Source organism: Streptomyces filipinensis (genome assembly GCF_014649495.1).
GTDB lineage: Bacteria > Actinomycetota > Actinomycetes > Streptomycetales > Streptomycetaceae > Streptomyces > Streptomyces filipinensis.
In genome coordinates, this window is the sequence record NZ_BMTD01000002.1 from 399,029 (window position 1) to 455,472 (window position 56,444).

The window sequence follows — 56,444 nt, forward strand, 5'->3', positions numbered from 1 at the left end:
AACTGCTGACGCAGATCCCGGGCGTGAGCTGTGTGCGGCCCAAGGGCGCGCTGTACCTCTTCCCGCGCCTCGACCCGCAGGTCTTCAAGATCAAGGACGATCGGCAGATGGTCCTGGACCTGCTGCGCCAGGAGAAGATCATGGTCGTCCAGGGCACGGGCTTCAACTGGCCGGAGCCGGACCACTTCCGTGTGGTGACCCTGCCGTCGGTCGGCGATCTCCGGGACGCGATCACCCGGATCGGGAACTTCCTGGACGGATACAGCCAGCCGTAGCGGACGGACACGGCGGGGTGTAGTCGGTGGACTCCCTTCCGTGACTCGACTCAACTTTAGACGAAATCCAAGCTAGGATGGCTTCCTGTCAGAGCACAGGAGGCCATCCCCATGTACGAACCGATCCGCGCCAAGTCGGTCCACAGCACGATGGCCGGCACAGCCTCCGACTTCCCCCACCGCTCGCGCGAGGAGGAGCTGGACATCCAGCTCGCCGGCCACCTCGCGGCCCTGCTCGCCGTGACCGACGAACTGCGCGGACCGGCCCCGTCGGCCGATCTGGAGACCGCCGCCGAACGGCTCGCCGAACAGGTGACCCGGCTCCGGGGCGGGCGCGCCCCGCTGCGGGCGACGCCGTCCGCCGCCGCCGACCCCACGGCCCTGCACCGGCGCGCGCACGCGCTGGCCGGACGTGCCCTCGTGGTCGCCGCCTCGCGCGCGGACACGGCGGCCGCCATCCTCGCGGCCGAGCGGATGGACGCGCACGGCGCCGCGCTGTCGGCCGACCCGAAGGAACTCAGCGCGGCCCACTGACCCCCGACGAGGGGTCCTTGATCGGCCCCGGTCCGCGTGCACCCGCAGCGACGCGCGGACCGGGCGCCATGACACCGCACCGGCTTCGCCCGGCGTCGATCGGCCACCGGAACGCCGGGCGGAGGACCGAAGCCGCACACCCGGCGTCCAAGAAGGAAGCCGCACACGCGGTGTCCGAGAAGAGGCGCAACAGCCGAAGGCGGGGCCCCGCACGCCATTGTGCGGGGCCCCGCGGGGGTGGTCACCACGGCCGGCCGTGACGATCGCTGGTCAGGGCATCCGGACCGGCCGTGGAGTCTGGGGCGGGCTTGTTCAGCCCAGGCGCTCCACCAGCGCGCGGTACTGGTCCCACAGCTCCTTGGGCGTGTGGTCGCCGAAGGTGTTGAGGTGCTCGGGGACCAGGGCGGCCTCCTCGCGCCAGACCTCCTTGTCCACGGTGAGCAGGAAGTCCAGGTCGGACTCGGACAGCTCCAGGCCGTTGGTGTCCAGCGCGGCCTTGGCCGGCAGGATGCCGATCGGCGTCTCGACGCCCTCGGCCTTGCCGTCCAGCCGCTCCACGATCCACTTCAGGACACGCGCGTTCTCGCCGAAGCCCGGCCAGACGAACTTGCCCTCGTCGTTCTTGCGGAACCAGTTGACGTAGTAGATCTTCGGCAGCTTCGACTGGTCCTTGCCCTTGGCCACGTCGACCCAGTGACCCATGTAGTCGCCCATGTTGTAGCCGCAGAAGGGCAGCATCGCGAACGGGTCGCGGCGCAGCTCGCCGACCTTGCCCTCGGCGGCGGCGGTCTTCTCGGAGGCCACGTTGGCGCCGAGGAAGACACCGTGGTTCCAGTCGAAGGACTCCGTCACCAGCGGCACCGCGCTCGCGCGGCGGCCGCCGAAGAGGATCGCCGAGATCGGCACGCCCTTGGGGTCCTCCCACTCCGGCGCGATGATCGGGCACTGGGAGGCGGGCGTGGTGAAACGGGCGTTGGGGTGCGCGGCGGGCTCTGCGGACTCCGGGGTCCAGTCGCGGCCCTTCCAGTCCGTCAGGTGGGCCGGAGTCTCCTCCGTCATGCCCTCCCACCACACGTCACCGTCGTCGGTGAGGGCGACGTTGGTGAAGACCGAGTTGCCCCACAGCGTCTTCATCGCGTTGGCGTTGGTGTGCTCACCGGTGCCGGGCGCGACGCCGAAGAAGCCGGCCTCGGGGTTGATCGCGTACAGGCGGCCGTCCTCGCCGAAGCGCATCCAGGCGATGTCGTCGCCGATGGTCTCCACGGTCCAGCCGGAGATCGTCGGCTCCAGCATGGCGAGGTTGGTCTTGCCGCAGGCGCTCGGGAAGGCGGCGGCGACGTACTTGGACTCGCCCTGCGGCGGGGTGAGCTTGAGGATCAGCATGTGCTCGGCCAGCCAGCCCTCGTCACGCGCCATGACCGAGGCGATACGCAGCGCGTAGCACTTCTTGCCGAGCAGGGCGTTGCCGCCGTAGCCGGAGCCGTAGGACCAGATCTCGCGGTCCTCGGGGAAGTGCGAGATGTACTTGGTGGAGTTGCACGGCCACGGGACGTCCTGCTGGCCCTCCTCCAGCGGGGCACCGAGGGTGTGCACGGCCTTCACGAAGAAGCCCTCGTCGCCGAGCTCGTCGAGGACCGGCCGGCCCATGCGCGTCATCGTGCGCATGGAGACGGCGACGTAGGCGGAGTCGGTGATCTCCACGCCGATCGCGGACAGCGGGGAGCCGAGGGGGCCCATGCAGAACGGGACGACGTACATGGTGCGTCCGCGCATGGAGCCGCGGAACAGGCCCTTCTCGCCGCTGAAGATCTCCCGCATCTCGGCGGGGGCCTTCCAGTGGTTGGTGGGGCCCGCGTCCTCCTCCTTCTCGGAGCAGATGAAGGTGCGGTCCTCGACGCGCGCGACGTCGGTCGGGTCGGAGGCCGCGTAGTAGGAGTTGGGGCGCTTGATCGGGTCGAGCTTCTTGAAGGTGCCCTTGGCCACCAGCTCTTCGCACAGCCGGTCGTACTCGGCCTCGGATCCGTCACACCAGACCACGTTGTCCGGCTGCGTCAGTTCGGCGATCTCATGCACCCACGAGATCAGTTCCTGATGGTTGGTGGGAACGCTGGAAGCCGAGTTGTCGCGCGCCACGGTTGCTCCTAAGTGAGGGATTTTGTCCTGGTGGCCCCGTGGGGGCTGCGACCCGGACGCTTCGTGATGCTCATCCGGTGCCGACTGCACTCATTTGATCGTATCCGACACGAGTGCCCATATGTCCAGGGGGCCTCACAGGTGAGCACGTGAGGAAGGCCACGATTTCCAGCGGGGTTTACGTTTCCTTTGCGTCCAGGTATGCGCCACCTGAAGGTCTTTTTGCGTTCGATCGACCAAGAGCCGCGCCGATACCCGACTTACGAAGCCGTAGGTACCATGCCCCGCATGACTGCGTCCGCCCCCGACGCGCGCACGGAGACGCCGGCCAGCGGCCGCGGTCCCGTCGCGCTCTCCTTGCCGCACCCGGTCAAGCCCAGGCTCCGCGGCTGGCTGCACCTCGGCATGTTCCCGGCCGTACTCATCGCGGGGCTCGTGCTCACGGCCCTCGCCGACTCCACCAGAGGCCGTGTCGCCTGCGGGATCTACGTCCTGACGGCCTGCCTGCTCTTCGGCGTCAGCGCGCTGTACCACCGGGGCAACTGGAGCCCCCGGATGGACGGCGTCCTGCGCCGGCTGGACCACGCCAACATCTTCCTGATCATCGCGGGCACCTACACCCCGCTGACGATGCTGCTCCTGCCCAGCGCGAAGGGGCAGTGGCTGCTGTGGGGGATCTGGGCCGCCGCCGCGGCCGGCATCGTCTTCCGCGTCTTCTGGGTCGGCGCCCCGCGCTGGCTCTACACGCCCTGCTACATCGCGATGGGCTGGGCGGCCGTCTTCTTCCTGCCCGACTTCCTGCGCACCGGCGGCATCGCGGTCCTGGTCCTGGTGATCGTCGGCGGCCTGCTCTACAGCGCGGGCGGCGTGGTCTACGGCATCAAGCGACCGAACCCGTCCCCGCGCTGGTTCGGCTTCCACGAGGTCTTCCACTCCTTCACGCTCGCCGCGTTCGTCGTCCACTACGTCGGCATCTCACTGGTGGCGTACCAGCACGCGTAAAACCCCCCACCCCTTCCCTTTCCGGCCACGGCTCACCAGCCGTGGCCGTTTTCGTGCGCCTGACACCAGCTCCCCATTGACAGGCTCATGATTTTGAGAGCTACTCTCATTTCATGGTTACTGTCACTCCGAACCCTAGGCGTTGGTGGGCCCTGGGGGCCCTGGTCGCGAGCATGCTGGTGCTCGCCTTCGACTCGACGATCCTCAACGTGGCCCTGCCGACCATGGCCGGGCAGCTCGGCGCCACGACCGGGCAGCAGCAGTGGATGGCGGACGCGTACGTCGTCGTCTTCGCCGCGCTGATGCTCCCGGCGGGCCTGCTCGGCGACCGGTTCGGCCGGCGCCGGATGCTGATCACCGGACTCGGCGTCTTCCTGGCGGGCTCGGTCCTGGGCTCCCTGGCCTCGGACGTGAACGCCGTCGTCGCCGCCCGCGCGGTGATGGGCGTCGGCGCCGCGCTGATCATGCCGCTGTCGCTGGCCGTGCTGCCCGCGATGTTCACCCCCGGCGAGCGGGGCAAGGCCGTCGGCATGATCTCCGCCGCCTCCGCGCTCGGCATGCCGCTCGGCCCGCTGGTCGGCGGCTTTCTTCTGGACCACTTCTGGTGGGGGTCGGTCTTCCTGATCAACATCCCGATGGCCGCGCTCGGCATCGCCGCCTGCCTCCTCCTGCTGCCCGAGACCCGCGACCCGGCGGGCCCGAGGGTCGACGCCGTCTCCACCGCGCTCACCGCGACCGGCCTCGGCGCCCTCATCTACGCGATCATCGAGGCCCCGGACCGCGGCTGGACCGACCCGCTGGTGCTGGCGACGTTCGCGGCGGCCGCCGTCCTGCTCACCGCGCTCGTCCTGCGCGAACGCCGGACGGTCCGGCCCATGCTCGACATGACCCTGCTGACCCACCGCGGCTTCCTGCTCAACACCGTCGCCGCGACCCTCGTGATGTTCGTGCTGTCCGGCCTGATGTTCACGGTGCCGACCTACCTCCAGGCGGTGCTCGGCCAGGACGCCTTCGCCACCGGAGTGCGGCTGCTGCCGCTGTCGCTCGGGCTGTTGGTCGCGGCCAAGAGCGCCCAGGCGGCCGTCGTCCGGTTCGGGGCGCGCGCGGCGGTCAGCGCCGGCCTGGTCGTCCTCGCCTTCGCCGCCCTGCTCGGCACCCGTACGACGGACGGCTCCGGCTACGGCTTCACCGCCCTGTGGCTGGCGCTGGCCGGCCTCGGTTTCGGCTTCGCGGTCGTCCCGGCGATGGACGGCGCGCTCGGCACCCTGCCCGCCGACCGGGCCGGCAGCGGCTCCGGACTGCTCATGACGCTGCGCCAGGTCGGGGGCGCCGTCGGCATCGCGCTGCTCGGCAGCCTCCTCGCGAGCGCCTTCCGGGACCGGATCGACGTGACCGGGCTGCCCGGTCCGGTGGCGCACACCGCCGGGGAGTCGGTGGTCGCCGCGCACGCCGTCGCCGCGCGCACGCACTCCGCGCACCTCGCGGCCTCCGCGGACACCGCCTTCGTGCACGGCATGACCCTGGTCCTGCTCGTGTGCGGCATCGCCTCCCTCGCGGCGGCCCTGCTCGCGGCCCTGTTCCTGTCCGACGCCCCCGGCGTACGGCGCACCGGGCCGCGGCAGGCCCCGGCCGTGGCCGCCCCCGCCGGGGATGCCGGACAATGACCGGCATGACGGCCGCACGCACCCCCAGCACCTCCCCCGCCGACCGGCCCCATGTCGGCCTGCGGGAACGCAAGAAGATCAAGACGCGGGAGGCGATCCGCGCGGCGACCTACGCGCTGGTCGAGGAGCAGGGCTACGACGCCACGACGATCGACCAGATCGCCGAGCGGGCCGAGGTCTCACCGTCGACCGTGTTCCGCTACTTCCCGACCAAGGAGGACATCGTCCTCACGGACGAGTACGACCCGCTCATCCTGGAGGAGATCCGGGCGCGGCCCGCCGACGAACCCTGGTCCGAGACCATGCGGTACGTCCTGCACCGGGCCCTCGAGTTCGGTATGGACGACGACCTCGCGGTCTCCCGGCTGCGGACCCACCTCATGGTCCAGGTCCCGGCGGTGCGCTCGCGGATGATGGAGAGCATGTCGGCCACCGGCCGCATGCTCTGCGAGGCCATCGGCGAGCGCACCGGCCGCGACCCGGACAGCCTGGAGGTCCGCGTCTACGCCATGTCCCTGATCGGCGCCCTGATGGAGACGTCCATGTACTGGGCGGAGAACGACCACCGGGACGACTTCGCGGCCCTGGTCGACCGCACCCTCGACGTCATGGAGCACGGCCTCCCGCACGAAAACCGCTGAGGTCCGGGCGACCCCCCGTGCGATCCTGACGTCGTGAACCGACCCGAGATCCACGTCGAAGTCGCCCCCGCGCTCCACCTGTTCGTACCGGCCGCCCGACGGGCCGGCGCCACGCCGCTGGCCACGGACGGCGTCTCGACCCTCGGCCATGTCATCGAGTCCCTCGGCGTCCCGCTGACCGAGGTGGGCGCACTGGTCGTGGACGGCCGCGAGGTGCCGGTGTCGCACATCCCGCAGGCTGGCGAGACGGTGCGGGTACGCCCGGTCGACCGCCCCCAGCGGGTCCCCGGCGCCCCGCTCCGCTTCCTCCTCGACGTCCACCTCGGCACCCTGGCCCGCCGGCTGCGTCTGCTCGGCGTGGACACGGCGTACGAGTCGACCGACATCGGCGACCCGGCGCTGGCCGCGCGGTCGGCGGCCGAGAAGCGGGTGATGCTCAGCCGCGACCGGGGCCTGCTGCGCCGCCGCGAACTGTGGGCCGGTGCCTTCGTCTACAGCACCCGCCCCGACGACCAGCTGCACGACGTCCTCGACCGCTTCGCCCCCGACCTGACCCCGTGGACCCGCTGCACCGCCTGCAACGGCCTGCTGCGGCAGGCCACCAAGGCCGAGGTCGCCGACCAGCTCGAACACGGCACCCAGCGCTCCTACGACGTCTTCGCCCAGTGCACGGAATGCGGCCGCGCCTACTGGAAGGGCGCGCACCACGACCAGCTGGAGGCCATCGTGGAGCGCGCCCTGGCGGAGCACGGTTAGCGCCTAGCGCCTGCCGGTGTCCCCCTTCTCGCAGGCGACGCCGTTGCGGTTGCGGTCCAGCCCCAGGGGGTCGTCGCCGCCGTTGACCTTCAGACGGCCGTAGTGGTTCTGCCCGAGCCAGGCGCAGCGCGCCGCCGGCGTCTTCCTCACCTGCGCCGGGAACACCGTCGGCACACAGACGTTGAGGGAGCCGTAGTGCCGGTCGCAGCCGGAGATCGTCGGGCTGACCGCCTGCGAGGTGCGCTTCGGGCCCGGGCCGGACTCCTTGCCGGACAGGGAGTCGGCGAAGGCGTGGACGTGCGGGGCGGCGGTGGTGGGGCTGAGGGCCGCCGGGCCCGTCAGGTGCACCCACCTGGCCACCGACGGCACCCCGTTGGCGTCCACGGCGAAGAGCATGTACCAGCCGGGCGGGGCGACGTTCGGGTTGTTCGTCACGTTCAGGTCGACGTTGTTGCCGTCCACCGACAGCGGCAGGTCGACGAAACGCTGGTTCGGGTCGGAGGAGTGGGTGACCGCGGCGGGTCGGATCAACTCGGCCTTGGCGATGGGGTGGTCCACGGTGATCCGCTGGGTGTCGCCGTACTTCCACTCCTGGTTGATCAGTGACGTGATCGTGGGGCGGGTGCCCTTGTAGAGGTAGGGCGGGGTGTAGATCGACACGTTGTGGTTCCAGCTGCCGTTGCCGGGGTTGTCACCGGTGGCCATCACCCGGCCGTCCGGCAGCAGGAACGCCGAGGAGTGGTAGCCGCGGGACTCGGGGTCGGCGGTGACCGGGTCGAAGGTGTTGGTGCCGGGGTCGTAGATCGAGGACTCGTAGACCGGGTTGGCGCGGTTGTGCAGGGCGCCGCCGGTCTCCAGCACCTTGCCGTCGGGCAGCAGGACGGCGGAGACGTACATCTTGCCCTGGTTGCCGGTCTCGGCGACCTTGCCGGACCCGAGGTCGACCGTGCCCTGCGGGAGCGGCGGACCGGCGACGTACGACGGGTTCGGCTGCTTGAGGTCGATCACGTCGGTCAGACGGTTCGCGTCCGGGTTGGAGTCGATGTTGCCGCCGCCGATGGTGAGGACCCGCTGGTCCTGGGCGGGGGGCAACAGCACGCTCGCCGACTGGTCGCGCTCGTCCTTGTTCCGCAGCCCCGGGATCTGGGTGATCGTGTTGGCGTCGTAGTCGTAGACCGCGGAGCCCGTGCCGGGGATGTTGTTGCCGAAGACATGGCTGCCCGAGTAGAAGAGGCGGCCGTCCTGCATCAGGATCATCGACGGGTACAGCCCCCAGAAGGACCAGGTCTGGTTGACCTTCCAGGTGGGCAGCCACTGCTGGTCCCGGTCCGACCAGCGGTCGGCGGTCACCGAGCCCGTGGAGTCCTCGCGCAGCCCGCCGAAGGTGATGACGTCACCGTTGCCCAGTTCCGTGGCCGACGGGTACCAGTGGGCGTCGTTGAGGTCGTTGGCCCTGGTGTAGGTCTCGGTCCCGGGGTCGAACAGGTACGAGTCCTTGAACCCCTCGTAGCCGTGCCCGCCCGCGACCGGGTACGCCTTGTTGCCGCTCAGCACGAGCACCCGGCCGTCCTGCAGCTGCACGTGCCCGGCGCAGAACAGGTCCTTCGGCGTGGGGATGACCTTGTACGTCCCGTTCGCCGGGTCGTACACCGCGGAGGTGAACGTGCCCGCGGCGAAGGCGTTCTCGCTGTTGCCCGAGCCGGCGATCAACAGCACCTTGCCGTTCCTGAGGACGACGGAGTGCATGGAGCGGACCGGGTTCTGCGTCGGCAGCACCGACCAACCGCCGTTGGCGCACTGGTCGTTCGTGCCCGTGCAGGTGGCGGGCGGGAGCGGGTCGGCGACCTGCTCCATGGTGTAGTCGTCGGTGGTGGCCGAGCCGGTGCCGTAGACGGAGACACCCCAGGTGATGCGGTCGGTGCCGGCCGGGATCTCGGGGGTCCGGACCGTGGCCTGGGTCCAGGCCGACGCCATGTCGAGGGTCTTGACGTCGGTCCAGTACTGCCAGCCGGTCGTGCTGTCGTGCCGGAAGAGGGTGACGTTGGCGTCCGGGGTCGTGGTCTTGTACCAGAGCCCCAGGTCGTACTGCTTGCCGACGCTCACCCCGGGCGCGCAGTCGGTGGACTCCGTGAGCATCGCCTTGCGATCGCCGTCGACCCGGCGGGTCAGGGTGACCTTCATGGCCTTCGTGCCGGAGTGTGCGTCGGAGGTGGTCTCGTAGGTGAAGTCGTTGTCTCCCCAGCCCGCCTTCTCCCAGCAGTACGGCATGTCGCCGGTGCCGGCGGTCTCGAACCCGGGGTTCTTGACCAGGTTGGCGGCCTCGGCGCTCTGCGGCGAGGTGAGGAGCAGACCGGCGGTCAGGGCGCCCACCCCGACCATCGCGGTCCGTCTGCGGTACGTGCTCACGCGGCTCTCCTTGCGGTCGTACGGTTGTGCTTCAGCGGGCGGACGCCGGGCCACGGCGCCGTCGCGGGAGATAGACCAGCGCTTCGGTACCGACGAAGCGCAGGACGAAGGTCAGCACCAGCGCCAGCGCGGTGGCCGGCAGCGCGCCCATGCCGAACCGGCCGACGAGGAGCGCGATCAGCGGGATGCGCAGCACCAGGTCGGCGTTGGCCAGCAGCGCGAACCGGCCCACCCGGTCCCACCAGCGGCGGTGCGCGCGCCGGTCGCGGAACAGCAGGTGCTCGATGAGCAGGAAGTTCCAGGCGACGCCGAACTGGTTGGCGAGGATCTCGGCGGGCACGTAGTGCACACCGAGAGCGATGAGGGCGTAGAGGCCCAGGAGGTTCGGTACGAAGCCGCTCGCGCCGATCAGCCCGAAGCCGACCATGCGCGCGACCGGCGAGGCGGTCCGCAGGCCGGCCAGGTGGCGCAGGAATCGGAAGCCCTCCCGCGCGCTCGACTTGGACTCGCCGGCGAACCGGTCCTGGAAGACGAACGGCACCTCGGCGATGCGGCGCGGGCGGCTGCGGACGGCCAGTTCGAGGAGGATCTTGTACCCGAGGGGCCTCAGCACGTCGGCGGTGACGGCGCTGCGCCGGATGGCGAAGAAGCCGCTCATCGGGTCGCTGATGCCGCGCAGCCGGCGCGGGAAGAGGGCCTTGGCGAGCCAGGTGGCGCCGCGCGACACGGCCACCCGGTAGCCGCCGGCGAGCCCGGCCCGGCTGCCTCCCGCGATGTACCGGGAGGCGACGACGAGCCCGGCGTTCGCCCGCTCGCCGGCGGCCACCAGCTCCGGTACCAGCGACGGCGGATGCTGGCAGTCGCCGTCCATGACGACGATCCACTCCGAGGTCGCCGCCCTCAGTCCCTCGACGACCGCCCCGCCGAGCCCGCCGACGGGCTTTGCGCGGTGCAGCACTGCCACCGGGAACGGGCAGTCCTGGGCGGCCTCGCGGATCACCTCGGGGGTGTCGTCGGTGGAGTCGTCCACGAAGACGACCTCGCAGGGCAGCCGTGCGGGGACGGACTCGGTGATCCGGTGCAGCAGCTGCCGGACGTTCGCGGACTCGTTGAAGGTCGGTACGACGATGGTGACGGCACCGGGCTCGGGTACTTCCGCGGCGTCGAGGCCGGGTACCGGGGCGGTGTACTCGCTCATCGGGCGCCCCCCACGGCCGCGGCCCGGATCCGCCGGATCTCGATGCGGTCCTCTCCGCCGCCGAACGTGGCGACCGGCGTGGAGTGCTGGATGGCGGCCCTGACGTTCGGCAGGTCCTTGGCGTCGCGGCGGACGGTCGGCGAGGCGACGACGTAGTCGATGTCCCGCCAGCCGTGCGGCATGGTCCTGGAGACGGCAGGGTCGAGGTCGGCCTTGTAGAACCAGATGGCGCCGAGCCCGGGGCGGTAGCCGGCGTGCACGAGGTCCAGCCAGAGGGCGTCGTCGACGAGGACGCGGGTGTGCCCGGGGTCGGCCACCTCGGTGCCGAGCCAGTGGGAGGCCTGCCGGTAGGGCCGGTTGGCGTCGGCGGTGACGGCGGTGCGGTCGCCGTCGTACCAGTGCGGTACGACATAGGCGCCGGCGGCGAGGGCGAGCACGGCGGCGAGCGCGTACCTGCCGCCGGTGAGGTACCGGTGCTCGCTCTCCTTGCGCCACCTGCTGATGACCGCCAGGGCGACGGAGGCGGCGCCGCCGGCGAGGACCAGGGCGAGGAAGGGCAGCGCGCCGATGACGTACATGGCGGGCAGATAGCCGCCCGGACGCAGGGCCACGGCGGCGAGGACGGCGACCGTGAGGGCCGGTCCGGCGAGGGCGCGGGCGGTGACCGACCAGCGCCAGGTGAGCAGCAGGAGCAGGGCTCCGGCGAGGCCGCCGAGCGGCAGGACGCGGTCGTAGTACAGCCACGAGTGCAGGACGCCGTACGAGCCGGAGCCCTTGTCGAGGATGAATCCGGAACCCGGCCTGGACATCTGGTACGTGATCCCGTCCCAGAGCGAGACGTGTCCGGCGCCGGGCAGCAACTCGCCCTTGAGCAGGGCGAACAGCGGGTACGAGAAGCCGGTCAGGGCGCAGGCGGTGACGGCTCCGGTGAGGGCGAACTTGCGCGTGTCGCGGTGGCTGTTGCGCCACATGGTGACGAACAGGGCGGGCAGGACGACGAGCATCGTCTCCTTGGTGAGGACGCCCGCGGCGGCGGCGAGGCCCGCGCCGAAGTGGTGCCAGAGGTGGCGGCTGGGCGAGGCGGCGAGGCAGAACGCCAGCAGCAGCCACGTCACCGCGATGTTGTCGAGGAAGATCTCCCGGCTGAGGACCACCGCGAGCGGGGAGAGCCCGAACAGGGCCATGCCGAGTCCGGCGGCCCACCGGGGCAGGGAGAGCCGGCGGCCGAGGACGTAGACGAGGACCGCGCTGACCCCGCTGATCCCGAGCATGACGAGCCGCATGGTGGCGACGGTCATCGCGCCGGGGCTGAGGGCCGAAGGGAGCCAGCTGAGCAGGGCTATCTGGATCCAGCCGAGCGGTGGGTGGTCGTACCAGTAGGTGTAGTGGGCCAGGCCCCGGCCCTGCTGGACGGCCCAGGCCTGGGCGAGGTAGGTGCCCTCGTCGTCGCTGAGGGTCGGGTAGTCGGCGATGTTCCAGCCCTGGACGACGAGGATCGCCGTGAGCAGGACACCGCACAGCAGAAGGTCGGGACGGGAGGAGCGGAGCCGCACCGGCGGCTGCGTTCGACCGGTCGAACGTGTCGTGGGCACAGGTGGGCGCTGCGCGGGGACCTTCGCTGCGGTCACCGCGGGAAGTGTGGAGGTCACGCAGGAAGGTCCTCTCGGAGGGGCTCGGCCGCGGTGAGGTGCGCGCCGACGTGCGTGGTCAACTCCCAGTCGTTACGGCCGCGTTGCTCGCGCCACACGGCGCGGATCGCGGCACCGGCGAGGAGGACCTGGTAGAAGGGGCCGCCGACGATGAGCTTCACGTAGTGGACGAGGCGGACCCGCAGGTCGTACTGCTTGCCGAAGTCGTGCAGCCCGACCACCTCGAAGACGAAGGTGACGGCGGCGGTGACCAGCGGCAGGAAGGTGAGGAAGGCGACGCCGACGGGGACGTCGAGGAAGAGCGCGACGGCCGCGTTGAGCGGGATGATCACGCCGGAGAAGGCCTGCAGGAACGGCGTCATCAGCGTGTAGCGGGCGAGCAACCGCTGGCCGAACGCGGGCAGTTGTTTCCAGTCCTTCTTCCGGTACACCTGCAGGAAGCCCTGGTTCCACCGGGTGCGCTGCTTGAGCAGCGACATCAGGGAGCCGGGTGTCTCCTCGCGCGTGACCATGTCGGAGTCGTAGGCGACGACGACCTTCTTGCCGACGCTGGACAGCCGTACGCCCAGGTCGCAGTCCTCGGCGAGGCAGTCGGGGTCCCAGCCGTCCGCTTCCCTGAGGACGTCGGTCCGTACGAACACGGTGTTCCCGCCGAGCGGGATGAACCCCTTCTGCGCGTGCAGGTGCAGCCGCGAGCGGAACCAGAAGAAGTACTCCAGGCAGTTGCGCAGGCTGTACCAGCTGGAGTGGAAGTTGATGAGCTGGACCCCGCCCTGGACGACGTCCGCCCGGGTGGTGCGGAAGGCGTGGTCGACGTGGGCGAGCAGCTCCGGATGGACCTGGTCCTCGGCGTCGAAGACCCCGACGACGTCACCGCGGCAGTGCGGCAGCGCCGTGTTCATGGCCTTCGGTTTGTTCTTCTTCTCGTGGGTGTCGACGACGACCCGGACGCGCGGGTCACGGGCGGCGGCCTGCTCGGCCACCGCCGTGGTCTCCGGATCGTCGTGGCCGACGATCACGATGATCTCGAAGTCGGTGTGTGTGGACTCCAGCAGCCGCTGGATGGTGTGGTCCAGCACCGCCTGCTCGTGCCGGGCCGGCAACAGCAGTGAGAACGACAGGTGTTCGCCGCCGTCCGGTCTGCCGAACCGGGTGGAGGCCAGCACCTCGGGCGTACGCCACGCGTGCATCTGCCACCACAGGGTGAAGCCTGCCATCCAGAACAGGGCCAGTGAGACGGCAGCGATGAAGACAGACGTGAGCAAAAAGATCCCCCCAGATCCCCGAAACCCCCTGTGCACGCGACGGTGTGTCACGCCGTCGCGTCGCCGTGAAGAGACTAGGGAAGATCTGTGAAGCCCGTGAGCCGTTCTGATAAATAGCCTGTTTCGGAACGGGGGTGGGGGTAGTGGGATCTATCCGAACACCTGCTCACATTCGGACAGTTCGCACTTTGTCGATCCGATGTGTTCGTGCAGCTCAGCGCCTGGCCCGGTGCGGGTCAGCGGTGGTTGAGCACGTCCCGCAGCCGCTCCGGATCGGTCGTCGGCGCGTCACAGGTGAAGTGACGGCAGACGTAAGCCGCCGGTTGACCGGCCACCAGCGGACGGCCGGCGAGCAGCGGGAACTCGTCACCCTCCGCAGCACCGACGGCGACCACGGCGCCCGGGGCGGTGCCCAGAAGCGCCGCACGGTGCAGGGCGGTCGTCCTCGCGTCCGCGGGGTCGGGCCCCACGACGGCGACCTCCCGGGGCCCGTCGAGGAGGGCCTCGGCGACGGCGAGGCCCCAGCCGATGAACCGGGGCACGCGCGGTCCGAGGGTCTTCACGACCCCCAGCGCCCGTTCGGCGGCGGTGCGGTGGGCCTCGGAGCCGGTGTGGGCGGCATAGCCCAACAGGGCGCCGGCCGCCGCGGTCCAGCCCGACGGCGTGGCGTTGTCGGTGGGGTCCTGCGGCCGGCGGATGAGCTGCTCGGCGTCGGAGGCGGTGTCGAAGAGCGCCCCGGTCTCCGGGTCGGTGAAGCGGTCGAGCACATGGCCGAGGAGCAGCCCGGCGAAGTCGAGCCAGACGCCCTCGCCGGTCACGGACGCGAGCGCGAGGAAGCCCTCGGCGACGTCGGCGTAGTCCTCCAGCACGCCCGCGTTGGGGCCCACGCGGCCGTCCTTGCTGGTGCGGGCGAGGCGGGCGTGCTCGTCGAGGTGGACGCGGACGAGGAGGTCGGCGGCGCCGAGGGCCGCCTCGATCAGGTCGGGCCGGTCGAAGTAGGCGCCGGTCTCGGCGAGCGCGGCGACGGTGAGGCCGTTCCAGGCGGCGACGACCTTGTCGTCGCGCCCCGGCGCGGGGCGCTCGGCGCGCTCGGCGAGCAGCCGCTCCCGGATGGAGGCGATCTCCTCGGCGTCGAAGACGCGGTCCGTCTGCGGCAGCTGGAGGACGGACCACCCGTGCTCGAAGGTCCCCTCGTCGGTCACGCCGAAGTACTGGACGGCCAGGTCGCCGTCCGCGTCCCCGAGGACGGCGCGCAGCCGCTCGGGCGTCCACACGTAGTACGCGCCCTCGACGTGCCGTCCGCTCCCGTCGTCGCTGTCGGCGTCGAGCGCGGAGGCGAACCCGCCCTCCTGGGTGCGCAGTTCCCGCACCAGGAAGTCGGCGGTCTCCAGGGCGACGCGCCGGGCGAGCTCCGAGCCGGTGGCCCGCCAGAGGTGGGCGTACACCCGGCAGAGCAACGCGTTGTCGTACAGCATCTTCTCGAAGTGCGGCACGATCCAGTCGCGGTCGACGGAGTAGCGGGCGAAGCCGCCGCCGAGCTGGTCGTAGATGCCGCCGCGGGCCATGCGCTCGCAGGTGTCCTGGGCCATCTGCAACGCGCCCTCGGCGCCGGTCCGGGCGTGGTGGCGCAGCAGGAACTCCAGCGCCATGGACGGCGGGAACTTGGGCGCGCCGCCGAATCCGCCGCGCTGCGGGTCGTACTCGCGGGTCAGCCCGAGGAGGGCCTGGGCCAGTTCCGGTTCGCCGGGCGGCTGCGGGGCCTGCTGGACGATCTCCCGCTGGGCGAGGTCGCGGACGATCTTCCCGGCGACCTCGGAGACCTCGTCACGCCGGGTGTCCCAGGCCTGCCGCACGCCTTCGAGCACCTGCCGGAAGGAGGGCATCCCGTGCCGCGGCGCGGGCGGGAAATAGGTCCCGAAGTAGAAGGGCTCGGCGTCCGGGGTGAGGAACACGGTCATGGGCCAGCCGCCCTGCCCGGTGGCGGCCTGCACGGCCTCCATGTACACGGCGTCGACGTCGGGCCGTTCCTCGCGGTCGACCTTGACGCTGACGAAGTGTTCGTTCAGGTAGTCGGCCGTCTCCTGGTCCTCGAAGGACTCGTGCGCCATGACATGACACCAGTGGCAGCTGGAGTACCCGACGCTCAGCAGCACCGGTTTGCCGGCCGTCCGGGCCTCGTCGAAGGCCTCGGCGGACCAGGGCCACCAGTGGACGGGGTTGTCTGCGTGCTGGAGCAGATACGGGGACGTCTCATGGGCCAGTCGGTTCACCGTTCCACTCTCCCACGGGCTCGGGCGCGGCGTAGAAGCGCAGGTTCACGTGGCGTGCCCCCTCGGGGGCGTCCTCGCGGGTGTGGCCGTAGAGGTCGAGCAGTTCGTGGTAGGCGCGGACGAAGGCGTGCAGGTTCTCCTTGGTCATCCAGGTGCCGCTGCGCTGCACCTGGGCCCAGCCCTCGGGTCCGCGGTACTCCTCGTGGGCGCGGCGGAAGAGCCGGGTGTCGGCCTCGATCTTCAGCAGGGCGAGCTGCTCGGCGGCCGCGTACTCCTCGGGGCTCATCGTGGCCGGGTCGGGCGTGGTGTGCCGGAAGGGGAGGCCCCGCCACCACCTCTCGCGCCCGCCGGACTTCTCGGGGATCTCCTCGATGAGCCGCTGCTCGGCGAGTTTGCGCAGGTGGTAGCTGGTGGTGCCGGAGCTCTCGCCGAGTTCGCGGGCGAGCACGGTGGAGTTCGCCTCGCCGTGCCGGCCGAGGTAGTCGAGGATCCGGCGGCGCAGGGGGTTGCCGAGGGACTTGTAGAGAGCGGTGCGCTCCAGGCTGGACATCTCGGGCATGCCGTCGGTCATGCGGCCACGGTAACCCTGAGAACCCTGAGAAGCCCCTGAGGTGTGCCGATTTTTCTTTGCAGACTTTTCTCTGCGGTCTACGGTGGAGGCAGTCGATCGGAGGCTGTCGGCGCGCGCGACGAGAGGGGGCGGACGTGAGGAAGAAGTGGCCCTGGGTTCTCCTGGGAGCGACGGCGGTCCTGCTGGTGCCGTGGATGGTGGTGCTGGCCGTGACACTGCCGGGCAGCACGGAGGTGGACCACTGGCCGCTGGCCTGGGTCGGCCTCGACGTCCTCATGGCCACGGGCTGCGCGGCGACGGCCCTGCTCGGCCTGCGCGGCGACGCCAGAGCCCGCCTCACGGCCTCGGCGACGGCGTCGATGGCGGTACTGGACGCCTGGTTCGACATCACCACAGCGGGCGCGGGCGCCCCCCTGACCGAGGCCCTGCTGTGCGCGCTGGCGGAGGCGGGCCTGGCCGGGGCGTGCGTGTACCTGGCGGTGGGCGGCTGCCCGGACCGGTGCCGGACGAGATGACCTCACCGGCCCCCGGTCGCTTCGGCGATGCGGCGAGGTCAGCACACGCATCGGCGCCCGGCCCGTGAGAGCGTCCCCTCCACGCACACAGGGCGGTCGCGGCAACTCCCCGACTCCCCACCGAGAACCACCCCTCCCGCTTCCGCGTCCTGGGAAGGACACTCATGGACGACGGAGTTGCCGCCGGAGGGGGACGGGACATGCGGGACGGGCATCGGGCGGAGGCCGAGCGGCTGCTCGTGCGGGCTGTCGAGGAGGAGGTCCGGCGCTCGGGCGGGCGGATCGACGGGCAGGTGCTGCTGTCCCGGGCACGCGGCGCGCTGGACGAGCTGGCGGGGGCGGCCGGCGAGGAGTACGAGACCTACACCCGCGCGCTGGACGAGACCGAGGCGGGCACACTCACCTTCGGACAGCGGTACGCCCGCCAGGGCGCCGGAACCGCCTTGCTGGTGGCGGCCGTTGCGGCGGTGGCCGCCGCCGTGGCCGACCTGTCGCTCGGCACCGGTGCCGGTACGGCCGTCGGCGCGGGCCTCACCGCGGGCGTGGCCGGCGCCGCCGCCTCCGTGGCGAAGGCGGCCGGGGCCCATGTGCCCGCCGCTCATCACCACGCGGGCGCCGCCGGACAGCCCGGCGGACCCGAGCAGCTGCGGCTGCAGTGGCTGACCGCGCTGGAGGTGCGCGGCATCCGGCCGTTCCTCGACCAGCAGCGGGTGCTGAGCGCCGCCACCGGCCCGAAGAAGACCGGCGGACCCACGCTGCGCGGCGCGGACAAGAGCGCGGCGGCCCGCCGGCGCACGGTACTGGAGCAGTCCTTCGGGCAACTGCCGGACGCGGACGGCCCGTTCGCGGGGCGCCGGGCGGAGCTGGCGCGGATCCGGCAGTGGGCGCAGGCGGCCAGAGCGGCCACGGAGACACGGCCGACCGTGGTGGTACTGCACGGCGAGCCCGGCTCCGGCCGGACCACGCTCGCCGTGCGCGCGGCGCACGACCTGCGCGACCACTTCCGCGGCGCGGTGGTCGTGGACCTGCGCGGCGGCACGCGCGAGGAGGCGCCGCTGCCGACGCGGGACGCCCTGCTGCATCTGCTCAACCGGCTCGGCGCACCCCGCGAGCAGCTGCTCTTCCGCGAGCGCTCCTCCCCCGACCAGCAGGTCAAGCGGCTCGGCGAGCTGTACCACCAGCATCTGACCGGCCTGCCCGTGACGATCGTCCTGGACGACGCCTCGGACCCGGAGCAGGTGCGGGCGCTGGTGCCCGAGCGCTCCGACAGCCTCGTCCTGGTCACCGCCCGTACCGCCCTCGACCTCCCCGCCGACCTGCCGGCCTGGATCCACCACCTGCCGGTCGAGGCACTGGACGCGGCCGGTGCCGAGGAACTGCTCGGCGCGGCCGCCGAGGACGCGTCGGGCCCGTACGACGCCGAGTCCGCCGACCGGATCCGCGCGTCGTGCGCCGGGCTGCCGCTGGCGCTCAGGGTCGCGGGCTCCGCGCTCGGTCCCCGCTCGCCCCGGCAGCTGGCGGCGGACCTGGGCGCGTACGGGCCGGTGGAGCCGGTGGAGCGGGCCCTGTGGCTGCGCTACACCGACCAGCCGGAGCCGGCGCGCCGGCTGTTGCGCAGGCTCGCGCTCGCGGGCCGGGCCTCGCTGGGCGCCGCGGCCGCCGCCGCCCTGCTCGCCACCGACGAGGCGGAGGCCACGCGCCACCTCGCCGCCCTCGCCGCGGCCGGCCTCATCGACCATGTGCGCGGCAGCCGCTACCGGCTGCACGACCTGGTGCGCGCCTTCGCCCAGGCCCGGCTGCTGGACGAGGAGGACCCGGCCGAGCGCACCGCGGCGCAGGAACGGCTGATCGTGAACTACGCCGAGCTGGCCGACTCGGTGCTGCGCCTGGTCGACGGGAACATGTCGACGCGCTCCCACCAGTTCGGCTCGCACGGCTTCACCTCGCTGGACGAGGCGCTGCGCTGGCTGGACGACGAGTCCAGCTTCATCACCGCGGCCCTGCGGCACGCGGAGGGCGTCGACCAGTCGGCGGTGCTGAACCTCCTGGGCGCGCTGTGCGACTACTGCCTGCTGCGCGGCGACCTGTACCGGCTGGGCGAGATCAGCGAGCTGACGCAGGCCGTGGACCAGGGGCTGCTGGTGCGCTCGGTGCAGTGGCGCACGGGAATCGCGGCCCGGCAGCTGGGCGAGCTCGACAAGGCGCGCACCACACTGGCCTCGGTGGTGGACCTGTACCGGGAGGCGCACCACGACGCCGGTGCGGCCCGCGCCCTGTGCTCCCTCGGGATCACCCTGCACCACCAGGGCAACCTCACCGAGGCCGCCGCCAGGCTGCAGGAGGCACTGGTCCTGCAGGCGGCGCCGGAACTGGCGACGGACCGGGCCTGGACGATGCACGCCCTGGCCGCCGTCCAGCGCGACCGGGCCCGGCTCGCCGAGGCGCTGGAGCTGCTCACCCGTTCCCTGGTCCTGCACCGCGAGGGCGGCTCGCTGCACGGGGAGGCCTGGGCGCACTTCCAGCTCGGCCAGCTGGCACTGCGGCTGGGGGACGCACCGCGCGCGGAGACCGAGCTGCGCGCCGCCCTGGAGCGGTACGGCCAAACGCGCGACGCGCGCGGCGAGGCATGGGCGCTGACCCAGCTGGCCCGGGCCCGCATGGTGGCCGGTGACGCCTCGCCGGCCGTGGAAGGCTTGAGGCAGGCCGCCGCCCGGCACCGGGAGAACGAGGACGCGCGCGGCGAGGCGTGGACGCTGTACTACCTGGGCCAGGCACTGGAGGAGAGGGGCGACCTGGATCTGGCGGTCCGCGACCTGGAGCGGTCCCGGACGATGTTCTCCCGGATGCGGGACGTCTACGGCCTCGCCTGCGCCCGGCACCACTCCGCCCGGGTCACCCGCGACCAGCGGGCCGCGCAGACCGGCTCGCTGCGCAACTCCGGCTTCGCCCGGCAGCTCCTCGTGGACGCCCGCACCGACTTCCAGCGCATCGGCGTCGCCCACGGCGAGGCGTGGACCTGCCTGGAGCTGGCGGTGGTCGACGCGGGCAACGCCCGTACGCAGGCGGCACTGGCCCTGTGCGACGAGGCGCTCGACCTGTTCCTCTCCTACGGCGACCGGCGCGGCGAGGACTGGGCCCGCTTCCTGCGCTGCACCCTGCTGCCGTACGCGGCGCCGGGTGGTCTTGAGGTGGGCACGGCGGTCTCCCAGGAGGAGCTGGCCCAGCTGGCCCGTGCCGACCACTCCCTGCGGGACGACAAGCTCGCCGACTACGTCTCGGCGTACGCCCTGCTACTGGAACGCGGCGTCAGCCTGGAGGACGGCTGGCAGGCCTGGCGCCTGCGCATGACTCCGGACCGCCACGCCCGTGAGGTGATGGGGGTGGCGGTACCGGCGTGGCGCTGAGGCCCGGCGTCAGCCCTGCCGTGCCGTGGACTCGGCCTTCCCGGCCTGCTTCTCACCGGGCTCCGGGGCCTCCTTGAAGTCGACCCTGCGCATGTGCTTGCTCATCGACTTCATCAGGCCCCACACCGCCAGAGCCATCACCGCGAAGACGATGAAGCCGAGGACACCGGGGGTGACCTTGTTCTGGTCGACCTCCTTGGCGAGGGGGACGAGGTGCGTCACTGCCAGGCTCACGCTTGCACTCATGTCAGGCATTGTCCCGGATGCCCGCGAAGAGGTCGTCCTCGGGGAGGGAGGTGTCGACGAGGGACTTCGCCAGCTCGTACTCCTCCGTCGGCCAGACGTCCTTCTGCAGCTCCATCGGCACCTTGAACCAGCCGCCGTCGGGGTCGATCTGCGTGGCGTGCGCGATCAGCGCCTTGTCACGGATCTCGAAGAAGTCCGCGCACGGAATGTGCGTGGTCAGCGTGCGCTCGGTGCGCTCGATCTCGCTCCAGCGCTTGAGCCACTCCCCGTACGGCGACTCCAGGCCACGGTCGAGCATCGCCTGGTGCAGCGCCTCGGTGCGGGGGCGGTTGAAGCCCTGGTTGTAGTACAGCTTCAGCGGCTGGTAGGCGAGGCCGTACTCGCTCTCCGGGTACTTCTCGGTGTCCGCCGCGCCCTCGAACGCCACCATGGAGATCTTGTGCGTCATGATGTGGTCGGGGTGCGGGTAACCGCCGTTCTCGTCGTAGGTGGTGATCACCTGCGGGCGGAAGGAACGGATCTTGCGCACCAGCTCGCCCGCCGCCTTGTCGACGTCCTCCAGGGCGAAGCAGCCCTCGGGCAGCGGCGGCAGCGGGTCGCCCTCGGGCAGGCCGGAGTCGACGAAGCCGAGCCACTCCTGGCCCACGCCGAGGATCTCCCGGGCCTCGTCCATCTCCTTCTTGCGTACCTCGTGGATGTGCTCCTCGATGTACCTGTCGCCCTGCAGCTTGGGATTGAGGATGGACCCGCGCTCTCCGCCGGTGCACGTCACCACCAGCACGTCCACCCCCTCGGACACGTACTTCGCCATGGTGGCCGCGCCCTTGCTCGACTCGTCGTCGGGGTGCGCGTGAACGGCCATCAGTCGCAGCTGGTCAGTCAAGACTCAATCCTCGTTAAGTCGGCGCCCCGTGTCTTCGGTGCGATCGGCGGCTTCTATAGTGACGGAATCGGGGGGCGAATAATTCCGGGTCCGGTTCTGCCGAGAGGACGATCATGAGCACGGCGAGCACGCGGCTGCCCGAGGGCCGCTACGGCCGTTCCTCGGACGAGCGTGCCGACCGCAAGCTCAAGATCTCCGGCGCGGTGCTCGGCGCGGTGCTGCTCGCCCTGGTCGGCTACTTCGCCTACCACTACGTCGTGCAGACCAAGATCAGCGCCCAGGTGATCACCTTCGACGCCACGGACCACGCGGTCAAGGCGCATCTGGAGGTCCACAAGGACTCCGGCACCGCGGGCTACTGCACCCTGCGCTCCCAGGCGGCGGACGGCTCCGAGGTGGGCCGGGCCGACTTCCGCTTCACCGGGCCGGCCACACGTATCGACAAGGTCGTCACGCTGCGTACGACGGCGAAGGGCACGACGGCCGAGCTGCTCGGCTGTCACGCCGGCTGACGAGGGGCCGGACACTCCCTGGCGCCACCAGGAATGCGTAGGCGCTGACCTGCGTTGATGTGATTCTGATGGCTTATGTCCTCCCCCTTTCGGCCTTGAATTGTTAGGCTCGTGGTTTCGCCCATCCAAGAGGGAACATGCTTCTGGGGAGGGCGATGCTTTGTATTCCCAGTACCGACGAGGAGCACCCTGTGACCCAGACCAGCGAGAACGTCACCTGGCTGACCCAGGAGGCGTACAACAAGCTCAAGGTCGAGCTTGAGTACCTTACTGGTCCTGCGCGCACGGAGATCGCCGCCAAGATCGCGGCCGCGCGCGAGGAGGGCGACCTGCGCGAGAACGGCGGGTACCACGCGGCCAAGGAGGAGCAGGGCAAGCAGGAGCTGCGTGTGCGGCAGCTGACCCAGCTTCTCGAGAACGCCAAGGTGGGCGAGGCCCCGGTTTCGGCCGATGGTGCCGTCGCGCCCGGCATGGTCGTCACGATCGCCTTCGACGGTGACGAGGACGACACGATGACGTTCCTGCTCGCCTCCCGCGAGTACGCGAGCGCGGACATCGAGACCTACTCGCCGCAGTCCCCGCTCGGCGCCGGCGTCATCGGCCACAAGGTCGGCGAGGACGCGGAGTACGAGCTGCCGAACGGCAAGAAGGCCTCGGTGACGATCCTGAAGGCCGAACCGTACTCGGGCTGATCCACCCACCGACAGGACCTTGAGCCCCCGGTGTCCACCGGATTCCACCGGACACCGGGGGCTTCGCCGTGTCCGGGACCGTCAGGTGCTGGCGGAGCGGTACTTGCGGACCGCGAGCGTGCGGAAGACGGCGATGATCAGTATGGAGTAGATCAGCGAGGCCCAGACCGGGTGCTCCATGGGCCAGGCGTGTGAGGTGGACCGGCCGGGATTGGCGAAGAACACACGGCAGGCCTGCGCGGTGGCGCTGAAGGGGTTCCACTCGGCGATGTGCCGCAGCCAGGGCGTCATGTGGCCTGGGTCCACGAAGGCGTTGGAGATGAACGTGACCGGGAACAGCCAGATCAGCCCGCTGGACGTGGCCGCCTCGGGGGTGCGGACGGACATGCCGATCAGGGCGCCGATCCAGGTGAAGGCGTAGCCGAGCAGGAGCAGCAGCCCGAAGGCGGCGAGCACCTTGCCGGCGTTGGTGTCGCCGTTGGAGCCGACGCGCCAGCCGACCAGCAGGGCGACCACGGCGAGGACGACGAGCGTCACGGCCGTCTGCACCAGGTCGGCGAGCGTACGCCCGGTCAGCACCGCGCCGCGCGCCATCGGCAGGGACCGGAAGCGGTCGATGAGCCCCTTGTGCATGTCGTCGGCGATACCGGCGCCGGAGCTGGCGGTGGCGAAGGTGACGGTCTGCGCGAAGATGCCCGCCATGAGGAAGTTCGTGTAGTCGACGGGACTGGCGCTGCCGCCGATCTGCATGGAACCGCCGAAGACGTAGGTGAACAGCACCACGAACATGATGGGCTGGATGAGCCCGTAGATGATCATCTCGGGGATTCTGGACATGCGAATCAAATTGCGTTTCGCAACGACCATCGAGTCGCGGAAGGACCGGCTGACGGGATTGCCGGGCGGTGCCACGCGCACGGCTTCGCTGACGGCGCTCACTTGACGGCCTCCTTGCCGTTCGCCTCGCTCGGGTCGGCTGTCTCGGCGACGTGTCCCGTCAGCGACAGGAAGACGTCGTCGAGGGTGGGGCGGCGCAGTCCGATGTCGTCTATCTCGATCCCGCGGGTGTCCAGCTCACGGATGATCTCGGCGAGCAGCTTGGCGCCGCCGGTGACGGGGACCGTGAGCCTGCGGGTGTGCTCCTCGACCGTGACGTCGCCGTTGTCGAGGCCGCGCAGGCTGTATCGGTCCAGCAGGGCGGCGGCGTCCGCGATGTGCTCGCGCTCGTGCACCACGACCTCGACGCGCTCCCCGCCCGTCTGGGCCTTGAGCTGGTCGGAGGTGCCCTGGGCGATGACGCGGCCGTGGTCGACCACCGCGATGTCGTGGGCGAGGTGGTCGGCCTCTTCCAGGTACTGGGTGGTGAGCAGCAGGGTCGTGCCGCCGGAGACGAGCTGTTTGATGACCTCCCACAGCTGCTGGCGGTTGCGCGGGTCGAGTCCCGTGGTCGGCTCGTCCATGAACATCACCGGCGGCGAGACCACGAGGGCCGCGGCGAGGTCGAGCCGGCGGCGCATGCCTCCGGAGTAGGTCTTGGCGGGGCGGTCGGCGGCGTCCGCGAGGTTGAACTGCTCCAGCAGCTCGGCCGCGCGCTGCTTGGCCGCCTTGGCCCGCATCTGGTACAGCTGCCCGACCATCTGCAGGTTCTCTCGGCCGGTCAGGTACTCGTCGACCGCCGCGAACTGGCCGGACAGGCCGATGGAGCGGCGTACGGCGTCGGGATGCTTGAGCACGTCCACGCCGGCGACGACCGCTTTGCCGCTGTCGGGGCGCAGCAGGGTGGTGAGGCAGCGGACGGTCGTCGTCTTGCCGGCACCGTTCGGCCCCAGGAGGCCGAGGACCGTGCCCTCGGGCACGTCCAGGTCGACACCGTCGAGAGCCCTTACGTCGCCGAAGGTCTTCACCAGGCCTTCGGCATGGATGGCGCCTGGCATGTCTGTCTCCACGTCATCGGGGATGTCGGGCGGCACTTTTTTCTTCTGAACGGGTTTCTTCGCAAAGGCTAGGTTTGATCGCCTTGTCGCGCCCGGCCTTTTCGCGGGTACGGCGGCGCGGGCCGGCGACCACACCTCCCCACCATAACGCGATGTATCGCGTCCTACAATGCGGTTCACCCGGACGGGTGACGAGTCCTGCCAGGCGTCAGCCGATGACCGTGTATCCCGCGTGCCGCAGCGCCTGGCCGACCTCGGCGCAGTGCGCCGGGCCCTTCGTCTCCAGGTGCAGCTCGACCTCCACCTCCGTGAGCCCGAGCCGGGGGTCGGTTCGTACGTGACTGACGTCGAGGACGTTGGCGTCGACCGCCGACAGCACCCCGAGCAGTGTGGCGAGAGCGCCCGGGCGGTCCGTCAGCCGGAGCCGGACGGCCAGGTAGCGGCCCTGCGCGGCCATGCCGTGCCGCAGCACCCGCTGCATCAGCACCGGGTCCACGTTCCCGCCGGAGAGCACCGCGACGACGGGGCCCTCGAAGGCGTCCGGCGCGGCCAGCAGCGCGGCGACCGGACTGGCCCCGGCCGGCTCCACGACCAGCTTGGCCCGCTCCAGGCACAGCAGCAGCGCGGCCGACAACTGGTCCTCGCTGACCGTGCGCACCTCGTCGACCAGGTCCGCGATGATCCCGAACGGCACCAGGCCCGGCCGCCCCACCTTGATGCCGTCGGCCATCGTCGCCGGGTTCTCCACCGACACCGGGTGGCCGACGGCCAGCGAGGGCGGATAGGCGGCCGCGCCCTCCGCCTGCACGCCGACGATCCGGACCTCGGGCCGGATCGCCTTCACCGCGACCGCGATCCCGGCCGCGAGCCCGCCGCCGCCGACACCGACGACGATCGTGCGAAGCTCCGGGCACTGCTCCAGGATCTCCAGGCCGACCGTGCCCTGGCCCGCGATGATGTCGGGGTGGTCGAAGGGGTGGATGAACACCGCGCCCGTCTCGGCCGCGTACTCCTCGGCGGCGGCCAGCGTCTCGTCGACCACCTGGCCGTGCAGCCGCACCTCGGCGCCGTAGTCCCGGGTCGCGCTGACCTTCGGCAGCGGCGCGCCCTTCGGCATGAACACCGTGGAGTGCACACCGAGCAGCGACGAGGCCAGCGCCACGCCCTGCGCGTGGTTCCCGGCGCTCGCGGCCACCACACCGGCCGCCCGCTCCTCCGGCAGCAGCCCGGCGATGCGCACATACGCGCCGCGCAGCTTGAAGGAGCCGGTGCGCTGGAGGTTCTCGCACTTCAGATGCACGGGCGAGCCGACCAGCCGGGACAGGTACCGGCTGCCTTCCAGCGCGGTCACCCGCGCGACACCCGAGAGCATCCTCTGGGCACCGCGCACATCGTCGAGGGTGACGGAACGCAAGGAGTCGATCGTGCCGTAGCTCATGACTCCAGGATCGCAGTTCACGCTCGTACACGACTCGTGCGACCAAGCTGCGAGACCGGTTTGCGCAGCGCCGGTACGGCTTGGCGCCGGGCCGCGTACCCTGTCCCCCAACCCAGCAGCCCTTCATGAAGCGAGCCTCCGGCCATGCCCACAACACCTGGAATGTCGATGGACATGACGACCGTCGGTGACACCGGCCTTCTCGACACTCTCCAGCACGAGGTGGCGGTGTTCGCCCGCCGTGCCGAACAGACGCGGCTCGGCGGTGTCGGGCAGGTGCGCAACTCCATGGACCGCGCGGCCTATCTGCTGCTCAACCGCCTCGACAAGGAAGGCCCGATGGGCGTCAAGGCGCTCGCCGCGAGCATGGGCATCGACTCCTCCACGGTCACCCGGCAGGTGGCTCCGCTGGTCGACACCGGGCTCGTCAAGCGCACCTCGCACCCGGAGGACGGGCGTGCGGTGGTGCTCCAGCTGTCGCCGCGCGGGGTCGCCCGGCTCGAAGAGGTGCGCTGTTCCAGACGTCAGCTGATGGCCGAGCTGACACACGACTGGGCACCGGAGGAGCGCGAGCAGTTCTGCACGCTCCTGACCCGCTTCAACCACGCGCTCTCCGCGCGGATGACGGTGCAGGGGACCGGTCCGGTGGAGCAGTCGCCTGCGTCCTGAGGCGGACGGCCGCCTCGGCACCGGACCACCGGGCGCCCGGCGGTACTGGTCGGCTCCGGAGTCTTGACCCCGGGCCGCCGCTGGCCTCATATGAGACCGGGTCCTGTCTGGTACGCGGTTCACCTGTCCCGTACCGGGCAGGGCTCCTCTAGGGGGAGGCGCGGTGCGTGATCGGCAGGTGTCCCGAAGTGCCCGCCGGGCCCGGGAGTTCGAGGCGTTCGCCGCGGGTGCGGCCGGACGTCTGCTGCATGCCGCCACCCTGCTCACGGCGGAGGCCCCGCATGCCAACCCCCGCGCGCGGCGCCTTCTGACGCTCGCGCTCGCCCACACCTACGCGCGCTGGGACCGGCTGCACGGCGAGGATCCGTACGACTGCGCCCGCCAGTACCTCGCCACCCGGTTCGCACGCGCGACCTGGCACCGGTACGCCGCCTTCGGCCACGCCCGCCCGGATCCACGCAGTCCGCTCGCCGCGCTCACCGCGCAGGAGCGGCTGATCCTCGTCCTGCGTCTGTACGAAGGCGTCGCCGAAGAGCAGGCAGCGGCCCTGCTCGGCCTGCCCAGGGAACGCGTCCACACCATCTGCGACCGCGCGACCGCCACCCTGCTGCACCCGGCCCGTCCCACGGGCCCTCGGACGGCGGGCCGGAAGGTGGTGCCGTCATGAGGGGGCGGGGCGGCAAGAGCACTCGGGGTGGTTCTCGCGGCCCGGTGACATCGGCGCCGCCGCGCGAGGGGAGGCCGGGGTGAACCGGGCCGAGCGGGAGGGCGCCGCGCGGCAGATCATGGAGCAGGTTCCGCCGCCGGTGCCGCCGGACCTGTGCGGGGAGGCGGTGCGCCGTGGCGAGCGCCTGCTGCGGCGCAGGCAGCTCGTCCGCCGGATGCTGTGGCTGCTGGCGTGTGCCGCGGCCGTCGCGTTCAGCGTCTGGGCGGCGCGTGTGCACCCGTGGGCGGAGCCGCCCTCCCAGACGACTCCGCCGATCACCGGCTGGTGAGCCGGTGCCGTTTCGGCTAGCCCAGGGCCTGCTGCAGGTCCGCCAGCAGGTCGTCGACGTTCTCGATACCCACGGACAGGCGCACCAGGTCGCCGGGGACCTCCAGCGCGGAACCGGCCGCGGAGGCGTGCGTCATCCGGCCCGGGTGCTCGATCAGCGACTCGACGCCGCCGAGGGACTCGCCGAGGGTGAACACCTTGGCCCGGTTGCACACCTCGACCGCGGCCTCCTCGCCGCCCTCGACGCGGAAGGACACCATGCCGCCGAACGCCTTCATCTGCTTGGCGGCGACCTCGTGGCCGGGGTGCTCGGGCAGGCCCGGGTAGAGCACGCTGGTCACGCGCGCGTGCCGGGTCAGCATGTCGGCGATCTTCGTGGCGTTCTCGCTGTGCCGGTCCATCCGCACCGCGAGGGTCTTGGTGCCGCGCAGCACCAGCCAGGAGTCGAAGGGGCCGGCGACGGCGCCCATCGCGTTCTGGTGGTAGGCCAGCTCCTCGCCGAGGCCCTGGTCGGAGACGATCAGCGCACCGCCGACCACGTCCGAGTGACCGCCCATGTACTTGGTGAGGGAGTGGACGACGACGTCCGCGCCCAGCGACAGCGGCTGCTGGAGGTAGGGCGTGGCGAAGGTGTTGTCGACGACGAGCTTCGCGCCCGCGTCGTGCGCGACCTGAGCGAGGGCGGCGATGTCGGTGATGCCGAGCAGCGGGTTGGAGGGGGTCTCCACCCAGACGGCCTTGGTCTTCGGGGTGATCGCGGCCCGTACGGCGGCCGGGTCGCTGGTGTCGGCGACGGACCACTCCACGCCCCAGCGGGTGGCGACCTTGGCGAAGAGCCGGAAGGTGCCGCCGTAGGCGTCGTTCGGGATCACCACGTGGTCACCGGGGGTGAGCAGCGTGCGCAGCAGGGTGTCCTCGGCCGCCAGACCGGACGCGAAGGCGAGGCCGCGACGGCCGCCCTCGAGTGCGGCGAGGTTCTCCTCAAGGGCGGTACGGGTGGGGTTGGCGCTGCGGCTGTACTCGTAACCGCCGCGCAGCCCGCCGACGCCGTCCTGCTTGTAGGTCGAAACCTGGTAGATGGGCGGGACGACCGCGCCGGTGAGGGGATCCGCGGTGTTGCCCGCGTGGATCGCGAGGGTCTCGAAGTGCTGACTGATGTGCCTGTCGCTCATGTCCACCGAGCGTAATGCGCTCGGCCGTATGCTGGCGCCCGCGCGGCTCACACGCCGCCGAACCGAGGGATTTCCCCGCGTCGCCCGGGCGCTCACGCCGTCCTGTCATGGACGGGCCCGGAGTTTTCCACAGCCCGGTGGTGGGGTTCGCCAATTGCCGGCGGCGTCTGGTTCGCTTGGGGCATGGCGATTCTCTGGCTGCTGATGGCGCTGCTCATGCTGAGCTTCGTGCTGCTCCCGCTCATGCGGCGCAGGCGCGGGGTGATCGAGCAGGTTCCCCCGGGGCACCCGGACGCCGCCGACCCGGCGGCCTACGGCTTCGTGCGCCAGGAGGAGCTGGATGTGCGTATGCCGGGGCCGGACCAGGATCTACTGGACGTGCTGGAGCTGGTGCAGAGCACGCAGGACTATCGTGCGGCCTCCCAGCTGCTGGCCGGCACCGGCGCCGAGGAGGAGCAGCGCTGGCAGCGGGTGCAGGCCTTCGCGGGCGCCGCCGCGCTGGAGCTGCAGCAGCGGCCCGGCGGGGTGCACGAGACGCCGGGCGGCCAGTGGCTGCGGGTGTGGCGGGCCGAGCAGCCCAAGGACGCGGGCGTCGCCGCCGTCTACGCGGAGTTCCTGGTGCAGCAGGCCTGGCGGACGTCGACGCCGGGCACGGACGACTTCCGGATCATCATGGAGGAGGCCCGGGACGCGTGCGCGCAGGCGGCCCTGCTCGCCCCCGGCGACCCGGTGCCGTACGTCATCGAGCTGTCCGTCGCCCGCGGACTCGCCTATCCGCAGGCCGAGTTCGACCAGCTGTGGCTGAAGATCCTCGACCGCGCGCCACACCACATGGGCGCGCACCTCGCCGCGCTGCACCACTGGTGCGAGAAGTGGCACGGCTCGCGCGAGCAGGCGTACTCCTTCGCCGAGGCCGCCGCGGCCCGCGCCCCGCAGGGCTCGCTGCTCGCCGCGCTCCCCCTGTTCGCGGTCTTCGAACACCTCCCCGAGGTGAACCTGGTGGCGAGCTTCTACCAGAGCGAGGTCGTCACCAAGGCGATGCACGGCGCCCTGCACGCGGTGCACTCGGCCCACCCCGACGACCCGATGCTCGCGCACGTCCGCCATCTGCTGATCTTCTTCCTGGTCCGCGCCGAGCGCTGGCAGGAGGCCATGCACCAGCTGATACACGTCGACGGGCACATCGGCGCGCTGCCCTGGACGCTGTCCGCCGACCCGGCCGCCGAGTTCGCCGTCTACCGCGCCCTGGCGGTGGCCGGTTACGAGGCCAACGGCGGCAGCCCGGCCGCCCTCCCCGGCTGACCACCCCACCCACATCCACACCCTCCGTCCGAGCCTGCACCGCCCGGTATCCGCGTTGCCCTCCTGACCTGCGGTAGGGCATACTCCGGCATCCCCCCACATCGCACCACCGGCACCACGGCACCACCCGCGCCGACCGGCCGTCGGCCAGGCCCGGGCCGCGTGCTGCCCTGGTCGTCATGTCCTGTTTCTGAGGTCCTGTGGGGGGATCTGCCCGATGGGCGCAACTCTGCGCGCGCTGCGCGCTCTCGTCCTGCTGCTCGGTTTCTATCTGCTGAGCCTCGTGCTGCTGGCGGCACTGTTCGGTCTCGACGTCGCCGTGTTCACCTGGGGACACGGCCCGGTCGCCGTGAAGCTCGCCATCGTCTCGGTGCTGCTCGCCGTCCCCGTCGTCCGCGGCATGTTCATGCTGCGCACACCCAGGGGCGAGGAGGGTCCCGGCATCCCGGTCGCGGAGGCCGAGGAACCCCGGCTGTGGGCACTGGTCCGGGATGTCGCGGCAGCGGCCGGCACCCGCGTCCCCGACCGGATCCTGCTCACCGGCGACGTCAACGCGTCCGTCAGCGAGGAGCCGCGGCTGCTCGGCCTGCGCCCCGGACCGCGCCGGCTGCACCTCGGGGTACCGCTGCTGACCGGTCTGACCGAGGCCCAGCTGCGGGCCGTACTCGCCCACGAGTACGGCCACTTCACCGGCGGCGACACCCGGCTGTCCGCGCTGGTCGTGCGCGGCCGGGTGCAACTGGCCCGCGTCATCGGGCAGTTCCACGCCAAGGCGGACGGAAAGGTGGCCGCCGAGCGGGCGCGGCAGGAGGAGGCCGCCGCCAAGCGGATCGCCAGGGGCAAGAAGGCCAAGCAGGTCGACACCTCCGGTTCCGGGGCGACGTACCGGACGATGGCGAGGATCTACACCGCGTACGCGAAGCTCTACATGCGCGCCTCGCTCTCCACGGCGCGCGGCCAGGAGTTCGCCGCCGACCTGGCCGCGGCACGGATCGCCGGACGCGACGCGACGGCGTCGGCGCTGCGCGAGATCCCGGTGCTGTCCGCGTCCCACGGCTTCTACCTCGACTCCTACGCCACCCTCGGGCTGAACGCCCGACTGCTGCCGCCGCGCGGTGAGTTCTTCGGGGGTTTCGGCAGGCTGCTGACGGCCCGTGAACCGGAGCTGGTGAAGCTGCGCTCGGAGCTGCCGGAGGAGGCGGCCTCGCCGTACGACTCCCACCCGCCGATCGCCGAGCGCGTACGCCGGATCGAGGCGCTGCCCGTGGACGGCCGCACCGACGAGGCCAAGGGTGCGGCGCTCGCCCTGCTCACCGACCCGGAGCGCACCCTGGCCATGCTGGAGGACGCCGTCCTGACCGACGAGGTGCTCGCGTTCGGGCGCACGGCCGGCTGGGCGGAACTGCTGGACGCCTCGATGGCCACGGGCCTGTCCGCCGCGCACACCCCGCTGCACCGTGCGCTGGCCGACCACACCGGGCAGCCGCCGACGCTGGCCACGCTGCTGCAGGTCATCGACGAGGGCGGGCTGTGGGGCCTGGCCGAGAGGGTCCCGCTGTCCCAGGAGGCGGCCGCGGCGAAGGGGCGGGTGTTCCGCGAGTTCGCACGGCCCGTGCTGGCCAGGTCGCTGCGGACGATGGTGCTGGCGGAGTTCAGCGCCCGTTCGCTGCTGCACTGGGAGTTCTCCTGGTCCCGCCCGGCCGCCGTACGACTGCCCGGCTGGAGCGCGCTGACCGCGCAGGACGACGGTCCCGAGGCCGCGCTGGACGCGGCGGTGGACGCGGCGCTCGCCGACCACCCCGACACCGCCCCGCTGCGGGCGCTGCTGCCCCCGGCGGCGCAGCACGCCTGACGACCGGCCCGCGCCCCGCGACGCACGGCAACCAGCAACGAACGACAGCCGACGACCGGCAACGACCGACGCCCCACCACCGACCACCACCCACCGATCATCGACGAACGGATCGAACCCTGCGATGACCGTCCTCCTGTGGATCCTGGGGATCCTGGCCCTTCCCGTCGTGATCGCCGCCGTGTGGTTCACCGGCGTGTTCGTGAAGGAACTCTTCTCGCCCAGCCCTCCCGGCCCCGACGAGGCGGAACAGGCCGCGCAGCGGCTCGGCCTGCTGCCCGCCGAGGAGCAGGACACCGAACACGCCGCGCCGCTGCCCGAGGAGTGGTCGGCCGCCGTCACCGCGGTGCGCGGCGGTGACTGGCGGCCCGCCGCCGAGCTGCTCGGCGACATCGGCCGGGACTGGGAGCGCCGTTCGACGGTCACCGCGCTGCTGGGCACGATCGCGGCCGAGGAGGACGCCTGGCTCCTGGCCTGGGAGGCGGCACGCCCCGAGGACCCGGACGCGGCCGTGGTCAGGGTGCAGAGCACCGTGCACCTGGCCTGGGAGCTACGCGGTTCGCTGCTGGCCGAGAACACGACGCGGGAACAGTTCGACGGCTTCCACCGCATGCTGGCCGCCGCGCGGGAGGAGGTCGCGCGGGCGGCCGCGCTGAACCCCGACGACCCGACGCCGTACATCGTGGAGATCTGGGTGGCGCTCGGACTCGGCTACTCGCACGCGGAGATGGACAAGCTGTGGGCGCAGATCACCACGCGTGCCCCGCACCACTACGGCGCCCACTACGCGGCGCTGCAGTACTGGTGCGCGAAGTGGCGGGGCTCCGAGGAGCTGGCGTTCGAGTTCGCCGAGCGGGCGGCGGCCGAGGCGCCGCTGGGCAGTCTGCTGACGGTGCTGCCGCTGGTCGCGCACTTCGAGCACGACAGCTCGACCGGTGTCGCGGCCGACGGTACGCCGGAGATGGTGGCCCGGGTCGACGCGGGCCTCGCGGACGCGGCGGCAGCGGCAGCCGCGGATCCCGGCCGGCCGGGCCTCGCCCAGCTGCGCCACCTGCTGGCGTTCTACCTGCACCTGCAGGACCGGCACGAGGCGGCGCTGGAACAGTTCAAGCTGGTCGACGGGTACGTGGACGCGGTGCCGTGGAGCTACCGGGGCGACGGGGCGGCGGCGTACTACTGCCGGGTGCGCAACGAGACGGCGCGGGCCGCCGACCTGCTGTGATGTGTCCCACCTGCTCTTGTCACGACGGAGAGGCGTACCTATGTTCGCCATATGTCCGCCCAAGACACCCCCCTTCCCACCGAACCGGTCGACTTCGCCGTCGATCTCACCGGCCATGAGATGACCCGGCGGGCCCACGTCATGGAGGCGCTCGGGGCCGGCTGGGACCCCGTCGAGGCACTGCGCGGCGAGGAGGAGGCGTACGACATGCTGTACTCCGGGCTCGACCCGGAGCAGCAGCGGCTGTACGACGACCTCGTCGCGGCCGGCGTCCTCCCACGGCGCGGGGACGGCCGTGCTTCCGCTTGATCCCCAGGCGGACATCGGGCGCCGCGCCTGGGTGACCTGCCCGAACTGCGCGGACCACCGGGGCTGCGCCACGTGCGAACAGCGCCGCAGGTGCTCGCGGCACTGGCGCTATCTGCTCACCAACACCGGCAGCCTCCTGCACCTGCAGTGCCCCTCGTGCCGGCATGTCTGGGACCACGAGACGGGCTTCGGGGCCACCCGCACCCGCTGGACGCGCAGGAACAGCGGTCTGCGACCCCAGTAAGGAGCCCGCCGTCGTGCGCCATGCGCCGTGCGCGTGAGCCGTGCGCGTGTGCCGGGGCCGACGTGCCGGTGCGGTCGTTGCCTCCGGCAGGGGTGGTGATCACCGTGGACGGGGTGATCCTCGTTCCGGGCTGGATGTGGCGACGGGAGCCGGTGGGCCGGGGTGCGGTCGCCGGCCTCGCCGCCGGGGTCTTCTTCGGGGCTTTCGTCCTCCTGGAGGCCGGGTCGTGGGCGGGCGCCCTGGTGGTCTTCGTGGTGCTGAGCCTGTTCCACGGGACGCGGGTGGCGCGCCGGACGGACCGGGCCTGGCCCGGCGCCAGGGACCTGGACGGCGCCGAGCGCGCGACCGTGGTCCGCGCCACCCGGCGCGGTGAGGCCGTCACCGATCCCCGGCTGGCGCCCTTGGTCGTGGAGTACGCCGGTGCCCTGCGCCGGACCGCCGAGGAGGACCGGCTGCGCCGCTGGATCGTCGTGCTCGTCACCGTGCTCGCGGTCGCTCTCGCCGTGAACGACACCGTGACGGGCCCCACCGGCGTGACCGTCGCCTCGTGGCTGGTGGTCGCGCTCCTGCTGGCCGACCTGCTGTGGTGGCCCCGCCGACGGGCCCGTCTCCTGGACCGGGCCGGCCGGGCGGAGGCGTCGGCCCGCCGTGTGACGGCCTCCCGGGAGCCGACGGACGACCCCTGACCGGGAGCCGGTGGACACCCCCTGCCCGGGAGCCGACCGACGACCCGCGAACGGGAGAATCGGACGCCCCCGACCGAGAGCCGACGGGCGACTCCCGAACGGGAGACGACGGACGACGCCGGCGGCAACGCGGCCGCTCCGCTGGGGGCGGGGGCGCGGACCGGCCGGTAAATCCGGCGACGGCGGCGGCCCCTCCCCCGTACATTCGCCGCTCGCGGAACGACAAGGGGAGGCAGCAGGGATGAGCACGTTTCTGATCGGCGGCGGATGGGACACGGCCGAGGTGTACGAGCCGTTCGTCCGTGCGGTCGGCGGGGGCCGGCGCATCGGGTGTCTGATCGTCGACGAGGGGGACGGAGCGGCGCAGTTCGAGCGGTATGCCGGGGCGCTGCGGAAGGCGGGACCGTGCACGCCCGTGCCGTTGCTCGTGCCGCTCAGCGGCCGGTTCGAGCCGGAGGAGGCGCTGGAGGACGGGCCGGACGGGATCGGCGGACTGCTGGTGTGCGGCGGTCTGACGCCCGCCTACCAGGAGGCGCTCGCGGACTGCCGGGAGCGGCTGGCGGGGCTGCTCGCCGGGCGCGGGATGCCGTACGCGGGCTTCTCCGCCGGTGCCGCCGTGGCCGCGCGGCGGGCGGTGGTCGGCGGGTGGCTGGCGGACGGGGTGCCGGTGTGCCCGGAGGAGACCGGGGAGGATCTGGCGGAGGTCGAGGTACGGGCGGGGCTCGGACTGGTGCCGTTCGCGGTGGACGTCCACGCGGCGCAGTGGGGGACGCTGGCGCGGCTGGTCGGGGCCGTCGCGCGCGGGCAGGTGCCGTACGGGGTCGCCGTGGACGAGAACACGCTGGTCACCGTGGAGGGCGGGGAGGCCCGGGTGGCGGGCCGGGGGCGCGTCCATGTCGTACGGCCGGACGACGGCGGGGGTGTGCTCGTGCGGGCCTGCCGGGCTGGGGAGTGGTTCGCCGTGGAGTAGGGGGCGGGGCGCCGGGGGAGTCCGCCACGCCGGTGGACGGCGTCGCGCTGACCGCGCCCCGGCCGGCCCGCCGTCTCACCCGCACCCCGCACGCGCACCCTGCTGCCGCCGCTGGAGACACCGGTCGGCGGGCCCTGTCGGCTGTGGCTGCCGGGCCGTCGGCGCACGCCCGCCTGAGGGCGTCAGATCGTGGCCGTGTCGATCACGAAGCGGTAGCGGACGTCGCTGTTCACGACCCGCTCGTACGCCTCGTTGATCTGGTCGGCGCGGATCAGTTCGATCTCGGCGCCCAGGTTGTGCTCGGCGCAGAAGTCGAGCATCTCCTGGGTCTCCGGGATGCCGCCGATGCCGGAGCTGCTGATGCTGCGGCGGTGGCCGAACACCGAGGAGAGCAGGATGTTCACCGGCTCCTCGGGGATGCCGACGTTCACCAGCGCACCGTCGGTGCGCAGCAGGGACAGGTAGGCGTCGAAGTCCAGCGGCGCAGAGACCGTGTTGAGGATGATGTCGAAGGTGCCCTTGAGGTCCTCGAAGGTCTTCGGGTCGCTGGTGGCGTGGTAGTGCGTGGCGCCCAGCTTCAGACCGTCGTCCTTCTTGCGCAGGGACTGGGAGAGGACCGTGACCTCCGCGCCGAGGGCGGCGGCGATCTTCACTCCCATGTGCCCGAGGCCGCCCAGGCCGACGACCGCGACCCTCTTGCCCGGGCCGGCGTTCCAGTGCCTGAGGGGCGAGTAGGTGGTGATGCCGGCACACAGCAGCGGGGCGGCCACGTCGAGGGCGAGGCCGTCGGGGATGCGGACGACGTAGTTCTCGTCGACGACGATCTTGTGCGAGTAGCCGCCGTAGGTGGGCTGCCCGTCCTTGCCGACGGAGTTGTACGTCCAGGTCGGGCCGCCTCCGGTGCAGTACTGCTGCAGACCGGCCCTGCAGTTGTCGCACTCCCGGCAGGAGTCGACCATGCAGCCGACGCCCACGCGGTCGCCGACGGCGTACTTCGTGACACCCGGGCCGACCTCGGAGACGACGCCCGCGATCTCGTGACCGGGCACCATCGGGAAGATCGCGGTGCCCCAGCCCTCCCGCGCCTGGTGGATGTCGGAGTGGCAGATACCGGCGAACTCGATGTCGATGAGGACGTCGAACTCGCCGACCGCGCGCCGCTCGATCGTGGTCCGCTCCAGCGGGGCCTTCGCGGCAGGCGCGGCGTAAGCAGCAACAGTGGTGGTCATGCCGGGTTCTCCTAGCGATGTCATCGTGCCCGGCTGCCTTTCCGCCGGGCACGCAACCACTCTCTCTCACGCTACGGCGCCCACCCAGACCACGCCTCTGCGTACGTCTGCCGTGCCTACCACTGGCGGGGTCAGGTTCCTGTGCGTACGACCGTGAATACTGGACGTATGGAGAACCACCCGCTGCCCGCCTCCCCGCCGCTGGACCGGCGGGCCGAGCTGAGCGAGTTCCTGCGCAGTCGGCGGGCCCGCCTGAAGCCGGAGGACGTCGGGCTGCCCGATTTCGGCCGGCACCGGCGCGTGCCGGGGCTGCGCCGCGAGGAGCTCGCGCAGCTGGCCGGGGTCTCGGTGGCGTACTACACCCGCCTCGAACAGGGCAACGGGCGGAACGTCTCGGCGGAGGTCCTCGACTCGATCGCCCGGGCGCTGAGGCTGTCGGACGCCGAGCACGCGCACCTGACGCATCTGGCGAAACCGAAGTCGCACAAGAAGAAGCCGTCGGCGCGCCAGCAGCAGGTCCGCTCCTCGCTGCGCCAGCTGCTGGACACGATGGACGGCGTGCCGGCCTACGTCGTGGGGCGCCGCTCGGAGATCCTCGCCTGGAACCGGATGGCGGCGGCGCTCTTCGGGGACTGGGCGGAGCTGCCGGCGGCCGAGCGCAACTGGGCCCGGCTGGTGTTCCTGCGCCCGGACTACCGCGACCTGTTCGTCGACTGGGAGCAGAAGGCGATCGACATCGTGTGCGCCCTGCGCATGGACGCGGGCTGCTACCCCGACGACCCGCGGCTGTCGGCGCTCGTCGGTGAACTCTCCGTCAAGAGCGAGGAGTTCCGCCGGCTGTGGGCGACCCACGACGTCAAGGAGAAGAGCCACGGCGTCAAGCGCCTGCACCATCCGCTGGTGGGCGACCTGTCCCTGAACTTCGAGTCGTTCCGCCTGACGGACGACACGGACCAGTCCCTGCTGACCTACCACGCCGAACCGGGCTCCCCGTCCGCCGACTCCCTGCGGCTGCTGGCCAGCTGGGGCACGGACGCGGCCCACACGGTGCCGTCGGCCTAGCGTCCCGCCTCCGTACGCGAGGGGCACCCGGAGTCCATGACTCCGGGTGCCCCTCACCTCAGGGAGCGCTGCGGCTCACTTGCCGAAGTACGCGTCGTAGATCGTGAGCTGCGACGTGTTGCCCTTCCTGTCGGTGATCTCGGAGCGGAGGGAGAGGGACTTGCCCTTCGCCGGGTTCTCGACGGTGATCCTGCCGTCACGGACGTCGACCTTCGTGAAGGTCCTGCCGTCGTAGGAGACGTACACGGCGAGGGACTTCAGGTTGCCGCCCGCCGCCGCGCCCTCCACGCCGACCGGGAAGGTCACGGCCTCGCCGGCCGTGACCCGGCTGTCCAGGCCGGTCGCGATGCCGTAGTGCGGGACGGAGGCGGGGAGCTGGACGGCGGTGCCGGAGGCCCTCCTGGAGCGGAAGGTCCAGGTCGCGTCGATCCGCGAGGAGGCCCGGGCGACCTTCGCCGAGCGCCGGACCGAGGTGGTCAGCTTGTACGCGGCGTCCCCGGCCGGAACCTTGAAGGGCGTGTCGCCGAACAGCGGGTCGCCGGTGGAGCCGATCTTGGTGCCGTCGCGGTACAGGGTCGTGTGCACCGAGGTGAAGGCCGAGGACCCGGCGTGCCTCGCGGAGTCGGCGAACAGCGGCAGCGCGCCGTAGATCTCGTTGCCGCTGCGGTAGAGGCCGAAGTCCTTGTCGACGTGCGGGCCGAACACCGCGGTGGCCACCTTCTTCGTGTAGCTGCGGCCGGCCTTGAAGGAGGACTGGCCGAGCGAGTACGCCGCGTCCGGCAGCGGGAAGCCGTCCTGGTCGACCCCGCCGTACTGGGTGAACTGCAGGTCCCACAGGACCCCGCCGCCGGCCGACAGGTGCAGGGTGCGGGTGCCGGGCAGCCGCTGCGGCAGGTCGATGGACGAGGCACCCAGGCTGCCGGGCAGCCAGCCGGTCGCGCTGAGCGATCCGGTCTTGCCGCGCGCGGAGGCGCCGAGCCCGGCCTTGACGGTGGCCAGCTCGCTCGCCCTGTAGTGACGGGTGTAACCGGTGGCCAGCCGGGTGACCGGGCCGCCGCTGGTGACGTCGTACTGCTCGCTCGTCCCCTTGGTCCAGTGGCCGTCCCACTGCTGGAACAGCTGTCCGGCGGGGAGCTTCGGGCCCAGGTGGGCGGTGCGGAAGTTCTGGTACGTGTCCAGGAACCAGCTGTAGCCGTACTCGTCGTCGCCGACCGTGAGGGTGTATCCCGGCGAGGCGAACCGCGACGTCGCGCCCGGGGCCGGGACGGTGACGTCCACCGGCTTGGCCTCCCGCGCGTCGATCGTGAGGGTCTGCTTCCCGGCGACGGTCAGCTTCGGCCGGACGATCCAGTCGGTGCCGTGGGTGCCGTCCCGGTCCCCGAGGACGGAGGAGTTGAGCAGGTACGTGCCCTTGGGGGCGCGCACCTTCACCGTGCCGGACGGGTCGTACGGGTTCAGCTCCGTGCCGTGCGCGAGGCCGCCCACGCCGCTGAGGTCGGCGTTGTAGTACGTGGCCGGCTTGCCGTCACGGCCGATGAACTTCAGCGTGACGTCGTACGACTCCACCTCGCGCTGCACCGCGGCGGCCGTGCGGACCGTCTGGCCGGCGCCGGCCGCGGTCACGTACGCGGAGTAGGCGCCGTCGAGGGTGCCGCCCAGCCTGGTGTCGACGGTGAGGCCGACGGCGGCCCTGCCGTGCGCCGGGACCGTCACCTTCGTCGCGCCGAGCGTGAAGAAGCCCGACGGGGCGGCGTGCCCCTCGGGGTCGGCGGCGGTGCTGCTCAGGGTGAGCGTGACGGCCTTGTCGCCGAGGTTGCGGTACGTCACCCGACGGGTGACCGGCTTGTCGTCGGTGTGCGGCCACTGCTGCAGACCGAAGTTCACCGAGACCGGGTCGGCGATGACGGTCTGCCGGTAGGCCTTGTCGACCGCGATACGGCCCGCGCCCTGCTGGAACGGCGTGTAGGCGCCGCCCCTGGCGGAGCCGGTCAGCGCGCCCTTCAGCTCGGCGTAGCCCCAGTCGGGGTGCTCCTGCTTGAGGATCGCGGCGGCGCCCGCGACGTGCGGGGTGGCCATCGAGGTGCCGGAGAGGGTCAGGTAGCCCTCGGGCTTCTCGCCGACCTCCTTGTCGATGACGCTGCCCTTGGCCGCCGCGGCGGTGATGTCCACGCCGGGCGCGGTGACGTCCGGCTTGATGGCACCGTCGCCGATGCGCGGGCCGGTGGAGGAGAAGTCGGCGAGCTTGTCCTTCTTGTCGACGGCGCCGACGGTGAGCGCGGCGTCCGCGCTGCCCGGCGAACCGATCGACCGCGGCCCGTCGTTGCCCGCGGCGATCGCGAACAGGACGCCCTTGGTGGCGGAGAGCTTGTCGACCTCGGCCTCCAGGGGGTCGGTCCCGGGGCTGTCAGGGCCGCCGAGGCTGAGGTTGACCACGGAGGCGCCCTGCGCGGCGGCCCACTCCATGCCGGCGAGGATGCCGGAGTCGTCACCGGAGCCGGTGTCGTCCAGGACCTTGCCGTTCAGGATCTTGGCGTCCGGGGCGACCCCCTTGTACGTGCCGCCCGACCCGGCGCCGGTGCCCGCCACGATGGAGGCGACGTGCGTGCCGTGCCCGAAGTGGTCGGCGGCGTCGGCCGCGGCGGTGAAGTTCCGGGACGCGGTCACCTGGTTCCTGAGGTCCGGGTGGCTGGTGTCCACACCGGTGTCCAGGACGGCGACCTTCACACCCTTGCCGGTGTAGCCGGCCTTCCACGCGACGGGGGCGCCGATCTGCGGCACGGACTTGTCGAGCGAGGCCCTGCGGACGCCGTCGAGCCAGACGTGCGCGATGCCGGAGGCGGCCCGGTCGCCGCGGGTGACGGCGTGCCACAGCCCGGCGGCGTCCGCGACCGGCGTCTGCACGGCGTCGGCGTCGAGGGCGGACAGGCTGCGGCGCAGGTGGCCCGCGTCCCGGACGGCCGCCTTGGCCGCCGCGGCGGGACCGCGGTAGCCGACGATGACCTTCAGGCCGTCCTTCTGGGCCCTGCGGGTGGCGGCCTTGTCCAGCTCGGTGACGTCGAACAGGCGCTGGTCCAGCGTGCCGGAGGCCACCAGGCGGGCCGCGTCGGCCGGGACGACCAGGGTGTGGCCCTTGGTCCTGCGGACCTGGAAGGGTATGTGCTCGCGGCCCTTGGCCCGCTGCAGGCCGACGATCCGGCCCTTGGCGTCCAGGGCGACACGGTCACCGGTGATGAGGGTGACGTGGGTCCTTGCGGTGAGCGCGGAGACGGCGGTCGGGGTGCGCTCCGCGGGCCTCGCCGACGCCGGGCTGGTCATACCCGCGGCGAGGGCGACGGCTGCGGCCGTGGCGACACCGGCCGCAGCAGCTCTTTTCACTTGTCTGCGCAAGTTCTCCCCCTGGAGACGGAGTACCGGGCGAATTCCCCGTTCGCCCGGCCGGGGGTGGCGCCGTACATCCGCACGCCATCCCGGGCCACGCAGTATGCCGGGGGGTGATCAGACGGCTCAACCCCACGAAGTTCCGTGTCAGCGAGGGGCGTTGGGAGCGGTCGGGCGCCGGCGTTCGCCTTCACCGCGATCCGTCCCGCGCGGATGGTGGCCAGCCTCGGGGCCTTGTTCGCGCTCGCGGAGTCGTGGGTGACCATGCCCGGAAACGACGGTGCCGCCCCCCGAGGGGGGCGGCACCGGAGGGACCGAGGGGGCGTCAGACGGCCGAGCCGGCCTTCCACTGGGCCCAGCTCATGTTCCAGCCGTTGAGGCCGTTGTCGGGGGAGACCGTCTTGTCGCCGGTGTTCTGGACGACGACCACGTCACCGATCAACGAGTGGCTGTAGAACCAGGCGGCCGGCGTGTTCGGGTCGTCCGCGCCCTTCTTGTCCTGCAGGCCGACGCAGCCGTGGCTGGTGTTGACGCCGCCGAAGACGGACGGGGCGCCCCAGTAGTTGCCGTGGATGAAGGTGCCGGAGTTGGTCAGGCGCATGGCGTGCGGCACGTCCTTGATGTCGTACTCGCCCTTGCCGTCGCCGTCCTTGAAGCCGACCGTCGCGCCGTTCATGCGGGTCTGCTTGAACTTCTCCGAGATCACCATCTGGCCCTGGTAGGTGGTGTGCTCGGGGGCGCCGGCGGAGATCGGGATGGTCTTGACGACCTTGCCGTCCTGCGTGACCTTCATCTGCTTGGTCTTCGCGTCGACGTAGGAGACCTGGTTGCGGCCGATGTGGAAGGTGACCGTCTTCTGCTGGATGCCGGTGACGCCGGGCGCGCCCTGGACACCGTCGAGCGCGAGCTTCAGGGTGACGGTGGAACCCGCCTTCCAGTACTGGTCCGGGCGGCAGTCCATGCGGTTGGCGCTGAACCAGTGGCAGGCGACCTCCTGGCCGCTGCTGGAGGTGACCGTGACACCCTTCTGCACGGCCGCCTTGTTGGTGATGGCCTTGTCGAAGTTGAGCGAGACCGGCATGCCGACGCCGACGGTCGCGCCGTCGTCCGGGGTGAAGGTGCCGATGAAGCTGTTGGCCGGGGAGACGGTGGTGAAGGACGCGTTCTCGTTGGCTATGCGGCCCTCGGAGTCCTTGGCCTGCGCGGCGACCTTGTAGGTGGTGGAGCGCTGCAGTTGGACGGTCGGCTTCCAGCTCTTCCGGTCGGCGGAGAGCTGCCCGGCGACGGCCCTGCCGTCCTGGGTGGTCATCGTGACGCCGGTGAGCGTGCCCTTGGCGACCGTGACGCCGGCCGAGTTGTTGATGGAGGCGTTGTCCGAGCCGTCCCTGGGCGTGATGGTGATCTGGGCCACGGACGACTTCTTGGCCGCCGCCTCGTCGGCCTTCGCCTGTGAGCTGCTTCCCTTGTCGGACGCCTTGGCGTTGCCGCCGCCGGAACAGCCCGTGAGTGCCAGCACACTACCGAGCAGTGCGGACGCGACCATCAGGCCCCTGCTCCGCTTACTGTCCGTCATCACACGCTTCTCCATCGTTGCCGAAATCGTGAAACCCCCGAGGCCCCCGTTGCGAACCATCCAGGCTACGGGCGATCCATCCCTTTTCACATGGTTCGCATGTGTTAGGCGCACCACGCCGGCCACGGTGCCCCGAGGCGGGTGGTGCGGAAGTCATCGGTGCGCCCCCCGGGACGACGAAACCCCGGACGGCGGTTGCCGTCCGGGGCCATGGGTGCCCCGGGACGCTCAGCCGATGCCGTCCTCTTCCTCGTCGTCCTCCCCATCATCCTCGTCGAGGTCCCAGTCGGGCGAGTCCGGGTCGTAGTCGATCCGCTCGCTCGACCAGGAGGCCTGCTGGAGCTCCACCCCGGGCACCTCGCTGACCAGGTCGAACGGGTCCACGAGATACGCAAGGGCCTCGGCGGTGTCTTCCGTCACAGCCGCCTCGGCCTGCGACCGCTCCGCCTCCGGAAGCTCCGGATCCCGGGCGAGCCGGCGCAGCGCGGCCTTGGTCACCTCGTCCTCGTCCTGCACTTCGAGGACCAGCTCCACGCGAAGCTGTACAAAACGTGATGTCTCTTCAGCACTCATGGCGGGAGAGTACGACCGAAACCTCCCGTGACTTTCCTGTGACCCGCTACTTTCACTAACATCGCCCCCCACGGCCAATTCGCCAGCGTCACAAGGGGATCGATATTCCGTGTCATCCGCTCGCCGTCCGCTGCTGACCGCCACCGCTGCGGGCACCCTGCTGTGCGCGCTGTGGTTCGTCCCGTCCGCGAACGCGTCGCAGGACTCGGCCAAAGCGCATGCGGAAACCTCCACGACCCGTATGACACAGCAGGCCAGGGCGGTGTCACAGGCGGCAGCGGACAGCGCACGGGACGCGGCGGACGACACCGAACTCGCCGACACCGGAAGCCCGGACACCACACCGTACGTCGTGGGCGGCACCCTCTTCCTCGGGGTGGGCGCCGGCTTCGTGCTCTATTCGGTGCGCCGCGAACGCATGGGCTTTTAATTTCCCTTGACGATCCTTTGACGGGCCACACATAGTTCGCCCATGAAGAGATCATCGGGCGTACGGCTGTGCGCCGCCGTGGCTGTGAGTGCGCTGTCGTTCGCCCTTGTCACCGGCTGCTCCCAGGGGGATGCGAAGAAGTCCGGTACGGCCGCGAAGGCGCTGAGCGCCGCGGAGTTGAAGAAGCGGATCATCGCCGCGGGCGAGGTGCCCGGGTACCAGGTGGGGCCCGTGCCGGCCGCCCGAGCCAAGCCGATCACGACCGACAGCGCGCCGTGCCGGCCGCTGGTCCGCGTGATGAGCGCGCTCCCGCCGGCCGAGGCGGTGGCGAAGGCCGACCGGCTGGCGATGGAGAACCCGAAGAAGTCCCCCTCGGCCAAGCCGACCTCGCTGGACGACCTCGACGGGAAGAAGTTCGAGGAAGCGATGCACAGGTCCATGGACCGGGACGTCACCACGGTCACCCTCGCCTCGTACGAGGGGAACGGCGCGGAGCAGGCACTCGCGTCGGTCTCCGCCGCGGTCAAGGACTGCGGAAGCGGCTTCCCCGCCCAGCAGGCGGGCACGAAGGTGCGGTTCACCAAGGTCGCCGCGGAGAAGGCGACGGACACCGGGGACGGGGCGGCGGCGTTCACCGCGACGATGGACTCGGACGACGGGGACGCGGCGCCCGTCCACGCCGAGGTCGTCCGGCTCGGGAACACCCTGTCGGTCTACTTCACGTCGAACCTGGGCGCGATGATGGGCAAGAAGGCGTACGTGGTCTCGCCGGACGTCGTCAAGGCCCAGCAGGCCAAGCTGAAGTGACACGAAGACAGGGGCCCCGCACGGCGGGGCCCCTGTCTCCTGTGCCGGGACGTTACTGCAGCGGGCCGGTGACCGACTCCGCCGCGGTGACGAGGTGGCCGCCGCGCACGAACGCGTCGGCGGCGGCCAGGTCGGGCGCCAGGAACCGGTCCGGGCCCGGGCCCTGCACACCGGCGGCGCGCACGGCCTCGATGACGGCCCGGGACGCCGGCGCCGGGGTGAGGCCCTCGCGCAGCTCGATGGCGCGGGTGGCCGCGTACAGCTCGACGGCGATGATCCGGGTCAGGTTGCCCACGGCGGTGCGCAGCTTGCGCGCGGCCGACCAGCCCATGGAGACGTGGTCCTCCTGCATGGCGGAGGACGGGATGGAGTCCGCGGAGGCGGGTACGGCCAGCCGCTTCATCTCGCTGACCAGCGCGGCCTGCGTGTACTGGGCGATCATCAGCCCGGAGTCGACGCCGGCGTCGTCGGCGAGGAACGGCGGCAGGCCGTGGCTGCGGTTCTTGTCCAGCAGCCGGTCGGTGCGACGCTCGGCGATGGAGCCGAGGTCGGCCGCGGCGATGGCGAGGAAGTCCAGGACGTAGGCCACGGGCGCGCCGTGGAAGTTGCCGTTGGACTCCACGCGGCCGTCGGGCAGCACGACCGGGTTGTCGACGGCGGAGGCGAGTTCCCGCTCGGCGACCAGACGGGCGTGCGCCATGGTGTCGCGTCCGGCACCGGCGACCTGCGGGGCACAGCGCACCGAGTAGGCGTCCTGGACGCGCGGCGCGTCGTCCTGGTGGTGGCCGGTGAGCTGGGAGCCCTGCAGCACGGCGAGCATGTTGGCGGCGGAGGCGCCCTGGCCCGGGTGCGGACGGATGGCGTGCAGCTCGGGGGCGAGCACCTTGTCCGTGCCGAGCAGCGCCTCCAGGCTGAGCGCGGCGGTGATGTCAGCGGACTTGTAGAGGGTGTCGAGGTCGGCGAGGGCCATGACCAGCATGCCGAGCATGCCGTCGGTGCCGTTGAGGAGGGCGAGGCCCTCCTTCTCGCGCAGCTCGACGGGCTGGATCCCGTGCTCGGCGAGCAGCTCACCGGCGGGCCGGACGGTGCCGTCGGGGCCTTCCGCGTCCCCCTCGCCCATGAGGGTCAGGGCGCAGTGGGACAGCGGGGCCAGGTCGCCGGAGCAGCCGAGGGAGCCGTACTCGTGGACGACCGGGGTGATCCCGGCGTTCAGCACGTCGGCCATGGTCTGCGCGACCTCGGGCCGGACGCCGGTGTGCCCGGAGCAGACCGTCTTCAGGCGCAGGAACATCAGGGCCCTTACGACCTCCCGCTCGACCCTCGGTCCCATGCCGGCGGCGTGCGAGCGGACGATGTTGCGCTGCAGCTGGGCGCGCAGTTCCTGGCTGATGTGCCGGGTCGCCAGGGCACCGAAGCCGGTGGAGACGCCGTAGACCGGTTCCGGCTTGGCCGCCAGGGCGTCCACGATCTCGCGGGCCGCGGCGAGGGCCGCCACCGCCTGCGCCGACAGCTCGACGCGGGCACCGCCGCGCGCCACGGCGAGAACGTCGGACGCCGTGACACCGGACGTCCCCACCACCACAGTGTGCATATCCATATTCAGGAGCGTACGCATTGAATGCGGGGATGTCACTAGTGGCGGACGGGAGTGCCCCTTACCGAAGCGTGTGGGCTTCGCCTCACGGCCGGCGTCCGCGGAACCGGCGCCGTTCGGCCTGCGCCGGCGGCGGCTCGTCGGCCAGCCGGACGACCGGATCCTGCGGCCCCTCCCGGCCCGCGACCACCGGCCGGTCCACGCCCAGGGCCTTGGCCCGGTACTGGGCCGCGTCGGCGAGCCGGAACAGCCGCCGGGCGTCGCGCACCTCCCCGATCGGGTCCTCGGTCGAGGCGATCCCGCACGCCACACCTTCCCCCAGCTCCAACTCCCCCGCCCTGCGGCACAGTTCGTCCGCCGCCTTGACGACGTCGTCGGCGGGCGGCCCGACCGCCAGCAGACAGAACTCGTCCCCGCCGAGCCGCGCGGCAAGCGCGCCCGGCACCATCGCCCCGCACAGCGACAGCACCGAGCCGAAACGCTCCAGCAGCCGGTCGCCCACGGCGTGCCCGAGGGTGTCGTTGACCCGCTTCAGCCCGTTGAGATCGCAGACGACGAGACTGACGGCCGCGCCCTGCGTGCGGTGCCGCTCGACGGCCTCCTCCAGGCGCACGTCCACGGCCCGGCGGTTGGCGAGTCCGGTGAGGGCGTCGGTGAACGCCAGCCGGCGGGCCTCCTCCAGCCGCTCGGTCTGGGCGAGCCCGGCGGCCACGACGGAGGCCAGCACGGTGGCGAAGTCGGCGTCGGCCCGGTCGAAGACGGGGGCGTCGACGGGACGGGCGACGTACAGCTCGCCCCAGGCCCGGCCGTGCAGCACGACGGGCGCGACGACACAGCAGCCGCGCCCCCTGCGGCGCAGGGCGGCGACGCGCCGGTGGAAGTACCCGGGGGTGCCGGCGGCGGTCCCCTCGGCGGTCTCCACCCAGGCGTTGGCCCCGCCGCCGCCGGCCCACCGCTCGTGCAGGAACTCGGTGATCTCCGGGAACTGGTGCACCGGGTAGGCCTCGGACTCCGGGAACTCCTCCTCGTCCGGGCACCGGTCCCCCACGTTCACGAGGACGCGCAGACGACCCAGCTGCCGCTCCCACACCGACAGTGCGGCGAACCCGCCGTCCAGCGCCCGGCAGGCGCCGAGCGCGGCGGCCTGCCAGGTGTCACGCGGGGTGCGGGCCGCCGCCATCCCCTGCGCCAGCGCCACGACCGCGGCCAGCCTCCTGTCCTCGCCCATTACTCCAGGTTAGGGATGATTTGCGGGATTCGGGACGTGGGTGCGGCGATCAGGTGGTGGGCCCTCGCGGAAGGCCGGGTGCGGGTCCACCGGGGCCGCGGCGCGGGGCGCCCTACTCGCCCGGCCACTGCGGCTCGCGCTTCTCGTTGAACGCCGCCACGCCCTCCGCCCGGTCCCCCGAGAACGCCACGGAACGCCACGCCGCGTCCTCGACCTCAAGACCCGCCCGCAGATCCAGCCCGTGCCCCAGGCGCAGCGCCCGCTTGGCGGCCCGCAGCCCGACCGGCGAGTTCCCGGCGATACGGGCGGCCAGCGCGAGGGCCTCCTCGCGGTCGCGCCCCGCGTCCACGAGCTGGTCGACCAGCCCCAGCCCGGCCGCCTCCGCCGCCTCCACCCGCCGCGCCGAGAAGATCAGCTCCGCCGCCCGCGCCGCCCCGACCCGCCGCGGCAGCAGCTGCGTACCGCCACCGCCCGGAATCACGCCCACGGACACCTCCGGCAGCCCCACCACCGCCGTACGGTCGGCCACGATCAGATCGCAGGACAGGGCCAGCTCGAAACCCCCGCCCAGCGCGAACCCGTGCACCGCCGCGATCGTCGGCATCGGCAGCTCCAGCACCCCGGTGTACGCCCCGCGCGCCACCGGCCGCTGCCGCAGCAGGTCGGCGTCGCTGAAGGAGTTCCGCTCCTTCAGGTCCGCCCCGACACAGAACGCCCGCTCGTGGGACGAGGTCAGGACCACCACACGCGCGTCCCGGTCGGCGGCCAGCGCCGCGCACGCGCCGGCGAGGGAGCGGGCCATCTCCGTCGAGACGGCGTTCATGGCCTTGGGCCGGTCCAGCACCAGCTCCGCGACGTACCCGTGCCGCCGCACCAGCACGAACTCCCCGAACCGCTCCTCGCCCATGACACCCTCCGGCTGACGTGTTAACGCGTGTTAACGCACTGTCGGGCCGATCATCGCAGCCGTACCCGACCTCGGGAAAGCCCACGGGGCTACGCCCGTTCGAGTGACATCCCGCCCGTCCCGCCCCACATCGCCCACAGGACCGCATAGCGTGCGTCCGCCACGGCACGCCCGGGGCACGGCGGGGAGGGGAACCATGTCAGAGGGGCCGGAGGGGCACGGCGAGCCGGCCGGGGCGTCCGCCGTACGACGCGGACGGCACCGCAAGCCACGCCCTCGCAAGGTGCTGCTCGCCGCCGGCGGGCTCGCCCTGGCCGCGGGCGCGCTCAGCCTGCTCCGGGTCACGCCGGACTCGGGGGTCGGAGTCCCGGGCACGGCGGAGGCCGAACCCCGCCCCGACGGGGGCGCCACGGACCACGCGGGGAACACCGCCGCCACGGTCGCCGCGAGCCCCACCGCGCTGCCCTCGGCGACCTCCGTCATGGGCGGCCGCGCGCTCGTGCCGGCGGCCACCGCTCCGGGCGGGACCCGCACCGGCCGGGCCACGCCCACGGCACCACCCGGCAGCACCGCCGCGCCGAACGCCGCCCCCACCAGGCCGGCCTCCGTCCCGGACACCCCGTCACGCCCCTCGCCGACGACGTCCGCCCCGCCCCCGGCCCCGACGCCCTCCCGGACCGCACCGGCCACCCCGGCGCCCACCCACGGCTCCGCGGACCCCGGTCCGGGCGGGCTGTGCGTACCGGTGCTGGGCCTGTGCGTGGACGCACACGGCCACTCCGGCCACTCCGGCCACTGACGCGCTACGGAAAGGACGGCCGGACGACCGCGCGAGGGTTACGGCGTTACGGCTGGCCGTCGCGCCGGGTCAGCAGCCAGGGCTCGACCACACCGAGCCCGCGGACCGGCCGCTGCCACATCGGCTGCAGCGCGAAGCGGTACACCGGCGGCTCCTCGCCCTCCTTCTCGGCGGCCGCGGCGGCCTCGGCCGCCTCGGCCTCGGAGGCGGGCGCCTCACCGGCGCGGATCAGCTCCTCGGCGAAGGCGCTGTCCACCAGCACGGCGTCCCGGGGGGCTATCGAGGTCAGCCGGGAGGCCAGGTTCACCGTCGTACCGAACACATCACCCATACGAGTGGTGACCGTGCCGAACGCCATGCCGACCCGCAGCTCCGGCATCGTCTCGTCGTTCGCCAGCGTCTCGACCAGCCGCAGCGCGATGTCCGCGGCGACACCGGCGTCGTCGGCCGCGTACAGCACCTCGTCGCCGAGGGTCTTGATCAGCCGGCCGCCGCGCGCGGCCACCAGGTCGGCGGCCGTCGTCTCGAACGCCTCGACCAGCTCGCCGAGCTCCTCCTCCTCCATCCGGCGGGTCAGCCGGGTGAACCCGACGAGGTCGGCGAAGCCGACGGCGAGCCGCCGGTCGACCATCTCCTCGTCGTCCGCCGACTGCACGACCCGTCCGGCCGAGGCGGCGAGCTGGCGGCGCCAGACGTAGACCAGGAACTCCTCCAGCTCGGGCAGGAGCAGCTCGACGATCGGATACGTCACCTCGGTGCGGGTCATTCCCGGCTCGGGCGGCTCGGTCAGGCCCTCCAGGAAGGAATCCATCTGCCACTCGGCCAACCGGGCGGTGGTCTGCCCGGTGGACCGGGCCACCTGCACCGCCATGGCCTCGCTGAGCAGCCCCGCTTCGACCAGACCGGCGAGGCGGCGCAGGGCCAGAACGTCGGCCTCGGTGAGCGCCTTGGCCTGGCCGATGTCGGCGAAGCCCATGGCCCGCCAGAACCGTGAGGCCAGCTCCATGGAGACGCCGGCGCTGCGGGCCGCCTGGAACGGGGTGTAGCGGCGCTCGGCGCCCAGGATGAGCTGTTCGAGGCGCAGGGCCAGCGGGTCCTCGCCCGGATCGGCGGCGTCCGCGTCCGCGCCCGCGCCGGAGCCCGTGTCGTCGACGGTCACGCCTGCTGCCCTTCCGATCTGCCGCGGTCACGTTTCGACCGGCCTCAACTCTACGGCAGGTGTGCGCCAGCTCACTCCGTCGGGTTCGGCCGGCGGTTCACTTCCCGGTACCGGGTGCGCTGGCCGGCGTCGGTGCCTGCCACCTTGGGGGCTGCCGCCCCCAGACCCCCGCATCGGACCAGGTCCGGGATGCTTCCACCCTTGCCGACCGCGGGTCCCGGGGGGCTGATCGCGCAGTTCCCCGCGCCCCTTGCGGGGCGCTGCACTCGCCGCACGCCCGAGCCGCACCGCAGCCGCGGGCGGCGTCACGCGGGGCGCAGATGGACGATGTCCCCCGCTCCCACCGGCTCCCGCGTCCCCTCCTGTGTCGCGATGACGAGCCGCCCGTCCCCGTCGACCGCCACGGCCTCGCCCACGATCGAACGCTCCCCCGGCAGCTCGGCCCGCACCGTGCGCCCCAGCGTCGCGCACCCCGCCGCGTACGCCTCCTGAAGGCCACTGGCGGCAGGGTCCCCGCCCGCCGCCCGCCAGCGCCCGTACCAGTCCTCCAACGACCGCAGCACCGCCCGCAGCAGCGGATCCCGGTCCGTGCCCGTCGCCCCGGCCAGCACCAGCGACCCCGCCTGCGGCACCGGCAGTTCGTCCGCGCGCAGCGTGACGTTGATGCCGACCCCGACGACCACACCGTCGGTGCCGGCCCGCTCCGCGAGGATGCCCCCGGCCTTGCGCTCCTCGCCCTCCACCGTCACCAGCAGGTCGTTCGGCCACTTCAGGGCCGTGTCCACGCCCGCCGCCCGGGCCAGCCCGGTCGCCACGGCGACACCGGTGAGCAGCGGCACCCAGCCCCACCGCGCCACCGGCACCTCGACGGGCCGCAACAGCACCGAGAAGAAGAGGCCCGAGCGCGGCGGCGCCGTCCAGCGGCGGTCCAGCCGGCCCTTGCCCGCCGTCTGTTCCTCCGCCACCAGCACCGCGCCCTCACCGGCCCGGCCGGCGGCGGCCCGCGCGACCAGGTCGGAGTTGGTGGAGCCGGTGCGCTGCACCACGTCCACCTCGCGGTACAGACCTCCCTCCCGGACCAGTGCGCGCCGCAGTGCCACGGCGTTCAACGGAGGACGGTCCAGGTCGGACCAGCGGCTGTCGTCTGATGCATTGTGCGGCGTCATGCAAGTCACCCTAGGTGTGGGAAACGCCGCACTGCCGACGCCCGGGCCCAGCACTACTCTACGGATGAGTAACCGTCCCCCCTTTTGAGCAGGCAGGGAGCCGCATCCCGATGTCCGAGCCGGAAGAGCGCCACGAGATCCAAGGGATCGACATTCACACGACCGCGGGCAAGCTCGCGGATCTCCAGCGTCGCATCCATGAGGCGACGCACGCCGGCTCGGAGCGCGCCGTCGAAAAGCAGCACGCCAAGGGCAAGCTGACGGCGCGTGAGCGGATCGAGCTGCTGCTGGACGAGGGGTCGTTCGTCGAGCTCGACGAGTTCGCCCGGCACCGGTCCACGAACTTCGGGCTGGAGAAGAACCGGCCGTACGGCGACGGTGTCGTCACCGGGTACGGCACGGTGGACGGACGGCCGGTCGCCGTGTTCTCGCAGGACTTCACCGTCTTCGGCGGGGCGTTGGGCGAGGTCTACGGCCAGAAGATCGTCAAGGTGATGGACTTCGCGCTGAAGACCGGCTGCCCGGTCATCGGCATCAACGACTCCGGCGGCGCCCGGATCCAGGAGGGGGTCGCCTCCCTCGGCGCGTACGGCGAGATCTTCCGCCGCAACACCCACGCCTCCGGTGTCATCCCGCAGATCAGCCTCGTCGTCGGCCCCTGCGCCGGCGGAGCCGTGTACTCCCCGGCCATCACCGACTTCACGGTCATGGTCGACCAGACCTCGCACATGTTCATCACCGGCCCGGACGTCATCAAGACCGTCACCGGCGAGGACGTCGGCTTCGAGGAGCTGGGCGGCGCCCGTACGCACAACGCGACCTCCGGCGTGGCCCACCACATGGCCGGGGACGAGAAGGACGCCATCGAGTACGTCAAGCAGCTGCTGTCGTACCTGCCGTCCAACAACCTCTCCGAGGCCCCGGTCTTCCCCGAGGAGGCGGACCTCGCCGTCAGCGACGAGGACCGCGAGCTGGACACCCTCGTCCCGGACAGCGCGAACCAGCCGTACGACATCCGCACGGTGGTCGAACACGTCCTGGACGACGCCGAGTTCTTCGAGACGCAGGCCCTGTTCGCGCCGAACATCGTCACCGGGTTCGGGCGGGTCGAGGGCCACCCCGTGGGCGTGGTCGCCAACCAGCCGATGCAGTTCGCCGGCTGCCTGGACATCGACGCGTCCGAGAAGGCCGCGCGGTTCGTGCGCACCTGCGACGCGTTCAACGTCCCGGTGCTGACCTTCGTGGACGTCCCCGGCTTCCTGCCGGGCGTCGACCAGGAGCACACCGGCATCATCCGGCGCGGCGCCAAACTGATCTACGCCTACGCGGAGGCGACGGTCCCGCTGATCACCGTCATCACCCGCAAGGCCTTCGGCGGGGCGTACGACGTCATGGGCTCCAAGCACCTCGGCGCCGACCTCAACCTGGCCTGGCCGACCGCGCAGATCGCCGTGATGGGCGCCCAGGGCGCGGTCAACATCCTGCACCGCCGCACCATCGCCGAGGCCGAGGACGTCGACGGCACCCGCGCGCGGCTGATCCAGGAGTACGAGGACGCCCTCCTCAACCCGTACGTGGCGGCCGAGCGCGGCTACATCGACGCGGTGATCATGCCGTCCGACACCCGCTCCCACATCGTCCGTGGCCTGCGTCAGCTGCGTACGAAGCGGGAATCCCTGCCTCCGAAGAAGCACGGCAACATCCCCCTCTAAGGAGCCGCTGTGACCATCAGAGTCGTACGGGGCAACCCGACCCCGGAGGAGCTGGCCGCCGCACTGGCGGTGGTCCGCGCCCGCGCCGCGGCGGCAGCGGCCACGCCGTCCGGCGCGGAGGGCCCGCGGGACGCGTGGGCGGACCCGGGCAGGATCGCTTCGGCCCGCTTTCCCCAGCCGGGCCCGGCGTCGTGGACGCGCACCTACTGGCCGAGCTAGGGACACCCCTGGGGGCGCGGGGCACCGCGTACAGGCGCACAGCTCAGGGCGCCAATTGAGTACCGGTACTCAGGCACCCCGCACGGCCGAGGGCCCACGCTGGTGGAATGCTCTGGTCAGACCCCGAAGACGAGCCGCCGAAGGACCTGCGCGACGCGCAGGACATGCTCCGGCGGCTCGGCTTCGTCATGGCCCTGGCCATGATCCTGGCCATGCTCGTCCTCGGCCTGAGGTAGCGCGGCCACGCGGCTAACCTGACGGCATGACTGCCAAGCCACACCGCCGCTTGATCCTCGCCTCCCAGTCCCCCGCCCGCCTGGGTCTGCTGAGGCAGGCCGGCCTCGCCCCGGAGGTGATCGTCAGCGGGGTCGACGAGGACGCCGTCACCGCGCCCACCCCGGCGGAGCTGGCGCTCGCCCTGGCCGAGGCGAAGGCCTCGGTCGTGGCGGCGAAGCCGGAGGTGCAGGGCGCCCTGGTGATCGGCTGCGACTCGGTGCTGGAGCTGGACGGGCAGGCCCTCGGCAAGCCCGCCGACGCGGAGGAGGCCACCGCCCGCTGGAAGGCGATGCGCGGGCGGGCCGGCACCCTCCAGACGGGTCACTGCATCTGGGACACGGCGGCCAAGCGGTACGTGTCCGGGACCGCCTCGACCGTCGTCCGCTTCGGTGAGCCCAGCGACCAGGAGATCGCCGCGTACGTGGCCTCCGGCGAGCCCCTCTACGTCGCCGGGGCCTTCACCCTGGACGGCCGTTCGGCGCCGTTCATCGAGGGCATCGAGGGCGACCACGGCAATGTGATCGGCATCAGCCTGCCCCTGGTGCGCAGGCTGCTGGCCGAACTGGGCGTCGGTATCACGGAGTTGTGGTCGCCGGACCGGTGATCTGGGCGGGCACCGAGTCGCGCGGCTCGTCGTGCCCGTCCTCGCGGCCCCCCGGCTCGTCCGTACGCGGGCCCGGGACGGGCGCCGGGCCCGGCGCCGCGGCCGGCTCGGCCTCGCCCTTCGGATCGCCGTCCTGCCCCGCCCCACCGCCGGCGGGGCCCCGCTGCGGGCCGCCGTCACGGTCGTGCGTCATCAGGAGCAGGACGACCAGGCCGAGCACGGCCACCATGAACAGGAACGCCGTCCAGCCGACCAGGCCCCAGGCGAAGGCGCCCAGCAGGCCGTGGACGACCGCCACGCTGATCAGCAGGACGCGGCCGAAGCCCGCGGGGGCGCGGTCGCGTATCGCGACCAGGACGGCCACCAGCGCGCACAGCGCGAAATAGAGCCCGAAGACGACACCGCCGATCTTCGAGGACGTCGCCATCACGGACGGGTCGAGGCCCGCCAGGGACATGTCCTGACGGTCGACCACCACCCCGAGGAACCAGTTCAGCGCGGCGATGATGACGCCCTCCGCCAGAAGGACGACCGCCACGACCCATGCCACCGGCCTGCGCACCACCGGTCCCCACCCACTCTCGAGCCAGCTGCTTGTTACCCCAGGTACGTTCGAGCCATCGCGAACGCTACTAACGGGTAAACCCTGGGACAAGGGTTCGCGCGCCAGCAAAGAATCATTGGGCCATTCGTAGGGACTCGACAAAGAAACTGAGTGGGCCGCAGCACGCTCTTACAGAGACCTTGACCACACGACGGGGCTAGGGTTTCCCGCAGGAGTCCTGCACACCGAGGTGCGACAAGGACTTTCGCGGGTCGAGCGAGCCTCGAATCACGCTCCGTGTGGGCAAGCTCACCATTGGGGACGGGTCGAAGTGCCGTGTCGGCAGTCCCTAAACTCGGCTTGTTTCAAGGAGGGAGCCTCAATCGTGCGCAAGGTGCTCATCGCCAACCGTGGCGAAATCGCTGTCCGCGTGGCCCGGGCCTGTCGGGACGCCGGGATCGCGAGCGTTGCCGTCTACGCCGAACCGGACCGGGACGCTCTGCATGTCCGCGCCGCGGATGAGGCGTTCGCCCTGGGCGGTGACACCCCGGCCACCAGTTATCTGGTCATCGACAAGATCTTGAACGCGGCGCGCGAGTCCGGCGCGGACGCCGTCCACCCGGGCTACGGCTTTCTCTCGGAGAACGCCGACTTCGCGCAGGCGGTCCTGGACGCGGGCCTGATCTGGATCGGCCCGCCGCCGCACGCCATCCGCGATCTGGGTGACAAGGTCGCCGCCCGGCACATCGCCCAGCGCGCCGGCGCTCCGCTGGTGGCCGGTACCCCCGATCCGGTGAGCGGCGCCGAGGAGGTCGTGGCCTTCGCCGAGGAGCACGGCCTGCCGATCGCCATCAAGGCCGCCTTCGGTGGCGGTGGCCGCGGCCTGAAGGTCGCCCGGACCCTCGAAGAGGTCCCGGAGCTGTACGAGTCGGCGGTCCGCGAGGCGGTCGCCGCCTTCGGCCGCGGCGAGTGCTTCGTCGAGCGCTACCTGGACCGTCCGCGGCACGTCGAGACCCAGTGCCTGGCCGACAAGCACGGCAACGTGGTCGTCGTCTCCACCCGTGACTGCTCCCTGCAGCGCCGCCACCAGAAGCTGGTCGAGGAGGCCCCCGCGCCGTTCCTGTCCGACGAGCAGGTCGCCGAGCTGTACCGCGCCTCGAAGGCGATCCTGCGGGAGGCCGGCTACGAGGGCGCGGGCACCTGTGAGTTCCTGGTCGGCCAGGACGGCACCATCTCCTTCCTGGAGGTGAACACCCGCCTCCAGGTGGAGCACCCGGTGACCGAGGAGGTCGCCGGCATCGACCTGGTCCGCGAGATGTTCCGCATCGCCGACGGCGAGGAGCTGGGTTACGACGACCCGGCGCTGCGCGGACACTCGTTCGAGTTCCGGATCAACGGCGAGGACCCGGGCCGCAACTTCCTCCCGGCGCCCGGCACGGTCACCAGGTTCGACGCGCCGTCGGGCCCCGGTGTCCGGCTGGACGCGGGCGTGGAGTCCGGCTCGGTCATCGGCCCGGCCTGGGACTCGCTGCTCGCCAAGCTGATCGTGACCGGCCGCACCCGCCGGGAGGCCCTGGAGCGGGCCGCCCGCGCCCTGGAGGAGTTCCAGGTCGAGGGCATGGCGACGGCGATCCCCTTCCACCGCGCGGTCGTCACGGACCCGGCGTTCGCCCCCGAGCTGACCGGCTCCGAGGACCCGTTCACGGTCCACACCCGCTGGATCGAGACCGAGTTCGTCAACGAGATCAAGCCCTTCGCCGCCCCCGCCGATGTCGA

At 71.9% G+C, this 56,444-nt stretch carries 52 protein-coding genes (2 of these 52 running past the window's edge); 29 read left to right on the forward strand and 23 right to left on the reverse strand.

Annotated features, from left to right (window positions below; genetic code table 11):
* Together IE244_RS06810 and IE244_RS06815 are read left to right on the forward strand one after the other, a co-directional pair.
* Positions 1–275: the end of a pyridoxal phosphate-dependent aminotransferase gene (locus IE244_RS06810; protein ID WP_191871710.1), read on the forward strand. Its footprint begins 937 nt before the window's first position; only the last 275 of its 1,212 coding nucleotides appear in the window; the start codon falls outside the window, past its left edge; the stop codon is at positions 273–275.
* Between the two features lie 111 nt (positions 276–386).
* Positions 387–809 (forward strand): SCO4983 family protein, encoded by a 423-nt coding sequence (locus IE244_RS06815; protein ID WP_191871711.1) that lies wholly within the window; start codon positions 387–389, stop codon positions 807–809.
* Between the two features lie 312 nt (positions 810–1,121).
* On the opposite strand, the gene IE244_RS06820 is transcribed toward IE244_RS06815, so the two are convergent.
* Positions 1,122–2,942, reverse strand: a complete 1,821-nt coding sequence (locus IE244_RS06820) for a phosphoenolpyruvate carboxykinase (GTP) (protein ID WP_191871712.1) — start codon at positions 2,940–2,942, stop codon at positions 1,122–1,124.
* Between the two features lie 288 nt (positions 2,943–3,230).
* Between IE244_RS06820 and trhA the strand changes: the two genes are divergently transcribed.
* From trhA to IE244_RS06840, 4 genes are all read left to right on the forward strand, one after another.
* Positions 3,231–3,944 (forward strand): PAQR family membrane homeostasis protein TrhA, encoded by a 714-nt coding sequence (gene trhA / locus IE244_RS06825; protein ID WP_191871713.1) that lies wholly within the window; start codon positions 3,231–3,233, stop codon positions 3,942–3,944.
* A 113-nt stretch (positions 3,945–4,057) separates the two neighbouring features.
* Positions 4,058–5,608 (forward strand): MFS transporter, encoded by a 1,551-nt coding sequence (locus IE244_RS06830; RefSeq protein ID WP_191871714.1) that lies wholly within the window; start codon positions 4,058–4,060, stop codon positions 5,606–5,608.
* Positions 5,609–5,613: 5 nt separating this feature from the next.
* A complete protein-coding gene (locus IE244_RS06835; protein WP_444545074.1) occupies positions 5,614–6,249 on the forward strand; it encodes a TetR/AcrR family transcriptional regulator in 636 nt (211 codons plus the stop codon).
* 33 nt (positions 6,250–6,282) lie between these two features.
* A complete protein-coding gene (locus tag IE244_RS06840) occupies positions 6,283–7,005 on the forward strand; it encodes a Mut7-C RNAse domain-containing protein (RefSeq protein ID WP_191871716.1) in 723 nt (240 codons plus the stop codon).
* Between the two features lie 3 nt (positions 7,006–7,008).
* On the opposite strand, the gene IE244_RS06845 is transcribed toward IE244_RS06840, so the two are convergent.
* The 6 genes from IE244_RS06845 to IE244_RS06870 form a co-directional block, all read right to left on the reverse strand.
* Positions 7,009–9,384 carry a galactose oxidase early set domain-containing protein gene (locus tag IE244_RS06845; RefSeq protein ID WP_191872123.1) on the reverse strand — a complete coding sequence of 792 codons (2,376 nt, stop codon included), beginning with the start codon at positions 9,382–9,384 and terminating at the stop codon, positions 7,009–7,011.
* A 58-nt stretch (positions 9,385–9,442) separates the two neighbouring features.
* Entirely contained in the window at positions 9,443–10,609 is a 1,167-nt protein-coding gene (locus IE244_RS06850; RefSeq protein WP_191871717.1) for a glycosyltransferase, read from the reverse strand.
* Positions 10,606–12,258, reverse strand: coding sequence for an ArnT family glycosyltransferase (locus IE244_RS06855; RefSeq protein ID WP_191871718.1), 1,653 nt, complete (start codon positions 12,256–12,258; stop codon positions 10,606–10,608). The genes IE244_RS06850 and IE244_RS06855 overlap by 4 nt, the downstream gene beginning before the upstream one ends.
* Positions 12,255–13,523, reverse strand: coding sequence for a glycosyltransferase (locus tag IE244_RS06860; protein WP_191871719.1), 1,269 nt, complete (start codon positions 13,521–13,523; stop codon positions 12,255–12,257). The genes IE244_RS06855 and IE244_RS06860 overlap by 4 nt, the downstream gene beginning before the upstream one ends.
* Positions 13,524–13,759: 236 nt before the next feature.
* Entirely contained in the window at positions 13,760–15,793 is a 2,034-nt protein-coding gene (locus IE244_RS06865) for a thioredoxin domain-containing protein (protein WP_191871720.1), read from the reverse strand.
* Entirely contained in the window at positions 15,774–16,364 is a 591-nt protein-coding gene (locus IE244_RS06870) for an ArsR/SmtB family transcription factor (RefSeq protein ID WP_191871721.1), read from the reverse strand. Before IE244_RS06870 ends, IE244_RS06865 begins: the two co-directional genes overlap by 20 nt.
* A 134-nt stretch (positions 16,365–16,498) precedes the next feature.
* Here IE244_RS06870 and IE244_RS06875 point away from each other — a divergent pair, with 134 nt between their 5' ends.
* Entirely contained in the window at positions 16,499–16,879 is a 381-nt protein-coding gene (locus tag IE244_RS06875) for a hypothetical protein (RefSeq protein ID WP_229853986.1), read from the forward strand.
* A 200-nt stretch (positions 16,880–17,079) separates the two neighbouring features.
* A complete protein-coding gene (locus IE244_RS06880) occupies positions 17,080–20,283 on the forward strand; it encodes a tetratricopeptide repeat protein (protein WP_191872127.1) in 3,204 nt (1,067 codons plus the stop codon).
* Positions 20,284–20,292: 9 nt separating this feature from the next.
* On the opposite strand, the gene IE244_RS06885 is transcribed toward IE244_RS06880, so the two are convergent.
* Positions 20,293–20,538, reverse strand: coding sequence for a hypothetical protein (locus tag IE244_RS06885; RefSeq protein ID WP_191871722.1), 246 nt, complete (start codon positions 20,536–20,538; stop codon positions 20,293–20,295).
* Positions 20,531–21,391, reverse strand: a complete 861-nt coding sequence (gene mca, locus IE244_RS06890; protein WP_191872129.1) for a mycothiol conjugate amidase Mca — start codon at positions 21,389–21,391, stop codon at positions 20,531–20,533. Before mca ends, IE244_RS06885 begins: the two co-directional genes overlap by 8 nt.
* A 134-nt stretch (positions 21,392–21,525) precedes the next feature.
* Between mca and IE244_RS06895 the strand changes: the two genes are divergently transcribed.
* Both IE244_RS06895 and greA read left to right on the forward strand, forming a co-directional pair.
* The gene (locus IE244_RS06895; protein ID WP_191871723.1) at positions 21,526–21,924 is read left to right on the forward strand and encodes a DUF4307 domain-containing protein; all 399 of its coding nucleotides are present in this window, start codon (positions 21,526–21,528) and stop codon (positions 21,922–21,924) included.
* A gap of 191 nt (positions 21,925–22,115) precedes the next feature.
* A complete protein-coding gene (gene greA, locus IE244_RS06900; RefSeq protein ID WP_031163922.1) occupies positions 22,116–22,616 on the forward strand; it encodes a transcription elongation factor GreA in 501 nt (166 codons plus the stop codon).
* An 81-nt stretch (positions 22,617–22,697) separates the two neighbouring features.
* On the opposite strand, the gene IE244_RS06905 is transcribed toward greA, so the two are convergent.
* The 3 genes from IE244_RS06905 to ilvA all read right to left on the reverse strand — a co-directional run bounded on the left by IE244_RS06905 (position 22,698) and on the right by ilvA (position 25,988).
* Complete coding sequence (locus IE244_RS06905; protein WP_191871724.1) at positions 22,698–23,555, reverse strand: ABC transporter permease; 858 nt, start codon at positions 23,553–23,555, stop codon at positions 22,698–22,700.
* Positions 23,552–24,550, reverse strand: coding sequence for an ATP-binding cassette domain-containing protein (locus IE244_RS06910; protein WP_191871725.1), 999 nt, complete (start codon positions 24,548–24,550; stop codon positions 23,552–23,554). Before IE244_RS06910 ends, IE244_RS06905 begins: the two co-directional genes overlap by 4 nt.
* Before the next feature lie 208 nt (positions 24,551–24,758).
* Positions 24,759–25,988 carry a threonine ammonia-lyase gene (ilvA, locus tag IE244_RS06915; protein WP_191871726.1) on the reverse strand — a complete coding sequence of 410 codons (1,230 nt, stop codon included), beginning with the start codon at positions 25,986–25,988 and terminating at the stop codon, positions 24,759–24,761.
* A gap of 162 nt (positions 25,989–26,150) precedes the next feature.
* Here ilvA and IE244_RS06920 point away from each other — a divergent pair, with 162 nt between their 5' ends.
* From IE244_RS06920 to IE244_RS06930, 3 genes are all read left to right on the forward strand, one after another.
* Positions 26,151–26,657, forward strand: a complete 507-nt coding sequence (locus tag IE244_RS06920) for a MarR family winged helix-turn-helix transcriptional regulator (RefSeq protein ID WP_191872131.1) — start codon at positions 26,151–26,153, stop codon at positions 26,655–26,657.
* A 163-nt stretch (positions 26,658–26,820) separates the two neighbouring features.
* Complete coding sequence (locus IE244_RS06925) at positions 26,821–27,324, forward strand: sigma factor-like helix-turn-helix DNA-binding protein (RefSeq protein ID WP_191871727.1); 504 nt, start codon at positions 26,821–26,823, stop codon at positions 27,322–27,324.
* Positions 27,325–27,403: 79 nt separating this feature from the next.
* The gene (locus tag IE244_RS06930) at positions 27,404–27,652 is read left to right on the forward strand and encodes a hypothetical protein (protein ID WP_191871728.1); all 249 of its coding nucleotides are present in this window, start codon (positions 27,404–27,406) and stop codon (positions 27,650–27,652) included.
* Between the two features lie 16 nt (positions 27,653–27,668).
* On the opposite strand, the gene IE244_RS06935 is transcribed toward IE244_RS06930, so the two are convergent.
* Entirely contained in the window at positions 27,669–28,823 is a 1,155-nt protein-coding gene (locus tag IE244_RS06935) for a cystathionine gamma-synthase (protein ID WP_191871729.1), read from the reverse strand.
* Between the two features lie 183 nt (positions 28,824–29,006).
* On the opposite strand from IE244_RS06935, the gene IE244_RS06940 reads away from it, so the two are divergent.
* The 7 genes from IE244_RS06940 (at position 29,007) to IE244_RS06970 (ending at position 35,408) form a co-directional block, all read left to right on the forward strand.
* Entirely contained in the window at positions 29,007–30,125 is a 1,119-nt protein-coding gene (locus IE244_RS06940) for a hypothetical protein (RefSeq protein ID WP_191871730.1), read from the forward strand.
* A gap of 217 nt (positions 30,126–30,342) precedes the next feature.
* The gene (locus IE244_RS06945) at positions 30,343–31,977 is read left to right on the forward strand and encodes a M48 family metallopeptidase (protein ID WP_191871731.1); all 1,635 of its coding nucleotides are present in this window, start codon (positions 30,343–30,345) and stop codon (positions 31,975–31,977) included.
* Positions 31,978–32,101: 124 nt separating this feature from the next.
* Complete coding sequence (locus tag IE244_RS06950) at positions 32,102–33,199, forward strand: hypothetical protein (protein ID WP_191871732.1); 1,098 nt, start codon at positions 32,102–32,104, stop codon at positions 33,197–33,199.
* 51 nt (positions 33,200–33,250) lie between these two features.
* Positions 33,251–33,508: a DUF6400 family protein gene (locus IE244_RS06955; protein ID WP_191871733.1), complete on the forward strand. Its 258-nt coding sequence runs from the start codon at positions 33,251–33,253 to the stop codon at positions 33,506–33,508.
* The gene (locus IE244_RS06960; protein WP_191871734.1) at positions 33,495–33,752 is read left to right on the forward strand and encodes a hypothetical protein; all 258 of its coding nucleotides are present in this window, start codon (positions 33,495–33,497) and stop codon (positions 33,750–33,752) included. Before IE244_RS06955 ends, IE244_RS06960 begins: the two co-directional genes overlap by 14 nt.
* A 113-nt stretch (positions 33,753–33,865) precedes the next feature.
* Complete coding sequence (locus IE244_RS06965) at positions 33,866–34,438, forward strand: hypothetical protein (RefSeq protein ID WP_191871735.1); 573 nt, start codon at positions 33,866–33,868, stop codon at positions 34,436–34,438.
* A gap of 241 nt (positions 34,439–34,679) precedes the next feature.
* Positions 34,680–35,408: a type 1 glutamine amidotransferase family protein gene (locus tag IE244_RS06970; protein ID WP_191871736.1), complete on the forward strand. Its 729-nt coding sequence runs from the start codon at positions 34,680–34,682 to the stop codon at positions 35,406–35,408.
* Between the two features lie 182 nt (positions 35,409–35,590).
* Here IE244_RS06970 and IE244_RS06975 read toward each other — a convergent pair whose 3' ends face one another.
* Positions 35,591–36,637: an NAD(P)-dependent alcohol dehydrogenase gene (locus IE244_RS06975; protein ID WP_191871737.1), complete on the reverse strand. Its 1,047-nt coding sequence runs from the start codon at positions 36,635–36,637 to the stop codon at positions 35,591–35,593.
* Between the two features lie 168 nt (positions 36,638–36,805).
* Between IE244_RS06975 and IE244_RS06980 the strand changes: the two genes are divergently transcribed.
* On the forward strand, positions 36,806–37,699 hold the full coding sequence (locus tag IE244_RS06980) for a helix-turn-helix domain-containing protein (RefSeq protein ID WP_191871738.1): 894 nt from the start codon (positions 36,806–36,808) through the stop codon (positions 37,697–37,699).
* A gap of 75 nt (positions 37,700–37,774) precedes the next feature.
* On the opposite strand, the gene IE244_RS06985 is transcribed toward IE244_RS06980, so the two are convergent.
* The 3 genes from IE244_RS06985 to IE244_RS06995 all read right to left on the reverse strand — a co-directional run bounded on the left by IE244_RS06985 (position 37,775) and on the right by IE244_RS06995 (position 43,223).
* Complete coding sequence (locus IE244_RS06985) at positions 37,775–41,074, reverse strand: S8 family peptidase (RefSeq protein ID WP_191871739.1); 3,300 nt, start codon at positions 41,072–41,074, stop codon at positions 37,775–37,777.
* A 328-nt stretch (positions 41,075–41,402) separates the two neighbouring features.
* Positions 41,403–42,650: a L,D-transpeptidase gene (locus tag IE244_RS06990; protein WP_191871740.1), complete on the reverse strand. Its 1,248-nt coding sequence runs from the start codon at positions 42,648–42,650 to the stop codon at positions 41,403–41,405.
* Positions 42,651–42,878: 228 nt separating this feature from the next.
* A complete protein-coding gene (locus IE244_RS06995; RefSeq protein WP_191871741.1) occupies positions 42,879–43,223 on the reverse strand; it encodes a hypothetical protein in 345 nt (114 codons plus the stop codon).
* A gap of 109 nt (positions 43,224–43,332) precedes the next feature.
* On the opposite strand from IE244_RS06995, the gene IE244_RS07000 reads away from it, so the two are divergent.
* On the forward strand, positions 43,333–43,653 hold the full coding sequence (locus IE244_RS07000; protein ID WP_191871742.1) for a hypothetical protein: 321 nt from the start codon (positions 43,333–43,335) through the stop codon (positions 43,651–43,653).
* A gap of 42 nt (positions 43,654–43,695) precedes the next feature.
* Positions 43,696–44,460 carry a hypothetical protein gene (locus tag IE244_RS07005; protein ID WP_191871743.1) on the forward strand — a complete coding sequence of 255 codons (765 nt, stop codon included), beginning with the start codon at positions 43,696–43,698 and terminating at the stop codon, positions 44,458–44,460.
* A 52-nt stretch (positions 44,461–44,512) separates the two neighbouring features.
* Here IE244_RS07005 and hutH read toward each other — a convergent pair whose 3' ends face one another.
* The 3 genes from hutH to IE244_RS07020 all read right to left on the reverse strand — a co-directional run bounded on the left by hutH (position 44,513) and on the right by IE244_RS07020 (position 48,189).
* A complete protein-coding gene (gene hutH, locus IE244_RS07010; protein WP_191872133.1) occupies positions 44,513–46,051 on the reverse strand; it encodes a histidine ammonia-lyase in 1,539 nt (512 codons plus the stop codon).
* A gap of 88 nt (positions 46,052–46,139) precedes the next feature.
* Positions 46,140–47,282 (reverse strand): GGDEF domain-containing protein, encoded by a 1,143-nt coding sequence (locus IE244_RS07015; protein WP_191871744.1) that lies wholly within the window; start codon positions 47,280–47,282, stop codon positions 46,140–46,142.
* A 112-nt stretch (positions 47,283–47,394) separates the two neighbouring features.
* Entirely contained in the window at positions 47,395–48,189 is a 795-nt protein-coding gene (locus tag IE244_RS07020; protein WP_191871745.1) for an enoyl-CoA hydratase/isomerase family protein, read from the reverse strand.
* 196 nt (positions 48,190–48,385) lie between these two features.
* On the opposite strand from IE244_RS07020, the gene IE244_RS07025 reads away from it, so the two are divergent.
* Positions 48,386–48,988 (forward strand): hypothetical protein, encoded by a 603-nt coding sequence (locus tag IE244_RS07025; RefSeq protein ID WP_229853987.1) that lies wholly within the window; start codon positions 48,386–48,388, stop codon positions 48,986–48,988.
* 46 nt (positions 48,989–49,034) lie between these two features.
* Here the strand turns inward: IE244_RS07025 and IE244_RS07030 are convergent, their stop codons facing one another.
* Both IE244_RS07030 and IE244_RS07035 read right to left on the reverse strand, forming a co-directional pair.
* The gene (locus IE244_RS07030; RefSeq protein ID WP_191871746.1) at positions 49,035–50,147 is read right to left on the reverse strand and encodes an adenylate/guanylate cyclase domain-containing protein; all 1,113 of its coding nucleotides are present in this window, start codon (positions 50,145–50,147) and stop codon (positions 49,035–49,037) included.
* Between the two features lie 305 nt (positions 50,148–50,452).
* A complete protein-coding gene (locus tag IE244_RS07035) occupies positions 50,453–51,313 on the reverse strand; it encodes a biotin--[acetyl-CoA-carboxylase] ligase (RefSeq protein WP_191871747.1) in 861 nt (286 codons plus the stop codon).
* Positions 51,314–51,423: 110 nt separating this feature from the next.
* Here IE244_RS07035 and IE244_RS07040 point away from each other — a divergent pair, with 110 nt between their 5' ends.
* The 4 genes from IE244_RS07040 to IE244_RS07050 all read left to right on the forward strand — a co-directional run bounded on the left by IE244_RS07040 (position 51,424) and on the right by IE244_RS07050 (position 54,124).
* Entirely contained in the window at positions 51,424–53,025 is a 1,602-nt protein-coding gene (locus IE244_RS07040) for an acyl-CoA carboxylase subunit beta (RefSeq protein WP_191871748.1), read from the forward strand.
* A 9-nt stretch (positions 53,026–53,034) separates the two neighbouring features.
* Entirely contained in the window at positions 53,035–53,244 is a 210-nt protein-coding gene (locus IE244_RS07045) for an acyl-CoA carboxylase epsilon subunit (RefSeq protein WP_191871749.1), read from the forward strand.
* Between the two features lie 107 nt (positions 53,245–53,351).
* Entirely contained in the window at positions 53,352–53,480 is a 129-nt protein-coding gene (mmpB, locus tag IE244_RS42725; protein WP_268252873.1) for a morphogenic membrane protein MmpB, read from the forward strand.
* A 26-nt stretch (positions 53,481–53,506) separates the two neighbouring features.
* Positions 53,507–54,124, forward strand: coding sequence for a Maf family protein (locus IE244_RS07050; RefSeq protein ID WP_191871750.1), 618 nt, complete (start codon positions 53,507–53,509; stop codon positions 54,122–54,124).
* Here IE244_RS07050 and IE244_RS07055 read toward each other — a convergent pair.
* Positions 54,096–54,674, reverse strand: coding sequence for a hypothetical protein (locus tag IE244_RS07055; protein WP_373305716.1), 579 nt, complete (start codon positions 54,672–54,674; stop codon positions 54,096–54,098). The genes IE244_RS07050 and IE244_RS07055 overlap by 29 nt on opposite strands.
* 379 nt (positions 54,675–55,053) lie before the next feature.
* On the opposite strand from IE244_RS07055, the gene IE244_RS07060 reads away from it, so the two are divergent.
* Positions 55,054–56,444 carry the 5' portion of an acetyl/propionyl/methylcrotonyl-CoA carboxylase subunit alpha gene (locus IE244_RS07060; protein WP_191871751.1) on the forward strand. It continues 382 nt past the right edge of the window, so 1,391 of the gene's 1,773 nt are visible here — the first part of the coding sequence; it begins with the start codon at positions 55,054–55,056; the stop codon falls past the right edge of the window.

Excerpts from the sequence above, each read along its gene's own strand:
- IE244_RS06850 (WP_191871717.1), bottom strand. The coding sequence starts at position 10,609 with ATGAGCGAGTACACCGCCCCGGTACCCGGCCTCGACGCCGCGGAAGTA.
- hutH (WP_191872133.1), bottom strand. The coding sequence starts at position 46,051 with ATGCACACTGTGGTGGTGGGGACGTCCGGTGTCACGGCGTCCGACGTT.
- IE244_RS06845 (WP_191872123.1), bottom strand. The coding sequence starts at position 9,384 with ATGGTCGGGGTGGGCGCCCTGACCGCCGGTCTGCTCCTCACCTCGCCG.
- IE244_RS06835 (WP_444545074.1), top strand. The coding sequence starts at position 5,614 with ATGACGGCCGCACGCACCCCCAGCACCTCCCCCGCCGACCGGCCCCAT.
- IE244_RS06990 (WP_191871740.1), bottom strand. The coding sequence starts at position 42,650 with ATGACGGACAGTAAGCGGAGCAGGGGCCTGATGGTCGCGTCCGCACTG.
- mca (WP_191872129.1), bottom strand. The coding sequence starts at position 21,391 with ATGGCCGTTCACGCGCACCCCGACGACGAGTCGAGCAAGGGCGCGGCC.
- IE244_RS06830 (WP_191871714.1), top strand. The coding sequence starts at position 4,058 with ATGGTTACTGTCACTCCGAACCCTAGGCGTTGGTGGGCCCTGGGGGCC.
- IE244_RS06910 (WP_191871725.1), bottom strand. The coding sequence starts at position 24,550 with ATGCCAGGCGCCATCCATGCCGAAGGCCTGGTGAAGACCTTCGGCGAC.
- IE244_RS07015 (WP_191871744.1), bottom strand. The coding sequence starts at position 47,282 with ATGGGCGAGGACAGGAGGCTGGCCGCGGTCGTGGCGCTGGCGCAGGGG.
- IE244_RS06935 (WP_191871729.1), bottom strand. The coding sequence starts at position 28,823 with ATGAGCGACAGGCACATCAGTCAGCACTTCGAGACCCTCGCGATCCAC.
- IE244_RS06940 (WP_191871730.1), top strand. The coding sequence starts at position 29,007 with ATGGCGATTCTCTGGCTGCTGATGGCGCTGCTCATGCTGAGCTTCGTG.
- IE244_RS06880 (WP_191872127.1), top strand. The coding sequence starts at position 17,080 with ATGCGGGACGGGCATCGGGCGGAGGCCGAGCGGCTGCTCGTGCGGGCT.
- IE244_RS07020 (WP_191871745.1), bottom strand. The coding sequence starts at position 48,189 with ATGGGCGAGGAGCGGTTCGGGGAGTTCGTGCTGGTGCGGCGGCACGGG.
- trhA (WP_191871713.1), top strand. The coding sequence starts at position 3,231 with ATGACTGCGTCCGCCCCCGACGCGCGCACGGAGACGCCGGCCAGCGGC.
- IE244_RS06920 (WP_191872131.1), top strand. The coding sequence starts at position 26,151 with ATGTCGATGGACATGACGACCGTCGGTGACACCGGCCTTCTCGACACT.
- mmpB (WP_268252873.1), top strand. The coding sequence starts at position 53,352 with ATGCTCTGGTCAGACCCCGAAGACGAGCCGCCGAAGGACCTGCGCGAC.
- IE244_RS07035 (WP_191871747.1), bottom strand. The coding sequence starts at position 51,313 with ATGACGCCGCACAATGCATCAGACGACAGCCGCTGGTCCGACCTGGAC.
- IE244_RS06950 (WP_191871732.1), top strand. The coding sequence starts at position 32,102 with ATGACCGTCCTCCTGTGGATCCTGGGGATCCTGGCCCTTCCCGTCGTG.
- ilvA (WP_191871726.1), bottom strand. The coding sequence starts at position 25,988 with ATGAGCTACGGCACGATCGACTCCTTGCGTTCCGTCACCCTCGACGAT.
- IE244_RS06870 (WP_191871721.1), bottom strand. The coding sequence starts at position 16,364 with ATGACCGACGGCATGCCCGAGATGTCCAGCCTGGAGCGCACCGCTCTC.
- IE244_RS06970 (WP_191871736.1), top strand. The coding sequence starts at position 34,680 with ATGAGCACGTTTCTGATCGGCGGCGGATGGGACACGGCCGAGGTGTAC.
- IE244_RS06980 (WP_191871738.1), top strand. The coding sequence starts at position 36,806 with ATGGAGAACCACCCGCTGCCCGCCTCCCCGCCGCTGGACCGGCGGGCC.
- IE244_RS07005 (WP_191871743.1), top strand. The coding sequence starts at position 43,696 with ATGAAGAGATCATCGGGCGTACGGCTGTGCGCCGCCGTGGCTGTGAGT.
- IE244_RS06975 (WP_191871737.1), bottom strand. The coding sequence starts at position 36,637 with ATGACCACCACTGTTGCTGCTTACGCCGCGCCTGCCGCGAAGGCCCCG.
- IE244_RS06995 (WP_191871741.1), bottom strand. The coding sequence starts at position 43,223 with ATGAGTGCTGAAGAGACATCACGTTTTGTACAGCTTCGCGTGGAGCTG.
- IE244_RS07040 (WP_191871748.1), top strand. The coding sequence starts at position 51,424 with ATGTCCGAGCCGGAAGAGCGCCACGAGATCCAAGGGATCGACATTCAC.
- IE244_RS07025 (WP_229853987.1), top strand. The coding sequence starts at position 48,386 with ATGTCAGAGGGGCCGGAGGGGCACGGCGAGCCGGCCGGGGCGTCCGCC.
- IE244_RS06895 (WP_191871723.1), top strand. The coding sequence starts at position 21,526 with ATGAGCACGGCGAGCACGCGGCTGCCCGAGGGCCGCTACGGCCGTTCC.
- IE244_RS06945 (WP_191871731.1), top strand. The coding sequence starts at position 30,343 with ATGGGCGCAACTCTGCGCGCGCTGCGCGCTCTCGTCCTGCTGCTCGGT.
- IE244_RS06815 (WP_191871711.1), top strand. The coding sequence starts at position 387 with ATGTACGAACCGATCCGCGCCAAGTCGGTCCACAGCACGATGGCCGGC.
- IE244_RS06955 (WP_191871733.1), top strand. The coding sequence starts at position 33,251 with ATGTCCGCCCAAGACACCCCCCTTCCCACCGAACCGGTCGACTTCGCC.
- IE244_RS07050 (WP_191871750.1), top strand. The coding sequence starts at position 53,507 with ATGACTGCCAAGCCACACCGCCGCTTGATCCTCGCCTCCCAGTCCCCC.
- IE244_RS06885 (WP_191871722.1), bottom strand. The coding sequence starts at position 20,538 with ATGCCTGACATGAGTGCAAGCGTGAGCCTGGCAGTGACGCACCTCGTC.